This is a genomic window from Streptomyces flavofungini, from assembly GCF_014650815.1.
GTDB lineage: Bacteria > Actinomycetota > Actinomycetes > Streptomycetales > Streptomycetaceae > Streptomyces > Streptomyces flavofungini.
Window position 1 is genome coordinate 57,672 of sequence record NZ_BMVR01000014.1, and the last position, 57,671, is coordinate 115,342.

A 57,671-nucleotide genomic window follows, 5' to 3' on the forward strand; every position below is an offset into this window, starting at 1 on the left:
CGCTGAGGCCGTGGTGATGGTGGTCCAGGAGGACGGCCTGGCGCTCCTGGAGCGCGGTGAGGACCTGCGCGAGCGTGTCCTGGGGCGCGTACCGCACCCGTACGGGAAGGCCGTTGACGAACAGGCCGACCATCTCGCCGACGCCCGCCACCTGCGGCGGCCGCCCGGAGACGGTGGTGCCGAACAGCACGTCCTGGCGTCCGGTGAGCTGCCCGAGGAGCAGTCCCCAGGCGCCCTGCAGGAGCGTGTTGAGGGTGAGGCCGAGGTCGGCCGCCCGGTCCTGGAGCGCGCGCAACGTGCGGGGCGGCACGCGCAGTTCCACGTGGCCGGGGTCGCTCCGCTCGACGGCGGTGGCCGGGGCGGGCCCGGCCAGGAGTGTCGGCTCGGTGATCCCGTCGAGTTCACGGGCCCAGGCGCGCGCGGCCGCCGCCTGGTCCTGCCCCGCCAGCCAGCCGAGGAAGTCCCGGTACGGGCGGACGGCCGGCAGCCCCGAGGCGTCGCCGTCGGCCGCGTACAGGTGCAGCAGGTCCGACACGAGCAGCGGCATGGACCAGCCGTCGAACAGGACGTGATGGGCGGAGAGCAGCAACTCGGCGCGCTCCGGGCCGGTTCGGGCCAGCGTCATCCGCAGCAGCGGCGGCTTCGCCGGGTCGAAGGGGACGGCACGGTCCGCGGCGATGAGACCTTCGACGGCCGTCTCAAGGTCGGCGGCACCGAGGTCGCGCAGGTCCACGACGCGCCAGGGCAGCGGCACGCCGTCGACGACGAGTTGGACCTGCTCGCCCGCCGCGCCGGTCGTGAAGGCGGTGCGCAGGGCGGCGTGCCGGTCAAGCAGCGCCTGGGCCGCCGTCCGCATCCGCTCGGCGTCGACGGCACCGCCGAGCCGCAGCACGAAGTGCACGTGGTAGGCGTCGTAGGAGACGTCGGCGAGGCTGCTCTCGAAGAGCAGCCCGGACTGCGCCGCCGTCACGGGCCAGACGTCGACGAGGCCGGGGTACGTCCGCTGCCACAGCTCGCGGTCGCCCGGCGCCACCGCGACCAGTGGCCGGTCGGCACGCTCGGGTCCAGGAGCAACGGTCCCGGCCGCTCCGGTCCCGGCCGTCTCGGTCGCGATCGCCGCGAGGTGGGCGACGGTGCGGTGCTCGAAGACCTGCCGGGTCGTCAGGGCGATCCCCTGGGTGCGGGCTCGCGAGACGACCTGGACGGAGCGGATGCTGTCGCCGCCGATGGCGAAGAAGTCGTCGTCCACGCCGACGCGTTCGAGGCCGAGGACGGCCGCGAAGGCGGCGGCCAGGAGCCGTTCGGTCGCGGTGCCGGGCTCGCGGTAGGCGGTGCCTTCAGCGCTGTCCGGCCGGGGCAGGGCGGCCTTGTCGAGCTTGCCGTTGGGGGTCAGGGGCAGCACGTCGAGGAGGACGAACGCGGTGGGCACCATGAACTCGGGCAGCCGCGCGGCGGCGTACCGGCGCAGCTCCTTGACCCGCACCCCGCCGGCGGCGGGCACCACGTAGCCGACGAGCTGCGCGGTGCCCCGGTTCGCGCGCACCACGACGACGGCGCGGGCGACGCCGGGATGCCGGGTGAGGACGGCCTCGATCTCGGCGGGCTCGATGCGCAGACCGCGGACCTTGATCTGGTCGTCGCCCCGGCCCAGGTACTCCAACTGGCCGTCGGGCAGGCGGCGTACGAGGTCACCGGTGCGGTACATGCGGGCGCCGGGCGGGCCGTACGGGTCGGCGACGAACCGTTCGGCGGTGAGGGCGGGGCGGTTGCGGTAGCCGCGCGCCAGGCTGGGCCCGGCCACATACAGCTCGCCCGGGGTGCCCTGGGGGGCGGGGGCGAGGCGCTCGTCGAGGACGCGGACCCGGACGTCGAGGCCCGCCGTGCCGATGGGGGCGGTGCCGGTCGTCAGCGGGTCACTGAGCGTGGCGCAGACGGTGGTCTCGGTCGGGCCGTAGGCGTTGACGAAGCAGCGGCCAGGCGCCCATGCGGCTACGAGGTCCGGCGGGCAGGCCTCGCCCGCGACGGTCAGCGCCCGCAGCGAGGTCAGGGTCTTCGGGGCCGCCTCCGGGAGGGTGGCGACGACGCTCGGCGGCAGCGTCGCGTGCGACACGTTCCGCTCCGCGAGCGTCTGGAACAGCTCGTCCCCCACGAGGCGCCGCTGGCGCGGCACGATCAGGGCGGCCCCGGTGGTGAGGGCCTGCACCAGCTCGACGAACGCGGCGTCGAAGCTCGGCGACGCCACCTGCAGGATGCGCGAGCCGGGCGTGATCGCGAGCCGCTCGCGCTTCGTGGCGCTCAGCGCGGCCAGACCGGCGTGGGTGACGGTCACGCCCTTGGGGCGGCCCGTCGAGCCGGACGTGTAGATCACGTACGCCGGGTGGGCCAGCGCGACCGGGACCTTCGGCTCGGTGTCCGGGACCCGTCCCCAGGCCGCCCGGGTCTCCTCGCCGTCGACGGCGATCACGTCCACGGGGAGTCCCCGCGGCAGTTCCGCGAGGCAGTCCGCGGTGGTCAGGATCGCCGCCGGGGCCGCGTCCTCGACCATGTACGCGATCCGGTCCGCCGGATACTCCAGGTCGACCGGAAGGTAGCCGGCCCCCGCCTTCAGCACGCCCAGGGCCACGGCGACCTGGTCCGCGCAGCGCGGCATCGCCACGCCCACCAGGCTCTCGGCGCCGACGCCCCGGCCGAGCAGCCAGTGCGCGATCCGGTTGGCCCGCGCGTCCAGTTCCGCGTACGACCAGACCGCTTCGTCGGACTCCACGGCGAGGGCGTCCGGGTCCTGGCGCACCCGGGCCGCGAACAGCTCCGGGAACGTGGCCTGTGCGACCTGGAGCGGGGTCTGCTCCCGTTCGGCGGCGAGGAGTTCGCCGCGTTCCTGGCCGGTGAGCAGGTCGGCGTAGCTGATGCGGTGCGAGGGGTGGGTGACGGCGGTGGTGAGGAGCCGTTCCCAGCGGGCGATCAGGGTCTCGACGGTGGCCCCGTCGAACAGTTCGGTGGAGTACTCCACGCCGATCTGGATGCCCGCGGGCCGCCGGTCCTCGAAGGTCTCGTTGAGGCTGAAGAGCAGGTCGTAGCGGGCCGTGCCGGTGCTCGCGTACGCGACGCCGACGCGGAGGCCGGGCAGTTCGAAGCGGCCTTCCTCGTTGTTCTGGAGGACCAACGCGATCTGGAACAGCGGGTGGTGGGAGGTGGACCGCTCCGGGTTGAGCTTCTCCACCAGGGCCTCGAAGGGGACGTCCTGGTGGGTGTAGGCGGCGAGGCTCGACGTGCGGACCTGGGTGAGCAGTTCGGCGAAGGTGGGGTCGCCGGAGGTGTCGGTGCGCAGCACGAGGGTGTTCACGAACAGGCCGACGAGGTCTTGCAGGTTCTCGTCGGTGCGGCCCGCGATGCCGCTGCCGATGGCGATGTCCTCTCCCACGCCCAGGCGGGTCAGCAGGGCGGCCATGGTGGCCTGCAGCACCATGAACGGCGTCGCGTCGGCGGAGCGCGCCAACTCGACGACGCCCCGGTGGAGTTCGGGCCCGAAGGAGGCGGTGAGCAGCTCGCCGGTGTAGGTGAGGGCGGCCGGGCGTGGCCGGTCGCCGGGGAGGGTCGTCGTCTCGGGCAGCCCGGCGAGCTGGTCCGCCCAGTAGGCGTTCTGCTCGCTGAACAGGCTGTCGGGGTCGCCGGGTTCGCCGAGCAGCTCGCGCTGCCACAGCGCGTAGTCCGCGTAACTCACCGGCAGTGGTTGCCAGTCGGGCGTGCCGCCCCCGGTGCGGGCCGTGTAGGCCGTGGCCAGGTCACGGGCCAGCGGGGCCACGGACCAGCCGTCCCCGGCGATGTGGTGGATCACCAGGGCCAGGACGTGGGCGTCGTCGCCCGTGCGGAACAGGTTCGGGCACACGGGGACGTCGGCCGTCAGGTCGAAGACGTGGCGGGCGCTGACGGCGACGGCACGGTCGAGTTCGTCCGCGCCGGGCACCGCCCGCACCGTCAGCGGCGGCCGCGCCTCCTGCGGCGCGAGCACGTGCTGGTACGGCCTGCCGTCCTCGCCCTCGGGGAACACGGTGCGCAGGGTCTCGTGCCGGGCGATCACGTCGTGCAGCGCCGACTCCAGTGCCTGGACGTCCAGTTCACCGTCCAGGCGGAGGACGAACGCCATGTTGTACGTGGGCGAGGGGCCCTCGAACTGGTGGAGGAACCAGAGGCGTTGCTGGGCGAAGGAGAGCGGCGGGCGCTCGGGGCGGGCGTCGCGGCGGGTCAGCGGGGCCCGGGTGCGCGCGCCGTCCGCCAGGTGCGGGACGAGCGCGGCGACGCTGGGGTGCGCGAAGAACACCCGCAGCTCCACCTCCGCGCCGAGGGCGGTACGGATGCGGCTGATCAGCTTCGTGGCGAGCAGCGAGTGGCCGCCGAGGGCGAAGAAGTCGTCGTCGATGCCGACGCGTTCGACGTCGAGAATGTCGGCGAACAGGTCGCACAGCAGCTCCTCTTGGAGCGTGCGGGGCTCGCGGCTGCCCGCCTGCGGGGCGAAGTCCGGCGCGGGCAGGGCCCGCCGGTCCAGCTTGCCGTTGGCGCTCAGCGGCACGGCGGCGATCGCCACCACGGCGGCGGGCACCAGGTGCGCGGGCAGGCGCTCTTGGAGGTAGCCGCGCAGCGAGCCGACCAGCACACCGATCTGCGTCGCCGCGGCCGGGTCGCTGGCCAGCAGCTTGTCCCCCCGCCCGGAGGGCAGGTACACGCCGGTCAGGGCGCGGGCGGTCACGGGGGCGTCGGTGAGGATCAGCGCCTCGAACCGGTCACCCGCGTCCGCCCAGGTCGACAGGGCGCTCCAGCCGAGCGCCGCGGCCCAGTCCCGCACCTGTTCCGGATCCAGCGCCGGCTGCCCGGCCGGGGCCTCCATCAGTTCGGCGTCGACGGCCAGGGCGACCTCGCCGCCGACGCGGGCGTTGGGGATCCCGGTCACGCGCAGCGCGTGCCCGTCCTGGGCGCGTACGAGGTCTTCCAGGCCCCGCAGGCCGGTGACCTGGTGGCCCCAGGTCACGGTCGGGGCGTCGCTGACGTCCTCGACGGGGGTGCCGGGCTTGTGCAGGACGACCTCGTACCGGTGGCGGGTGAGTTCGTTGTGCGCGGCGCCGGTCTTCAGGCGGATGTCGACGCCCGCGGCGCGGTGGCGGGCGGCCCACTGGTGGAACCACTCCGGGTCGAGGACCAGTTCGGGCTCGGTGAGCATGGCCCGCGCGATGGCGGCCCGCGCCGCCGACGGCGCGATGGCCTGGTGCTTGGCGTGCTGGGCGTGGTGCACCCCGGAGGCGAACAGGTGCAGCGACCCGGCGTTGCGCACGTCGCCCACCAGGATCCGCCCGCCCGGCTTGAGCAGGGTGAAGGCCTGGGCGAGGACCCGGTCCAGATAGGCGGTGTGCGGAAAGTACTGGATCACGGAGTTCAGGACCACCATGTCGAAGTGGCCCACCGGCAGCCCGCTCACGTCGTCCGCGTGCTGGTGGCGCAGCGTGACCTTGTCCGCGAACCCGGCGTCGGCCACCTCCCGCGTCAGCCGCCCGATCACCTGCGAGGACAGGTCGGTCGCCCAGTACTCCTCGACATGGGGCAGGACGTGCGCCATCAGCAGCCCCGCGCCCACGCCCAGTTCGAGCACCCGGTCCGGCCGCCAGCAGGTGATCTGCCGCACCGCGGCGTCCCGCCAGTCGCGTATCTCGTCCAGGTCGATCGGCTCACCGGTGTAGCTGGAGTTCCAGCCGGTGAAGTCCTCGCCCCACTGCGTGGTGGGCGCCGAGTAGACGTCGTCGTAGATCTGCTCCCACTCGTCGACCTGCCGCTCGGACTCCGCCACCTGCTGTGCGCCGTCCAGGTCCGGCACGACGTACGCCACCAGGCGCTTGTCGTCGTCCGCCGCGTGGACCGTGACGACCGCCCGCGCCACGGACGGGTGGTCGGCGAGGACCGCCTCGATCTCGCCGGGTTCGATGCGCATGCCGTGGATCTTGACCTGGTCGTCGGCGCGGCCGAGGTACGTCAACTGGCCGTCGGGGAGCCGGCGTACGAGGTCGCCGGTGCGGTACATGCGGGCGCCGGGCGGCCCGTAGGGGTCGGCGACGAAGCGTGCGGCGGTCAGGCCGGTGCGGTCGTGGTAGCCGCGGGCCAGGGAGGGGCCCGTGACGTAGGCCTCGCCGGGGGCGCCGGGCGGCACCGGGGCGAGCCGGCCGTCGAGTACGCGGACCCGGGCGTCGGCCACGGCGGTGCCGATGGGGGCCGCCGCGCCCGTGAGGGGCGTGCTCATGGTGGCGCAGACGGTGGTCTCGGTCGGGCCGTAGGCGTTGACGAACCGCCGCCCCGCGCTCCACCGCGCGGCGAGTCCCGGCGGACAGGCTTCACCCGCGACGGTCAGCACCCGCAGCGCGCCGAGCGTCTGCGGGGCCTCATCGGGCAGGGTGGCGACGACGCTCGGCGGCAGCGTCACATGGGTGATCGCCCGCTCCGCGAGGACCTGGTACAGGTCGTCGCCGACCACGCGCCGCAGCCGGGGCACCACGAGCGCCGCCCCGCTGGTCAGGGACTGCACCAGCTCCCAGAACGCGGCGTCGAAGCTCGGGGAGGCCACCTGCAGGACGCGGGAGGTGGGTTCGACGGCGAGGCGCGCACGGATGGTGGCACTGAGCGCGGCCAGACCGGCGTGGGTGACGGTCACGCCCTTGGGGCGGCCCGTCGAGCCGGACGTGTAGATCACGTACGCCGGGTGGGCCGGAGCGAGGGCGACGCGCGGCGCGCTGTCCGGGGCCTGCCGCCAGGCCGCCTCGATCCCCTCGGCGTCGACGGCGAGCACGTCCACGGGCAGACCAGGCGGCAGCTCGCCGAGCGCGTCCTGCGTCGTGAGGATCACCGCCGGAGCCGCGTCCTTGACCATGTACGTGATCCGGTCCGCCGGATATTCCAGGTCGAGGGGAAGGTGGGCCGCGCCCGCCTTCAGCACACCGAGCACGAGCGCGACCTGGTCCGCGCAGCGCGGCATGGCCAGGGCCACCAGGCTCTCGGGCCCGACGCCCCGGCCGAGCAGCCAGTGCGCGATCCGGTTGGCCCGCGCGTCCAGCTCCGCGTACGACCAGACCGCTTCGTCGGACTCCACCGCGAGGGCGTCCGGGTCCAGGCGCACCCGCGCCGCGAACAGCTCCGGGAACGTGGCCTGCTCGACGGCGGGCTCGGGAGGGGGCGCGGTCAGGTCGCGGTGCTCGGCGGCGGTGAGCAGGTCGGCCTCGCCGATGGGTCGGCCGGGGTCGGCGACGGCGGCGGTGAGCAGGTGCTCCCAGCGGGTGAGCAGGGTCTCGATCGTCGCCGCGTCGTACAGCTCGGTGGAGTACTCGGCCGTCAGGGCGATGCCCGCGGGGCGGGTGCCGCCCCCGAAGGTCTCCGTGAACGTCTCCGTCAGGCTGAGCATCACGTCGTAGCGGGCCGTGCCGGTGCCCCGGTCGTCGACGTCGGCGCGCAGGCCGGGCAGCTCGTAGGCGGCTTCCTCGTTGTTCTGGAGCACCAGCGCGATCTGGAACAGCGGGTGGTGGGAGGTGGAGCGCTGCGGGTTGAGCTTCTCCACCAGGACGTCGAAGGGGATGTCCTGGTGGGTGTAGGCGGCGAGGCTGGTCTCGCGGACCTGCGCGAGCAGGTCGGCGAAGGTGGGGTCGCCGGAGGTGTCGGTGCGCAGCACGAGGGTGTTCACGAACAGGCCGACGAGGTCCTTGAGGCTCTCGTCGGTGCGGCCCGCGATGCCGCTGCCGATGGCGATGTCCTCCCCCACGCCGAGCCGGGTCAGCAGGGCGGCCATGGTGGCCTGCAGCACCATGAACGGCGTGGCGTCCGCGGAGCGCGCCAACTCGACGACGCCCCGGTGCAGTTCCGGCGAGAAGGCGCGGCGGAGCACGTCGCCGCTGTAGTCGAGATCGGCCGGTCGCGGCCGGTCGCCGGGGAGGGTCGTCGTCTCCGGCAGCCCGGCGAGCTGCTCGGCCCAGTAGGCGTACTGCTCGCCGAACAGGCTCCGCGGGTCCGTCTCGTCGCCGAGCAGCTCGCGCTGCCACAGCGTGTAGTCCGCGTAACTCACGGGCAGCGGCGCCCAGTCGGGCGCGGCGTGCGCCGCCCGGGCGCGGTAGGCGGCGGTCAGGTCGCGGGCCAGCGGGGCCAGGGACCAGCCGTCCCCGGCGATGTGGTGGATCACCAGGGCGAGGACGTGCGCGTCGGCGCCGGTGCGCAGCAGCCGCGCCTGCACGGGGATGTCCGCCGCCAGGTCGAACGAGCCGCGGGCGGCCGCGGTGAGGCACTCCGCCAGCGCGGCCTCGCCGTCCACCTGCTGCGCCGTGAGCGTGACCCGGTGGCGCCGGTCGACCTCGTCGGCGTCCAGGACGTGCTGGTAGGGCTCGCCGTCGGCCTGGGGGAACACCGTGCGCAGCGTCTCGTGCCGGGCGATGACGTCGTGGAGGGCCGACTCCAGCGCCCCGGCGTCGAGCGCGCCGGTCAGGTGGAGGACGAACGGCATGTTGTACGTGGGCGAGGCCTCGTACTGCTGGAGGAACCACAGGCGCCGCTGGGCGGGCGAAAGCGGCAGCCGCTCGGGCCGCACGGCGCCGGGGGCGAGCGGGGTGCGGGCGCGGGCGGAGCCGTCCAGGTGCGGGGCGAGTCCGGCGGCGGTGGGGTGGGCGAAGACGGTGCGCAGCTCGACCTCGGTCCCGAGTCTCGCGCGCAGTCGGCTGATGAGCTTCGTCGCGAGCAGCGAGTGGCCGCCCAGGGCGAAGAAGTCGTCGTCGACGCCGACCCGCTCCAGGCCGAGGACCTCGGCGAACAGGCCGCACAGCAGCGCCTCGCGAGGGGTGCGCGGGGTGCGGCCGGTGGACTGGGCGGCGAAGTCCGGGGCGGGCAGGGCGTGCCGGTCCAGTTTGCCGTTGGCGTTCAGGGGCAGCTCGGCGACGGCCAGGACGGCGGCGGGGACGAGGTGGGCGGGCAGCCGCTCCTTGAGGTGGCCGCGGAGCGATCCGGCCAGGGCGTTGATCCGGGCGGCGGCGGCCGGGGCGTTGGCCGCCGCCGCGTCGGGGCGGCCGGACGGGAGGTAGGTGCCGGTGAGGGCGCGGCCCTCGGCCGTGCCGTCGGTGAAGACCAGCGCATCGAAGCAGTCGCCGGTACGCGACCAGGTCACCGCGGCGCTCCAGCCCCGCGCCGCCGCCCAGTCGGCAAGCTGCTGCGGGTCCAGTGCAGTCTGCCGTGCGTGCAGCGCCGTGTGCTGCGGATCCACTGCCGTCTGCTGCGGGTCCGACGTCACCCCCTGCGGATCCAGCACCGCCCCCTGCGGAGCCGCCACCGCCCGCCGCGAGCCCGGCACCGCGTCAACTGTGGACCGCCGCTCCAGGAGGCGGGCACCGGCAGCCAGGGCGGCCTCGTCGCACAGGCGGGCGTTGGGGACACCGGTCACGCGCAGGACGCGTCCGCCGCCTTCCCGCACCCGCTGCTCGACCGCGCGCAGATCGGTGACGTGTCGGCCCCACGCCACCGCCGGGACGCCGCCGACGTCCTCGGTGGTCACGCCGGGCTTGTGCAGGACGACTTCGTAGCGGTGGCGGGTCAGCTCGTTGTGGGCCGCGCCGTCCTTGAGGCGGACGTCAACCCCCGCGGCACCGTGACGCTCGGCCCAGTGGGCGAACCAGTCGGGGTGCAGGGCGAGTTCGGGATCGGTGAGGATCGCACGGGCCACCGCCACCCGCACCGCCGACGGCTCGGCGCCCGGCCCGTCCGGCTCCTGGGCGTGCCGCGCCCCGGCGTGGAACAGCGGCAGCGTGTCCGCGTTGCGCACGTCCCCGACCACGATCCGCCCGCCCGGCGCGAGCAGCGCGAAGGCTCCGGCGAGGACCCGGTCGAGGTAGGCGGTGCCCGGGAAGTACTGGGCGACGGAGTTGAGGACCACCGTGTCGAAGTGGCCCTCCGGCAGGCCGCGCACGTCGTCGGCGCTCTGGTGGCGCAGCGTGGCCCGGTCCCCGAACCCGGCCCGCTCGGCTTCGCGGGCGAGGCGGTCGACGGCGCGGGCGGAGAGGTCCGTGGCCCAGTACTCCTCGACGCGGGGCAGCAGGCGGGACGCCAACAGACCGGATCCGGCGCCGATTTCGAGGATCCGGCGCGGCTCCCAGGACAGGATGCGCCGCACCGCCGCGGCCCGCCACTCCCGCATCTCGGCCACGTCGATGGGCTCGCCCGTGGCGCGGGAGTTCCAGCCGGTGAAGTCCTCGCCCCAGGCCGTGTCGGGGGCGGCGTAGACCTCGTCGTAGACCCGCTCCCACTCCGCGACGATCCCCGGCCCGGACTCGGCACGAAGGCCCGGTCCCGCCTCCCCCTCCGCCGGGTCGGGCTCCGGCACCACGTACGCCACCAGGTGCCGCTCGCCCGCGCGGTCCTGCCGCAGGACCACCGCGGCGCGGGCCACGCTGGGGTGCCGGTCGAGGGCGGCCTCGACCTCGCCGGGCTCGATCCGGAAGCCGCGGATCTTGACCTGGTCGTCGGTGCGGCCGTGGAAGGTGTAACAGCCGTCGGGCGCGCGGGAGACCAGGTCGCCCGTGCGGTACATGCGGGCGCCGGGGCGGTCGCCGAAGGGGCAGGCCACGAAGCGCTCGGCGGTCAGGGCGTGGCGGCCCGCGTAGCCGCGGGCCAGGCCCGCGCCCTCCAGGTACAGCTCGCCGGGCTCGCCGTCCGGCACCGGGGCGAGCGCCGCGTCCAGGACGTGCGCGCGCAGGGCGACCAGTGGCCGACCGATCGGCACCACGTCGCCGAGGTGGTCGGCCCCGGTCATGGGGTGGAGGGTGGTGGCGACGGTCGCCTCGGTGGGCCCGTACCCGTTCACCACGGTCAAGCCGGGGCAGGCGCGCAGGACGCGCGTCACCGCGGCCGGGGACAGGGCCTCCCCGGCGGCGCACACCTCACGCAGCCCGGCGAAGGCCGTCGGGTCGTCGTCGGCGATCAGCGCGAACAGGGCCGCCGTCAGGACCACCATGGTCACACCGTGGTCGGCGACGGCCGCCGCGAGCACGGTCGCGTCGATGCGTCCGGGCGGGGCGAGCACGACGGTGCCGCCGCCGAGGAGCGGTATCCACAGGTCGTACGTGGAGGCGTCGAAGGCCACGGTGTTGTGCATCAGGAGCCGCTCGTGGTGCCCGGCCGCGAAGGCGGGGTCGGCGGCGAGGCCCACGACGCCCCGGTGGGTGATGGCGACGCCCTTGGGCAGGCCCGTGGAGCCGGAGGTGTACATCACGTGCGCGAGGTGGTCCGGCCGCGTGCGGCGCGCAGGCCGTGCCACGGCGGCCGCGGCGAGGTCCGCAGCCGTGGTGGGCGCGTCCAGGACGAGGCGGGGCGTGCCGTGTTCGGGCAGGTCGGCCGTGGTGCGGGCGTCGGTGACGAGGAGGGCGGGCGCGGCGTCGTCGAGGAGGAAGCGGAGGCGCTCGCCGGGGTGTTCGGTGTCCAGGGGGAGATAGTGGCCCCCGGCCTTGAGGACGGCGAGGACGGTGACGACGTACGCGGCCGAGCGCGGCAGCGCCACGGCGACGACGGACTCCTGGTCGACTCCGTGCGCGCGCAGGACCTGGGCGAGCCGGTTGGCCGCCGTGTCCAACTCCCCGTATGTCAGAGGTGTGCCGGTCCCGCCGACCACGGCGGCCGCGTCCGGGGTGGCGTCCGCCCACTGCTCGAACCGGGCCGCGACGGTCGTGTCCGCCGTGGCCCCGGAGACAGCCCTGGCCCGAGAGGCGACTGCGGCCTGAGCGACAGTCATGTCTGAAGTGGCCAGAGAGGCGGAAGGGTTCCCCGGGACAGCCATGCAGGCACGCTCCTTCTGTGGCCACTGTGGTAGTTGGCAACACCACGGACCATAACGTTCCGGCCAGGCCGGACGGAAGGTTCGACCGTCGACGCCGAGGCACTTCGCCCCGGCCCGCCGACTTGCCCCGCCACCAGGCCTGTTGGGTCACTCGGCCCCGTGCGCGCCACGGCGAGGGCGGCGTCAGGAGGCCGGGAGGCCCAGCCCCGCCGAGGGGCGGGTACGGCTCCCCTGGAGAGGGATGCGGAACGAACTGGTCGGGATGCAGCTCGTATCAGCCATCCTTGATCACTCTTGAACGCGGCCCCGCGCCTCCGCTTCACAATCTTCACTTGCGCATCACACGACACTTGAGCCTCTTCACTGACTCATAGGCCGGTTCCACTTGGGGGCGTTTTCAAGCCATGCGACTGCCCGGACCCGACACCAAGGCACCGAAGGCCCCGAAGACCCCCAAGCCCTCCACCCCCCAAGACGCAGGCGCTCAGGGCGCGTACACCGGGGTCAGGTCGAGCACGACGCGGAAGTCCACGATCAGTCCGTCGGCGCCGACCCGCCAGATCGTCACCGCGGGCAGGGTCACCTCCTTCGCGTCGAGCCGCGTGTACGTCACGTCGGTGACGGCGATGGTCGTGTCCTCGACGACCCAGGCGTCGACGATGCGGTGGCTCAGTCCCGCGATGGTCTCCATGAACGCGGTGTTGGCGGCGAGGACGGCCTCGCGGCCGACGAGCGGTTCGCCGTTGCCGAAGACCATGGTGGCGTCCTCGGCGAGGAGGTCGGCGACGCCGCGCAGGTCCCGGCGGTCGATCTTCGCGAAGAGGGCTTCGGGCGTGGGGGCGGCGGGCGTGTGCGCGGTGGTCATGGTGTCTCCGGTGGTCGTGACGCCTGCGGCCGTCAGGTCGGCGACCGTGGTCGTGGCATCGGCGGTGGTGGTGTCGTGGGCCGTGGTCATGACGTCTCCGGTCCCGGCGGCGGGCCCTCGGCGGGGCCCGCGATGTCCGCGCCGTAGGACCGGGTGAGCTCGGCGAGGCGGGCGAAGTCGGCGGGGTCGAGCGGGGGCGCCTGCTCGCCCGGCCGCGCCGGTACGCCCGCCTCGGCGAAGAAGCGCTCGAACCCGGCGGGCGCTGTGAGTATCAGCATGCGAGCGGGCGTCACGCCCGGGTTGGTGAACCCGTGCACGATGCCCCGCGGCAGATAGAGGAAGTCGCCCACGCGGGCCAGGGCCGTCGTCTGCCCGGCGAGGACCTCCAGCTCACCGTCGAGCAGGTAGAAGGCCTCGTCCTCACGGCCGTGCACATGCGGCGGCGGCCCGCCGCCGGGCGGCACCGACGCCTCGATCAGCGCGAACGCGCCGTTCGTCGCGTCGCCGCTCGCCTTGATCGTGTAGGTGTCCCCCACCACCCACAGGGACTGGCCTTCTCCGGATCGGACGTGGCGGACCCCCGTCGGCACCGTCGGCACCGTCGGCACCGTAGGCACTTGATTGATCGCGGTCATAGCGTCTCCTTCTTGCGTTCCCCCGGAACTGCCGTTCCCCCATGAACTGCCTGCTCACGACGTTAAGGGCGCAGGTTTCCGCTGCCTATACCACTTTTCTGGTGCTCTGCCGGGGACCGGCCTGTGCCACGATGAGTGATGTGAACCACAGCACCCGGGAGCGTGCCTACGAGCGGGTGGCACGGCTCACCGGCGCGCACCTCGATCTGCCGACGTTCCTGGACGAGGCGTCCGAGCTGCTCGCGACGGCTCTGCCGCACGACGCGGCCTGCTGGCACACCATGGATCCGGCGACGCTCATCGAGACGGGTTTCCACCTCGAGAACATGCCGAAGGCCCCGGACGCCGAGGTCGCGGCCCTCGCGTATCTGCCCGACGACTTCAACTCCTTCGTCGCGCTCGCCCGCGCCGGTCGCCACAGCGGCGTCCTCAGCACGGCCACCGGCGGCCGGCCGGAGCGGAGCCTGCGCTACCGCGAGCTCCTGCGCCCGCACAACGTCACCGGCGAACTGCGCACGTCCTGCGTCGTGGACGGCACCTGCTGGGGCAACTTCGCGTTCTTCCGCGAGGCCCCGGCCGACTTCACCGAGGACGAGCAGGACTTCGCCCACGACCTCGCCGCGGTGCTCGGCGGCGGCTTCCGGGGCGCGGTGGTGCGCGGCAGGAGCGGCAGCGGTACGGCGGGGCTCTGGCCCGGGCTGCTCCTGTTCGACGAGAACCGGCGCGTCGAGTCGGCAACCGGCCCGGCCCACCACTGGCTCGGCGAACTCGGCTTTCGCGGCTCGACGGGCGCGGACCCCCTCCCGTACGCCCTCCTCATGGTCGCCGAGCACGCCCGCGGGGCCGCCGCCGACGCGAGCGTGCGGGTCCGCGGCGAGTCCGGCGCCTGGGTCGAACTGCACGCGTCACCGGCGTCCGGCGGCGCACCGGGCAGGATCGCCGTCATCCTGCAGTCCGCCACGGCCCCGTCCGTCGCGTCGCTGCTGTCCGCCGCGTACGGCTTCACGCCCCGGGAACGCGAGCTGGTCGACCTGGTCCTGCGGGGCTGCGGGACGGGCGAGATCGCGACGCGCCTGTTCATCTCGCCGCACACCGTCCAGGGGCACCTCAAGTCGATCTTCGCCAAGACCGGGGTACGCAGCCGCCGGGAGCTGGTCACGCGCGTGTTCACGCCGGATCGCGGCGCCTGACGGCCGCGTGCCGGACGGCTGGCCTACCGCGGCGGTCAGAGGCCGGCGAGGAGGTCGTCGAGCGGGGCGGGTACGCGGTCGGGGTCGAGGGCCTCGACGAGGACGCGGCCATAGCGGATCTTGCGTCCCCCCTTCGAGCCGAGGAAGCGCCGCACCTGCTGGTGTGCGGTACGGCTCTGCTGTGCGGGCTGGCGCTGGAGGGTCTGCAGGGCGCGCAGGTCGCCCTCCGCCCGGACCAGTTCCTCGACCCGTGGCACGCCCAGCGCGCGGATCAGCTCGTCCTCCAGGTCCGCCGCGCAGACGAAGATCTCCTCCTCGGCCGCACCGGCACGCTCCAGGCCGCGCTCGTAATAGGGCCGCTCCGCCTCGTCGCACAGTCCGATGAGACGCAGGCCCAGGCCGGGTGGCCCGAGGAGCCGGGCGAAGCGCCCGACGCTCATCGCGCCGCCCATCGACAGGACGCAGACCCCCTCGGCCGCCAGGTTCCGGCCGCGGCGGGCGGCCAGCGCGCCGACCGCTTCGGCGTCGCTCGGCCCTTCGAGCAGGACGACCGACCGGACGGCGAGGTCCTCGGCCAGCTCGCGTGCGGGGTCGCCGGGGCCACCGGCCGCCCACGCGGTGACCGCTTCCCGGAACTGCCCCATGTCAGCCATGGGAGGAGTGTCCGCTGTTCCCGGCCGCGGCGGTAAGGATTTTCCGCGCGGCGGGTCGAGGCCGGTCAGCGGGTGACCTGCGCGCCGACCCGATTGGCGCCCTGCTGGCCGGGCTGTGCGGTCGGCTGTTCGCCGGGCTGTGCGGTGGCTCGTGCCCTGTCCTGCTCGGCGACCTGCGCGGCGACGCGCTCGACGGCCCTGACGGCGACCTCGGGCTCGTCGGCGTAGAGGGTGTGCCCGCTGTTGCGGGCGACGATCCCTTCGCTGTTGCGGGACACCGCCTGCCACTCCTGCTGGCCCTTGGCCCAGTCCTCCTCGAGGCCCGGCCCGTACGTGGGCACCTTCGCGAGGTACCGCTTGCCGTGCCGGATCACCCGCACCGGGATGTCACCGGCGGAGCGGACGTCCTGGTCGGTGAGGACGAGCCGTTCCGGGTTCTTCCCCGCGTGGCTCGCGAGGATCTGGTCGCGCAGGTCGCCCGCCGGGCCGGGGGCGGACTCGGGGATCCGCTTCGTGAGGTCGGCGACGGCGGTGGGCGAGGTGGCGTCCATGAGGACCAGGCCCCGGATCCGGTCCGGGTGGTCGGGGGCGTACCGGGCGGCGAGCATCCCGCCCATGGAATGCCCGGCCAGGACGACCGGTTCGTCCCCGGCGACCTCGTCGAGCACAGCCGTCAGGGTCCGCCCGACACGGTCGAGGTCCTGGCGGCCGTGGGGCAGGTCGCTGTCGCCCGCGCCGAGCCGGTCGTAGGAACAGACTCGGCCCTTCTCGGTCAGGCGCCGCTGCAGGTCGGCCATCTTCGTCAGGTCGTCGCCCCCGCCGTGCAGCAGGACGATGACGGGCCGGTTCTCGGACGGGCTGCCGGAGCAGGAGACGTTCACCAAGTGGCCGTCAGCAGTGATCTTCTTGATCCCGGTGAGCGGGTCCTTGTCCGCACTCCACGTGGGCGCGGCGTCGGTCGATGTCGCCTTCGCGTCCGTCGCGTCCGTCGACGAATCGCCACAGCCGACAAGCACCGCACCGGCCACGGCGCAGTACAGAGCAATCGCGGCAGGCGCCCCGATCTTCTCGCGGATCACAATTCCCCCCACTGGCTGACTCTGTCCGCCGAACCGCAATGGCCGTGACGAAAGGCGCCTACACGACCGCCTCTCCCTCTTCCCTGACGCTTCGGCCGACGCTCTGGCCACCCCACATCTATACACGGCCAACGCGCGCAAGCCATGGCCGAAAGTGCACATCCGGGGGCACGGCCGCACGCCCCGTCGACACCGCGCCGCGCACCCCGCCGGAGCGCCGCGCTCCCGGATGGGGGCAATACCCCCGACGAGTGAACAGCCACGCACGAGTGGTTCGATTCCCCGCCCTCCGAGACGTCGCAGGCCCGGCGCCGCCCACTCGAACGTTTCGGCGACGGTTCGTCCGCCCGTCGGCGTGACGCACGGCTGATCAGGCACGTTCTCCGGGCACTTCCCTGACCCCGCTCCCGAGGAGACCTCGTGAATACCCTCCCTGTCCCTGCCACCGGCCCGTGCGTGTTCGACAATCCCCGGCCCCACGACACACGCCCCGTGCAGCGGGTTGACGCTGCCCGCCGCGCCGTCCGCGCAGCACGTCCGTCACCGAGGTGGTGGGCATGACCGACACCAAGACCCCGGCCGACAACGGTGGCCGTGCGAGCGGGCGGTACCGGCACATCACACACGTGATGCTGCTGTTGCAGCGCAGCGACGGACGCGTGCTCACCGTCCGCCACCGGATGTCGTCCACGCACTCGCCGGGGCTGCTCACGGTGGTCGGCGGGCACCTGGAGGAGGGCGAGTTCGCCCAGCAGGCCGCGTTGCGGGAACTCGTCGCGGGGACCGGGGCCCAAGTCGCCCCGGCGGATGCGGAGTTCTGCCAGCTCGTGCACTACCTGGACAGGGCCGGAGAGCGCTCGATGGGCGTGGCGTTCACCGCGCGCCGGTGGCAGGGCGAGCCACGGAACACGGAGCCGGACAAGCACACGGGCCTGGTGTGGGTGCAGCCCGGCAACGCGCCGTCCGACTGCCACCCCTACACCCGTACCGTCCTCGCCAACTTCGCCTCGGGCACGACTCTCTACGAGGAGATCACGGCACCGGACGAGGCGGTCGCCGCACCGGCGACGGAGCGGGGTGGTGCGGCGTGAAGCGGTTCTTCGGACGCGTAAGCATGGCCGATCCGGTGGTGTCGCGGGCGGAGGAGGAGCTGTTCGGCGGGCCCCTGCGGTACGACATGGGCTGGTCCGAGCACGAGCGGGCGCGGCTCGACCTGACAATGGTCGGCGCGATCCGGGCGATGCCCCGCCTGGTGCGCGGCACGCTGCGGCGGGCGTGGCGGGCCGACCGGTCGTCGCTGCTGGGCGTGGGGATCAGCGAGATCGGGCAGGGCATCGCCACCGCGGCGAGCCTGCTCGCGGTGAACGCCGTCATGCACGCGCTGCTCGGGGCGGGCGATCCGGTGGACCGGCTGCGTTCCGCGCTGCCCGCGCTCGCCGTGGTCGCCGTGGTGGCGGTGGCCAGGGCCGGGTTCGCGGGCTGGTCGACGTCCCGGGCCGGGCGGCTGGAGCCGCTGGTGGAGCGGGTGGCGACGACGGAGTATCTGGCGGCGGCCACGGAGGTCGAGTTGGAGGCGATCGAGGATCCGGAGTTCCGGCGGCTCATCGATGTGGCCCAGCAGGGGGCTTCGTCGGCCCGGCGCATGATCAGCGCCTGCGTGGCCGCGCTGAACGGCACCATCAGCCTGATCGCCACGGCCGGTGTGCTGGCCGTGCTGCACCCCGCGCTGCTTCCGCTGCTGTTGCTGATCGCCGCCCCGCGCGGGTGGGGTGCGATGCGGGTGGCGCAGGAGCGGTACGCGTCGGTGATGACGTGGGTGGAACACCTGCGCGCCAGCAGGCTGTTGGGCAACCTCCTGACGGAACGCACGGCGGCGCAGGAGGTACGCCTCCACCGCGTCGGCCCGTTCCTCCTCGACCGCTACCGGGGCATGGCCGAGAGCGCGGAGACCGAACAGCGGCGCCTCGCCGACGGCAAGGCGCTCACCGAGTTGGTGGCGGCCGCGCTGTCGGGCCTTGCCCTGGCCAGTACGTACGGGGTGATGCTCTGGCTGATCGTCGCCGGGCACATGGAACTGGCGGTGGCGGGCACGGCCGTGATCGCGGTGCGCTCGGGCTCCGCGAGCCTCGGCTCGCTCGTGATGAACGTGAACCAACTGCACGAGGAGAGCCTGTACGTCCGCGACCACGAACGGTTCCTGGAGGAGGCCGCCCGGCACGCCATCCCCCGGGGCGGCCGGGCCGTGCCGGACGCCGTCGCCGGGGTGGCCCTGGACAACGTCGGCTACCGCTATCCCGACCGGGACGAGCCCGCCCTGGACGGGGTGTCGCTGCACGTCCCGATGGGCTCGGTCGTCGCCGTCGTCGGCGAGAACGGGTCCGGCAAGTCCACCCTGATGAAGGTCCTCGCGGGCCTGCTGCTGCCGCAGACCGGCTCCGTGCGCTGGGGCGGGCTGCCCCTGAGCGACCTGGACCGCTTCGACGTCTTCGAACGCGTCACCCTGCTCACCCAGGACTTCGAGCGCTGGCCGGTCACCGCCGCGATGAACGTCCGCCTCGGCCGCCCCCACCAGGCGCCCTCCACCGAGCAGTTGGGCACCACACTCGACTACGCGGGCGCGACACCCGTCGTCGCGAAGCTCCCCCGCGGCACCCGGACGCTGCTGGCCCGCATGTTCCGCGGCGCCTCCGAGATCAGCGGCGGCGAATGGCAGAAGGTCGGCCTCGCCCGCGCCCACTGGCGCACCGAGACCTCCCCTGCCGACGGCCTCCTGATCGTCGACGAACCGACCTCCGCCCTCGACCCCGAAGCCGAGATCGAAGCCTTCGACCGCATCCGCCGCCTGGCCGGCCCCCGCCGCGCCGTCGTCCTCGTCACCCACCGCATGTCCGGCGTCCGCCACGCCGACACCATCCACGTCCTCAGCCGAGGCCGCCTGGTGGAATCCGGCAGCCACACCGACCTGATGACAGCGGACGGCCGCTACGCCGCCATGTTCCGCACCCAGGCCGCCCAGTACGCGCCCCCACCCCGCCCGGGAGTACCGCACCCGGGCACACCACCGGTGACGGACCACGCCTGACCCGCACCCACCGAAAGGACCACCGTGCCACCCGACTCCACCGCCCCCACTGCCGCACCCGTCGTCACCCCCGCCCGTGCGGCGCCAACCGCCAGCGCCGGGGGCGAGCCCGCACACCCCGATGGTCCCGCCCTCATGAGCGGCCCCGCGGACCCGCAGTCGGCGGGAGCTGCGTACTGGGAACCGCTGTGGCAAGAAGGCCGCCGCTATCGGACCATCGACGCGGCCGAAGCCGATGCGCTGCGCCGGCGGCTCGGGCCCGGCCGCGACCGCCCCGCCCTCGACATCGGCTGCGGCGAGGGCGCGCTCACCGCCCAGCTCCACCGGCTCGGCTACCGCACCACGGGCATCGACTGCGCCCCCACCGCGGTGGCCTCCGCCCGCGGCAACCACCCGGACCTCGACTTCCGAGTCCACGACTTCGGCATCGACGACCCCGCGCTCCTCCCCCACCCGGCATTCACGGCCATCACCTGCCGACTCGTCTTCCGGTGGGTCACCGACAGGGACACCTTCCTCTCCCGCGTACGCGACCTGCTCACGCCCGGCGGCACGTTCTGGGTGGTCACGTCCGTCCACGACCCGGCCCAGGGACCACCCAAGCCGTGGGACCTCAGCGCCGAAGAGGCCGACCGGCTCACCACCGCGTGGTCAGGGGTCCATCCCACCGAGCTCACACCGTCCTTCCACTGCTACGCGCTACGGCCCTGACGCCGTCCACCGCAGGGCCGTGAGGGGCTCGATGAAGGGTGCGGCGCGGGTCGCGCCGACGCGCGTGATCCGGCCCGGGTCGAACGCGTGGCCCCGCACGCCCGCGGCGGCCGGGCGTTTCCGCCCCTACCGCCGACTCCGTACCAGCAGGTAGAGGAAGTACGGCGTACCGATCAGCGCAGTCATCAGCCCGGCGCCGAGCTGTGCCGGTGCGATCACCGTGCGGCCCACCAGGTCGGCCGTGCAGACGAGGAGGGCGCCGAGGAGTACGGAGACGGGGACGACGCGGACGTGTTGGCGGCCGACGAGGGCGCGGGCCGCGTGCGGGGCGACGAGACCGACGAAGCCGATCGTGCCCGCGGCGGCCACGGCGGTGGCGCTCAGGAGGACGCTGAGGACGAGGAAGCCGAGGCGGCCGCGGCTCAGGTTGAGGCCGAGGAGGCGGGGGGTGTCCTCGTCGAGGGAGACGAGATCGAGTTCGGCGCGCCGTATGACCGCGAGGGTCAGGCCCACGGCGAGGACGAGTGCGAGCGGCACGACGTCGGGGAACGTCCGGCCGTAGGTGGAGCCGGAGAGCCAGGTGAGCGCCTTCGTCGCGTTGAACGGGTCGGTGAGGATGATCAGGAGGCTGATGACGGCCGCCGACCCGGTGGCGACGCCGAATCCGACGAGGACGAGCCGGTTCTGCTGGAATCCGCCTCGCGCCGCGAGTCCGAAGACGAGGACCGCGCTGACCGCGGCGCCCGCGAACGCACCGGCGGCGATGCTCCACGACCCGGCCACGGGCACCGTCGTGACGAGCAGGACGGCGCCGACGGCGGCGCCGTTCGTCACGCCGAGGACACCTGGTTCGGCGAGGGGGTTGCGGGTGACGGCCTGGATGAGGGTCCCGGCGAGGGCGAGCGCCGCGCCCGCGAGGAGGGCGGCGAGGACCCGGGGCACCCGGGTGTCGAGCACGAAGGTGATGGCCTGCCCGGACCGGCCCTGCGTCCAGTTGACCACGTCGCCCAGGAGCAGCTTGGCGTCGCCGATGAGCACGGCGGCGATCGTCACGCCGACGAGCCCGACGACGAGGACGGCCGTGGTGGTGAGGAAGGTGGCCCGGCTGCGGATGCGCAGCCGCTCGGTCGGCATGGCTCCGGCGGTGTCCCGGGCCCGCGCGGCCATGACGACCAGGAAGACCGCGCCGACCAGGCTGGTGACGACACCGGTCGGTACGGCGACCGCGGTGCCCGACGGTACGACGGCCCGCAGCAGCACGTCGGAGCCGAGGACGAGGGCCGCGCCGGTGAGGCCCGCGAAGGGAAGGCGCGCCCGCGACCGGGTGAAGGCGCGGAACCGGCGGGCGAGGGGGCGTACGAGGGCGGGGGCGCAGAGGCCGACGAAGCCGACGGGTCCGGCGAGGGTGACGGCGGCCGTGGAAAGGAGCGCGGCGAGCACGACGGCGGTGACGCGCGTGGAGCGGACGGGGACGCCGACACCGCGCGCGGCATCGTCACCGAGCGCCAGGGCGTCGACCCGGCGGGCGAGCAGCACCAGGCCGACGAGGCCGACGAAGGCGATCGGCGCCATCTGGAGCACGCCGTCGAAGCCGTTCTGCGCGATGCTGCCCTGGTTCCACTTGTAGAGGCCCTCGGTCTGCCGGGGACGCAGCAGGAGCAGCCCCTCGGCGACGGCGGTGAGGCCGAGGGTGAGGGCGCTGCCCGCGAGGACGAGCCGGACCGTACCGGTGCCCAGGCCGGAGAGGCCGAGGACGACGGCCGCAGCGGCGAGGCCGCCGACGAAGGCGACGCCGGAGGAGGCGAGCAGCGGCAGCGTGACGCCGGTGGCGGCGGCGACGCAGAGGGCGACGTAGGAGCCCGCGTTGACGGCGAGGGTGTCGGGCGAGGCGAGGACGTTGCGGCTGACCGCCTGGAGGGCGGCGCCCGCCATGCCGAGGACGGCGCCGACGAGCAGCCCCGCGGTCATCCGCGGCAGCCGGGAGGCGATGACGACGGACGAGTCGCCCGCCTCGGCCCGGCCGGTGAGCGCCTTCCAGACCTCGGGGGCGCCGACGGAGGCCGTGCCCTGGGTGATGTCCACGACCGCGAGGACGGCGACGAGGAGCACCAGTGCGGCCGTCACCGCGGCCGCGCCCGTACGCGCCGCGGCTGTCGACGGGCGGGTAGCGGGGGTGGTTGCGGTGACGGCCATGGCGTTACTTCTTCAGGGAGTCGACGACGGAGTCGACGTACTTGTTCATCGACCCGGGGCCGCCGAACATCCAGATGCCGTCGGGCAGCCGGTGCACGTTGCCCTTCTTGACGAACGGCAGCGACGTCCAGACCTTGTCCTTCTTCAGGACCCCGGCGAACGGGTTGCTGCCCTTGTCGCCGTCGTTGCCGATGTAGGCGAACCGCACGTCGTCGTCGAGCTTGGTGAGGCCCTCGACGTCGGTGGCGCCGAGGCCGTAGACCTTGTCGCCCTTGACCTGCCAGTCGTTCTTCAGGCCGAGCTTCTCGTTCACGGCGCCGATGAGCGAGCCGCTGGTGTACGGCCGGATCGAGGTCTGGTTGCCGGTGACGTAGCCGTCGGCGAAAGCGTACTTCGCGCCGCCGTGTCCGGCGGCGGCGAGCTTCTTCTTGCCCGCGGCGAGCTTCGCCTCGAAGTCCTTCTTGAGCTTCGTGGCCTGCTCGGTGGTGCCGGTGGCCTCGGCGACGAGGTCGAGGTTCTTCGTCATCTGGCCGATGGGGTCGGCGGCGTCGCCGGGCTTGACCGTCAGAACGGGGGCGACCTTGCGCATCTGCTTCACGGCGGCCGCGGGCAGGTCGGTGGTCGCGAGGATGAGGTCGGGCTTCAGGGACGCGATGGTGTCCATGCTCGGCTCGCCGCGGGTGCCGATGTCCTTGGGGTCGTTCTTCAGCGGGACGGCGGTGTCCCACGTCTTGTAGCCCTTGACGTCGGAGACGCCGGTCGGGTCGACACCGAGCGAGATCAGGCTCTCGACGACGTTCCACTCGGTGCCGACGACCTTCTTGGCGGGGCCGTTCAGCTTCACCTTCGCACCGGTGGCGTCGGTGAGGGTGATGGCGTCGCCGCTCTTCTTCGCTTCGTCGTCGGACGACTCGGTGGTGCCGCAGGCGGACAGGGTGAGGGCCGCGGCGGTGGCGGCCGCCGCGGTGATCAGGAGGCGTCTCATGAGGTGGTGCTGAGCCTTTCGCTTCGCGCGTGGTGACGGCCGATGGCGCGGGTGCGCAGGCGGCCGGTGAGCGGGTCGGTCTCGACGTCGATGCGGATGCCGTAGGTGTCGGTCAGCCGCTGCGGCGTCAGTACGTCTTCGGGGTCGCCGTCGGCGATGACCCGCCCGTCGTCGAGCAGGACGATGCGGTCGGCGACAGCGGCGGCCTGGTCGAGGTCGTGCAGGACGGCGCCGACGGCGATGCCGTGGTCGTCCGCCAGGTCCCGCATCAGGTCGAGGAGTTCGACCTGGTAGCGGAGGTCGAGGTGGTTGGTCGGCTCGTCGAGCAGGAGCACGCCCGTCTCCTGGGCGAGGCAGCCGGCCAGCCAGACGCGCTGGAGCTGCCCGCCGGACAGGTGCTCGGCGCCCCGTTCGGCGAGGTCGGCGACGCCGGTCAGGGCGAGCGCGCGGTCCACGGCGGCCCGGCCTCCCGGGTCGGCCTTGCCCCAGCGGCCCCGGTACGGGTAGCGGCCGAATTCGACGACGTCCCGGACGGTGAGCCCGCTGGGCGTGGGGCGCCCCTGCGTGAGCAGGGCGACGTGGCGCGAGAACTCACGCGGTCCCAGCGCGAGGCCGTCGGTGTCGCCGTCGATGACGAGCGTGGCGGTCCGGGCCCGCTGCAGCCGGGCGAGCGTACGCAGCAGCGTCGACTTCCCGCTGCCGTTCGGCCCCACCAGGACGGTCACTTCGCCCGGGCGCAGCGTCATCGAGGCGTCGTGTACGACATCGACGCCCTCGTACGCCACGGTGACACCCGTGGCGAGCAGTTCATGACCCTGGGGGCGCGTGGCCTCGGCGGTCTCTTCACCAACATGCACGCCCGAAGGTTAGCCTAACCTTATCGAAGGGTGAAACGGCCCCCCCTTGGTCGACGCAAGACGAATTCCGGCCAGGCTCCCGCGAGACGTCAGGACCGCCCCGTGCTCCCGAGTGCCGGACCCCGGGCACACGACGCCGACGGTCCCCAACCGGCGGCAAGGCGGACCCTTTTCGGCAGCCGGACCGGGGATGGAAGAGAAGGCCGCCATGAAGTTAGGCTCGCCTAATCAGGGTGCGTCCAGCTCCCCCCGCCTCCCCTCTCACAAGGAGACCACCATGCGTGCCGAAGTGGCCCCTGCCTTCGCCGAGTTCGGGCTGTCCGGCGCACCCGGCAGCGACGGGTTCTGGGCCGCGGCGGGAGCACCCGCGTCGATTCCCGCCGCCGACGGCGGTTGGGTCACCCTCTTCCTGTGGCGCGGGTCCGGGGCGAGCATCGACTTCGAGAGCTGGTCGAAGCCCGTGCCCCTGCGGCGCTTCGGCGACACGGACTGCTGGTACGCCCAGGTGCCCATGCCCGCGCGGCTGCGGGTGACCTACCAGTTCCGCGTGGGCGACGACGCGTACGCCGACCCGCTCAACCCGGTCGGCGCGGGCGGTGACAGGTCCATCGCCGCGACCCCGGACGCCCCGGCCCAGCCGCACTGGCCCGCCGTCGGCGCCGACGACGTGCTGCCCGTCCCGCGCACCCGGGTCCGCTGGTCCAGCGAGAAGCTCGGCGGGCGGCGCACCGTGCGCGTACACGCCGCGGGCGGCGGCGGACCCGTGGTCCTGCTGCTCGACGGGGACGACTGGCTGTACCTGCACCCGGCGATGACCGCGTTCGACGCGGCCGTCGCCAGTGGCGAGATGCCGCCCGTCACCCTCGTCCTGCTCCCGGCCAAGGACCGGGCGGCCGAGTTCGCGTGCAGGCCCGAGCTGTGGCGGGCGGTGCGGGACGAACTGCTGCCACTGGTCGCGGAGTCCGGCGTACCGGCCGACCCGGACCGGCTCGTGGTCGCCGGGCAGAGCCTCGGCGGGCTGAGCGCGATGTACGCGGCGCTGGAGTTCCCCGACCTGGTGTCCCGGATCGCCGTCCAGTCGCCGTCGTTCTGGTGGACGTCCGAAGCGATGGGCCAGGCGGACCCGCTGGGCGGACCGGTCGGGGGTGCCATCGCCGCGCGACTGGCGGACCACCCCGACCTGTCCGGTCTGCGGGTCGCCTTCGACGTGGGGGAGCACGAGGCGCGGATGCTGCCCCACTGCGCGCTGGTCGAGACCCTGACCGAACAGGCCGGTGCGACCGTGCGGGTCTCGCGGTCGGCGTCGGACCACGACCGCGCGGGGTGGCGGCAGGCCCTGCTCAGGGATGTGGCCTGGGCGCTGGCCTAGGGCCTGTCCGCCTGTCCGCCTCTCCGCCTCTCCGCCTCTCCGCCTCTCCGCCTCTCCGCCTCTCCGCCTCTCCGAGGATTGCCCGTGGGCGCGCCCACGGATCACCCCTGGGCGCGCGCCCAGGGGCGCCCGGGCATGCGCTCAGGAGGTCGGCCGGGCAGCGGGTACGGGCGCGCTCCGTTGCCCACGATGCCGCCGCCGTCCCGGGACAACCGCATCCCGGGACACCTGCGTCCCTGCAGGTCAGGGCACTTGGGATCCCGACTTCCGGGAAGCGGCCGGGATGCGGTTGTGAGTGTCGGGCGGCCGCCGCAGACTCTGGTCACACCCCGTCGGCAGCACGGCCGGACGGGGCGAAACCGGAGGCAGGCGCAGACGCCTTCGCCGATGCGGGGGAACCGGCGAAGAGCCGTTGGAGTGAACCTGCGTCTGCCTTCCCCGCACGACCGCTTCGCCTGCCCCGCTGTTCCGTCCGAGGGCCGCAGGATCGCCTGGGCGAACTCGCGTACGAGATTCGAGCGGGGCGCCGATACGGCTCCCGTGGGCTCTCGTCAGGCTCCGTCGCCCCCATCAGGAAGGCATCACGCACATGCATCGATACACCGCAGCCGTCGCCGCGCTGGCCGCGCTGGTGACCGGCACCGCCGCCCCGTCGGCCGCCGCCTCCGCCCTCACCTCCCCGTCGGCGTCCACGCCTGCCGCGCCGGACCGGGCACCGCACCACCAGGCCAAGAGCGTCCTCTTCGACATGTGGTTCAACGGACGGGCCGACTCACCGACCCTGAGCATCCAGTTCGGGGTCCACCGCTACACCCTCAAGGCGGACTGCGACAGCGACGCCCTGGTCGGGCAGCTCTACCACTCGGCGACCGGGATCGACCCCGCGGTCGGCCGCGCCTTCTCCGTTCCCTGCAACCGGGCCCCCAAGACCCTCAACTACCAGTTGCGGGGCGGTTTCTACTACTTCCACTTCATCTCCGGCGTCGACAACACGCACATCGTCGCCGACGGTGCCTGACCCCGCCCCCCGGACCTTCCGCGCTCCCCACACCCCCACGCTCCGCAGAGAGAAATCAGAGACTTCCCCATGCGCACTCTCCTCGCCGCCGCCACAGCACTCCTCGCCGTGGGCCTGACCGGCGCCCCGGCCCAGGCGGGTGCGGCCCGGCAGCACGTGGCCGTGCCCGCCGCCGCACCGCACCTCGCCGCCGCTTCCGTCGACTTCGAGGTCCGGTTCAACACCTACGGCCACTCACCGAAGACGCATCGCCCGCAGGGTGACGGGCAGCGGGTCACGTTGTCGGCCTACTGCGCCAGCGACATCACTGCCGGGCAGCTCTACCACGTCACCTGGGGCCGCGACCGGCCCGTCGGGAACGTCGTCCGCATCCCCTGCGGCGGCAAGGCGGCCCCCACCTACCACCTGAGCGGCGGGGAGTACTACTTCTACTTCCTGTCGGGCGTCGACAACACCCGGGTGGTCGGCGACTGGCACTGAGCCCAGCGGTTCACCGCGCCACGGCCGAGCAGTACGCCTCGTCGCTCGCCAGCAGATTCCGATGCGTGTCCTCGGCGGTGATGACCCCGTCGTCCAGGACCAGGACGCGGTCCGCCGCGTCCAGGAGGGGCGGGCTGCTGGTGATGACGATGGTGGTGCGGCCCCGGCGCAGCTTCGCGACGTTGCGGGCGATGAGTTGTTCGGTGACCGCGTCGACGGCTGTCGTGGGGTCGTGCAGGACGAGGACGTCGGTGTCGGCGGCGAGCGCGCGGGCCAGGGACAGGCGTTGGCGCTGGCCGCCCGAGAGGTTCGCGCCGCGGTCGCGGACGGCGTAGTCGAGGCCGTCGCGGTGCAGGGCGACGACGTCGGTCAGCATGGACGCCTCGACGGCCTCGGGGACCGTGCCGCTGGTGCCCGACGGGTCGATGTTCGAACGCAGGGTGCCCGCGAAGATCTCCCCGTCGTAGGGGTTGACCAGCATATGGGCGCGGACCGACTCGACCGACAGGTCCGCGAGCTCCTGCCCGCTGACCCGGACCACGCCCTCGTACGCGTCCGGCGGGACGTTCACGGCGAGGATCGACGCGAGGTCGGCCGCCGCGCGCGGCTGATAGGCGGTGATCGCCACGAACTCACCGGCGGGCACCTGGAACTTGAGCTTGCGCAGCGGCCCGTGCCGGACGCAGTCCACCTCCAGGTCGCCGCCCGCGGCAGGGTGCCCTGACCCCGGGGTCGTCACCGGCGGCGCGGTGAGGACCAGCGCCATCCGCTCGGCCGACGCCCGCGCGATCATCACGTACTTGGGCATCTCGGAGAACAGCTTCAGCGGCTCCATGATGAACTGCGCGAGGCCCACGGCCATGACGAGTTCGCCGATGTTGATCCGGCCCTCGAACGCCAGCCAGCCCGCCGTGAGGGTCACGGCCGCGGCGAGGATCGCGTTGAGGGCGAGGGCGGTGCCCGCGTAGACGCCGTTGACCTTGGCGACGGTGATCGACTGGTGCTTGGCCTCCGTGCTGACCTTGCGGTAGGAGCGGAACGCCGCGTGGTTGCCGCCGAAGCCGTGCAGCGGGCGCAGGCCGGTGATGAGGTCGGCGACCTTCGCGCCGGCCCGCGCCACCCGGGCCTGCTGTTCCTGCGTGCTGGAGCCGATCCGCTTGGACATGACGCTGAGGACCGACAGGATCGCGACGGTGCCGACGATCACGAGGAGGCCGAGCCGGAAGTCGGCGAGGCCGAGGGCGACCGCCGCGACGACGATCGCGACCAGCGAGCTGATCAGCATCGGCACGACTTCGACGATGTCGGCGGTCTGGTCGGCGTCCTCGGTGGCGATGGTCAGCACCTCGCCGGACTTGAGGTCGACGTCCCTGGCCACCGGCTGGAGTCCGCAGGCGGCGACCCGCACCCGCCAGCGGTGCGCCTCGGTGGTGTTGGCCTTCTGCAGGACGCGCATGCCGAACCGCCACGACAGCGACACCGTCGTGATGATCACGGCGAGGGCGCCGATCGAGACGGCGAGCGAGCCGGGACTGCGGTTTTCCCGCAGGGTGTGCTCGACGATCAGGCCGAGGGCGATGGGGAAGGCGGTCTCCCCCGCCTGGTACAGGCCCATGAGGACGGTGCCCCCGGCCATGGCACCGAGGTTGCGCCGCAGTGCGGTGCGCAGGATGTCGGACCCCGGGCGGGGCCGCTGCGTGTCAGGAGTTGTCATCGAGGTGGCGGGCAATCGCTTCCGGGGTTCGCAGGGTGAACAGGTCACGGATGGTGACCACAGGACCGTACTCGCGGCGGAGCAGCCCGATCAGGCGCACCGCCAGCATGGAGTGCCCTCCGAGGGACACGAAGTCGCTCACGGCGCTCACCTCGTCATCATCCAGGTCCAGCGCCTCGGCGAAGAACTCGCACACCACGGTCTCGGTCTCCGTCTCCGGACCCCGCTCCCCCGCCGTGGTCAGCGCGCCGAGCGGCTTCGCCTCGGGCAGCGCCTTGGTGTCAGCCTTCCCGTTGACCGTCAGCGGGATGCTTTCGACCTGGGCGTAGTGCGTCGGGCGCAGGAAGTCCGGCAGCCCGCTGCCCACGTCGGCGGCGACGGCGGCCAGGTCGGAGCCGTCGAGGACGAGGTACGCGGCGAGCCGGTACGCCCCGTCGACCTGCGGGTCCGGCTGGGCGACCGCGGCGACGAACCGCACTGCCGCGTGTGCGGCGAACGCGGCCTCGACCTCGCCGAGTTCGACGCGGTGCCCCCGGATCTTGACCTGCTGGTCGGTGCGGCCCAGGTACATCAGGTTCCCGTCGGGCCGCCGGACCACGAGGTCACCGGTGCGGTACATGCGCTCGCCGGGCGCCCCGAACGGGCACGCCACGAACCGGTGGGCGGTCTGCGCGGACTGTCCGAGGTAGCCGCGCGCGATGCCGATGCCCGCGACGTACAGCTCACCGGGGACACCGTCCGGCAGCGGCCGCAGCCAGGGGTCGAGGACGTACACGTCGGTGTTGTCGATGGCGACGCCCACCACCGGGTCCTGGCACTCGAAGGTGCCGACGCCGAGGGTGTTGATCGTGTACTCGGTGGGTCCGTACAGGTTGTAGCCGACCGTGCCCTCGGTGTCGGCGAGCCGCTGCCACAGGGTCGGCGTGACGGCCTCGCCGCCGAGCAGCACCAGGGCCGGGCGCCGGTCGGGGTGGTCGAGCAGGCCCTCGGCCGCGAGCTGCTGCGCGTAGGTCGGCGTCACGTTGATGACGTCGATGCCGTGCTCCAGGCAGTACGCGACGAGACCGGGCGCGTCCCGGCGCAGTTCCTCGTCGCAGATGTGCACCTCGTGGCCGTCGGCGAGCCACAGCAGCTCCTCCCACGACATGTCGAACGCGAACGACACGGTGTGGGCGATCCGGAAGACCCGGTGCTCGTGCTCCGCCAGGACCGGTTCGAAGATCCGGCGCTGGTGGTTGATCAGCATGTTGGTGAGCCCGGCGTACTCGGTCACCACGCCCTTGGGCTTCCCGGTCGAACCGGAGGTGTAGATCGTGTACGCGGGGTGCCGGAGCCGGTCCGGGTCGTCCGGCGTGAACGTCACGAACGGCTCGGCTGCGGACAGCGGCCGGTCCAGTTCGATCAGGTCGTCGGTGCCGATGACGGCGCCGGTCAGCCGGGGCGACACGGCGCTCACGGTGAGGATGACGTCGGGGCGGGCGTCCGCGACGATCGCGGCGATGCGCTCGTCGGGGTGGTCGAGCTCCAGCGGTATATAGGCGGCGCCGACGCGCAGGACGGCGAACAGCGCCACGATCGAGTCGAGGGAGCGGGGGATCGCGAGGCCCACGTTCGTCTCCGGGCCGATGCCGCGCCCGGCGAGCACGCCCGCCACGGCTCGGCTGCGGTCCCGCAGCTCGGCGAACGTCATGGTCGCGCCGTGGGCGACGAGCGCGACCCGCTGCGGATCGCGGTCCGCGGCCTGGTCGAAGCGGTCGACGACGGTGTCCGTGCCGATGTCCGTGCGCGCGTCGGCCGCGGGCTGCCGCCCGAGGCCCGGCAGCGCGCCGACCGGACCGGTCCAGCAGGCCAGGTCTTCGAGTACGCGCACGTAGTCGTCGAGGAGACGGCGGGCGCCCGCGGTGTCGCCGTCGCGGTGCTCCAGCTTGACCGTGAGCCGGTCGCCGGGCGTCACGACCCAGGTGAACGGGTAGTGGGTGGAGTCGTCGGCCTGCACCGAGGTGATGCCGTGCCGGGAGTTCATCTCGGCGAACGCGTCCATGTCCAGGAAGTTCTGGAGCACGAACAGGTTGTCGAACAGCGTGTCCTGCCCGCTCGCCCGCTGGATCTCGCCGAGCCCGAGGTGCTCGTGCTCCATGGCCTCGACCCGCGCCGTCTGCACGGCCTCCAGGTACGCGCGGACCGTGGCGTCCGGCCGCGCCCGCGTCCACATGGGGACGGTGTTGAGGAGCACGCCGACGATGTCGGACAGGCCCTCGCCGTCGCGGCCGGAGACGGTCACGCCGAACACGGCGTCGCTGCGGCCCGTGTGCGCGCCGAGCAGCAGCCCGAACGCGCCGGTCAGGATCGAGTTGAGCGTGACACCGTGCGCCTTGGCGGCGTCGCGCAGCAGGTTCGACTGTGCGGCGGACAGCGTCTGCACGAGGGCGCTCGGCAGGTCGTCCGACAGGGACGGCGCCGGTCCGGCGAGGAGGGTCGGCCCGGGCAGTCCGGCGAGGTGCTCCGTCCAGAAGCGTTCCGCTACGGCCGGGTCCTTGGCGGCGAGCGTCCGGGCGTGGTCCTCGAAGCTCGGCGTGGCCGGGGTGGCGTCGAGCGGTTCGCCCGCGACGACGGCCCGGTAGGCGGCGAAGAGGTCCCGCAGCACGATCTCGCGGGACCAGCCGTCCCACAGCAGCAGGTGGTAGCTCAGCAGCAGGCCGTCGCGGTCACCGGGCAGGCGCACCACGGTCAGCCGGATCAGCGGCGGCTCCCCTGGGTCGAAGCCCGTGTCGCGGTCCCGCGTGCGCAGGGCCTCGACCTCGTCCTCCGTGGCCAGGTCGACGGTGTGGACGTCGACCCGGCGGCCCGCCTTGAGGACCTGGACCGGGTTGCCGTCGTCGTCGGTGGTGAAGCCCGCGCCGACGACCGGGTGCCGCGCGATGACGTGCGCCATCGCCTCGGCGAGCGCGTCGGTGTCGAGGCGCCGGTCGAAGGTGAACCAGCTCTGCGCGACATAGTGTCCGGCGGTGCCCGCCATCTGGGCCTGGAAGAACAGGCCGCGCTGGAGCGGGGTGACCGGTGCCGTGCGCTCCGCCGTGACGGAGGCGTCCGCGACGCGCTCCAGCGCGCTCAGCCAGTGCGCGGTGATCTCGTCGGGGATGCCCTCGGCGAGGGTGAAGGTCGCGTGCAGGCTGCCGGTCGCGGCGTCGGTCCAGGCGTTGACCTCGACGGCGTACGGACTGCCCTGGTCGCCACCGGTGATGTGCGGCGCCTGCGACTCGCTGCCCCGGCCGAGGTAGTTGAACAGGACCTGCGGGCGGGCGGTCAGGAGCGGGGCCGTCTGCGGGTTGAGGTACCGGAGTCGGCCGTACGCGACGTGCGCGCGCTCGTCCGGCTGCCGCTCGGCGACTTCGCGGGCCGCCGCGACGGGGTCGGTGTGCGCGGTGAGCCGCACGGGCGCGATGGCGGTGAACCAGCCGACGGTGCGGGTGTAGTCGTGGTGCTCGTGGACCGGGACCCGGCCGTGCCGCTCCAGGTCGACCGCGAGGTCGGTGGGCGCGGGCTGGATGTGGGTCAGCGCGGTGCGCAGCGCGCCGCAGAGCAGCTCGGTGAGGTCGACGCCGAGTGCGGCGGGTGCGGTGCGGGTGACGCGGTCGCTCACTTCGGGGGCGAGTACGACGGTTGTCTCGCGCAGCGCCTCGGTCGTGGCCGCCCGCTCGGCCCCGGCTTCGGGCAGCAGCGCGGGTGCCTGGAGCGTGGTGATCCAGTGCCCGAGGTCGTCGAGCGCCTCGGCGGCCTGGAGCGCCTGCGCTTCGGCGTACTCGGCGTAGGACGTGGTCGGCGGCGGCAGGGGCGCCCCGCCCATGGCGGTGGCCAGGTCGTCCAGGAGGACCAGCCAGGACACGGCGTCGACGGCGAGGTGGTGCACGGTGACGACCAGGGTGCGGCTCGCCTCCAGCCACGAGAACGCGATGACGTTCCCGGACTCGGGGTCGAGCAGCCCGGCGGCCTCGTTCGCCACGGCCGTCGGGTCCGTGGCCTGGGCCCGTACGACGGTGACGTCGCGGGCGGGTTCGGTGCGCAGGGCCCATACGCCGTGCTCCACGCGCAGCGTCATGCGGAGCGCCGGGTGCGCGGCGACGACGGCACGCGCGGCGCGCTCGGCGTCGGCGAATCCGGCGCCTTCGGGTGCCGTCAGCGTCCTGGCCTGGGCGAACCGGGCGAGCGTGCCGCCCAGTTCGCGCTGGCGCAGGATGATCGGGGTCGGTGTGAGGGGGCCGTCCTCGCGGCGGGCGGCCGGTACGGCGGGCACGGCCTGCGGGGCGCGCGTCCCCAGTTCTTCGGCGAGCCCGCGTGGCGTCCTGAACAGGAACACGTCCCGGGGAGCGATGGTCAGGCCGAGGGCCCTGGCCCGGTTGATCAGCGTGATGGCGACGATGCTGTCGCCTCCGGCGGTGAAGAAGTCGGTGTCGGCATCGACGGCAGCGCCGGGCAGGGTGTCGGCGAAGATGCCGACAAGGGCGGCGACCGGCGAGGACGCGCCCTCAAGGGGCGCGGGGAACTGCCCGACCAGCCCCCACCGGCCCGCGGCATCGTCACCGTCCTGCGCGGAGCGCGCCTTGGTGCTCTCGACCAGGGCCTTCCGGTCCAGCTTGCCGTTGACCGTCAAGGGCAGAGCATCGACCCTCAGCACCCGGGCGGGCACCATGTGGACGGGGAGCTCGGCCGACAGGCGGGTGGCGAAGTCGTCCGGCACGCGGCCCACCACGTGCGCCACCAGATGGTCCCCGCTGTCCGCCACGGTGACGGCCACGTCGACGACGCCGTCCAGTCGCCGGACGGCACCCTCCACCTCGCCCAACTCGATGCGGAAGCCCTTGAGTTGGACCTGGTCGTCGGCGCGGCCCGTGAACTCCAGCTCGCCGTCCAGGGTGCGGCGGGCGAGGTCGCCCGTGTGGTACATGCGGGAACCGTCGCCCGCGAACGGGTCGGCGACGAACCGGCCCGCGGTGAGCCCCGGTCGGCCCAGGTAGCCGAGCGCCACCTGGTCACCGGCGACGTAGATGGCGCCCTCCCGGCCCGGCGGCACCGGGCGGAGCCGGTCGTCGAGCAGGTGGGTGACGAGGCCCGGGATCGGGCCGCCGATCGGGGAGACGTCGTCGCCGGGGCCGAAGTCGTCGTCGGTCAGCACCCGGTGGGTGACGTGCACGGTCGTCTCGGTGATGCCGTACATGTTGACCAGCTCGGGCGTACCGGTGCCGTGCCGCTCGACCCAGCCGCGCAGCCGCCCCAGGTCGAGGGCCTCGCCGCCGAAGACGATCCGCCGCAGCGCCGGGACCGGCTCGTCGGCGTGCCGGTCGGCCTCGATGAACTGGTAGAAGGCCGACGGGGTCTGGTTGAGCACGGTCACCCCGCGCTCGCGGACCAGCTGGTGGAAGTCGACCGGGGAGCGGGTCAACGCGTAGTCGGGCAGCAGCAGTTCACTGCCGTACGCCAGCGCGCCCCACAGCTCCCAGACCGCGAAGTCGAAGGAGAAGGAGTGGAACTGGACCCACACGTCGTCGGGCCCGAAGCCCATGTCGGGCTGCGTGTTCGCGAGCAGCGTCACCACGCTGGAGTGCGGGACGACGACGCCCTTGGGGCGCCCGGTCGACCCGGAGGTGTAGATCACGTACGCGGGGTCGTGCCAGTCGGCCTCGGGCGCGGGCCCGGTGGCGTCCAGCGGCTGTCCGTCCCCCTGGGGCGGCTCCGCGCCCTGGACGATCACACGGGCCGCCACGCCCGCCCGCGCCAGCAGGTCGGTGAACCGGTCCCGCTGCTCCCGGTCCACGAGGACCACCTGCGGAGCCGCGTCGGTCAGGATGTACTCAAGGCGTTCGTCCGGGTACGCCAGGTCCAGCGGCACATAGGCACCGCCCGCCGTGACCACCGCGACCAGCGCCACCACCTGCTCGACGGAGCGCGGGACGGCGACGGCCACCCGCTGCCCCGGACCGACACCGGCCGCGCGCAGGGCGGCGGCCAACTCCTCCTTCGCAGCAGCCAGTTGACCGTACGTCAGCGAGCGCCTGTCGCCGTCGAGGCCGCACTGGGTGACGGCGGTCGCGGCCGGATCGCGGTGCGCGGCGGCGTCGAAGAGACCCGCGAGGGTGGTCGGGGTGAGGGGCGCGGGACGCCGGTCGGCCTCGGGGGCCAGGTCGTCGACCAGGGTGTCCGGGCGGGTGAGCAGGCCGGTGAGGGTGCGGGTGAAGGTGCGCAGGATGTCCTGGGCGCTCGACTCGCGCAGCAGCTCGCCGTCGTAGATCAGGTTGAAGCGGGGGCGGCCGTCGAGGGCGCGCTCCACCACGAGCGTCAGCGGGTAGTGCGGGGCGCCCTCGTTGACGATGTCGGCGATGACGAGGGTGTCGTCGGGGCCGCGCAGGGCGGCCACGTCGGTCGCGACGTCGAACACCACGAGGGTGTCGAAGAGCGAGCCGGAGCCCGTCCGGCGGCCGATCCGTGCCAGCGAGACGTGCTGGTGCGGCAGCACCGCGCTCTGGTGCTCCCGCACCGAGGCGAGCAGGTCTCGGGCCGTGGTCGTACCGGCCCAACGGGCGCGCACGGGGATCGTGTTGATGAACAGACCCACCATGTCCTCGATGCCGGGCACCTCCGCGTCACGCCCGGACACCGTGGAGCCGAACACGACGTCCTCGCTGTGCAGGATGCCGCCGAGCGTCACCGCCCAGGCGCTGTGCACGGCGACGCTCAGCGGCACCCCGGCCGAGCGGGCGGCCGAGTCGATGTCGACGTCGGCGGCCACGTCGATGTCGGCGAACCGGTCGGACGGGGTGTGCCCCTCGGCGACCAGCGACGAGCCGGGCAGCTCGGCCAGCTCGCCGCGCCACACCCGGTCGCTCTCGTCGTCGTCGCGTCCGGTGAGCCAGGCCACGTAGTCGGGGAAGCCGCCGTGCGGGTACACGGAGCCCGGCGCGTGGTACTCGGCGAGCAGGGCGCGCAGCATCGGCGGCACGGACCAGCCGTCGGCGATGATGTGGTGCACGGTCTGCACGAGAACGGTGCGGCCGGAGCCCGCGCGGACGAGCGTGTACCGCATCAGGGGCCCGGTGGCCAGGTCGAACCCGGCGCGCCGGTCCCGCTCGGCGAGGTCGCGGATCTCGGCGTCGCCGATGCCGGGGCGGTCCAGCGTGGTGAAGGGCGCCTCGGCCCCGCCGTCCAGGACGGAGACCACGCGGCCGTCGGCGAGGGCCACGAACCGCGCGGCCAGGTTCGGGTACAGGGCGAGCAGCCGGGTGGCCGCCGCGGCGAGCCGGTCGGCGTCCACCTCGCCGTCCAGGGTGAGGAGTTGCTGCTCGACGTAGGCGCCCGCCGAGTCGTCGTCGAAGACCGAGTGGAAGTACAGGCCCTCCTGCAGCGGCGTCAGCGGCAGGATGTCCCGCAGCGCCGGTCCGTCCAAGCCGTCGACGTCGGCCTGTGTGAGCGGCACCAGGGGGAAGTCGCTGGGCGAGTGGCCGCCCTCGTCGAGCGCGGCGAGCCCGGCCAGGGCCAGCCGGAAGTAGTCCCCGATCGCCGTGATGTCGGCGTCGGTGAACAGCCCGTCGGGCCAGGAGATGGTGGTGACCAGCTCGTACTCGCCGCCGAGCGCGGCCGGTTCGGCGATCGCGTTGAACTCCAGGGCGCGCGGCAGGCGCATCCTCGGGTCGCGCTTCTCACCCAACTGTCCGGTGGTGCCCGCGAGTTGCCAGTCCCCGGACGCGCCGGCGTCGAAGCGGCCCAGGTAGTTGAAGAGCACCTGCGGGGCGGGCGTGCCGAAGTCGGTGTCGGCGAGGTAGCGCAGGGCGCCGTACGAGACGCCGTTGCCGGGCACCCGGGCGAGGTCGTCCTTCACGGCCTTGAGCGCCGCGGCCAGATAGGCGGGCGCGGTCAGGTCCGCCGCCGTGCCGGGGTCGACGGTCACCGGGAACAGGGTGGTGAACCAGCCGACGGTGCGCGACAGTTCGGGCTCGAAGCCCGCGGCGCCCGCCACGAAGCGGGCTTCGCGGCCGTGGCCCTCCAGCTCGATGTGGGCGTACGTCTGGTCCTGCCCGAGGTCGCGGCGCCAGCGGGCGAGGGCGACGGCGAGCGCGGTGAGGAGTACGTCGTTGACGCCCGCGTGGAACTTCACGGGTATCTCGCCGAGGAGCGCGGCCGTGATCTCGGGGCCGACCGAGACGGTGCGTATCCGCTCGTGCTCGACGGTGTCGGTCTCGGCCAGGGCGCGCCTGGCCACCGGCTGGTCCGGTCCCGGCAGGGGCTGCTGGAAGTAGGCGCGGTCGGCGTCGAAGTCCGCGCCGCCCAGGAGCTGCGTCCAGCGCCGGAACGACGTGCCCACCGGGGGCAGTTCGATCGGCGCACCGGACGCGAGCTGCCGCCAGGCCGTGGCCAGGTCCTCCAGCAGGATCCGCCAGGACACGCCGTCGATCACCACATGGTGGACGACCACGACGAGCTGCCGCTCCGCGCGCCGCCAGACGGCGCGGAGCATCGCGCCGCTGTCGGGGTCGAGCCCGTCGGTGGCGAGCGCGACGCACGCGTCGAGCGGGAGGTCGCTCTGCCGCCAGACCGGGGCGGTCCGGCCCGCCTCCGGAATGTCGAAGCTCCAGCGGTCGCCGCGTACCAGCGTGGCGCGCAGCATGTCGTGCCGTGCGAGCACGGCGGTGAGGACCGCGTCGAGGGCGTCGGCGGTGAGGTCCGCCGGGGTGTTCAGGACCACCGACTGCACGAACCCGTCGATCGCGTCCGTGGTCTCGCCGAGCCACTGCACGATGGGCGAGCCCGCGACGGTGCCGGTCGCGGTGTCGCCGTGGTCCACGGTGGCGACGTCCTCGCGGCTCGCCACCGCCGCGAGGGCGCCCACGACGCTGTTCGTGAAGATCTGCCGCGCGGTGACGTAGAGGCCGGCGTCGCGCAGGGCGCTCAGGAGCGAGATCGCGAGGATGCTGTCGCCGCCGAGCTGGAAGAAGTCCTGGTCGACGCCGACCTCGTCGAGCTGGAGGAGGGTCGCGACGGCCGCGCACACCGCGCGTTCGTTGTCCGTGGCGGGCGCGGCGACCGTGCCCGTGCCGACCGTGGGCTCGGGCAGCGCGTTGCGGTCGAGCTTGCCGTTCGCGGTGAGCGGGAACTCCGTCATGACGACGAGGTGGGCGGGCACCATGTACTCGACCATGTGCGCGGCGGCCCACGCCTTGACGTCGTCCGCCTTCAGGTCCTCGCTCCCGGCGGCCGGGATGACGTACCCGACGAGGTAGGTGCCGCCCGCCGTGTTCTTCTTCGCGACGACGCAGGTGTGCCGTACTTCAGGGTGCTCCGCGAGCCCGGCCTCGACGTCCTCGATCTCCAGGCGCATGCCGCGGATCTTGATCTGGTTGTCGGCGCGGCCGAGGAAGTCGAGCGAGCCGTCGGGGGCGAAGCGGGCGAGGTCACCGGTCCGGTAGAGCCGGGAGCCGTCCCCGGCGAAAGGATTCGCCACGAACCGGGAGGCCGTCAGGCCGGGCGCGTTGACGTACCCGCGCCCCAGCAGGAACCCGCCCACGTACAGTTCGCCGCCGACCCCGACCGGGACCGGGCGCAGCTCGTCGTCGAGGACGTACAGCTGGGTGTTGGGGTTGGCCTTGCCGATCGACGTCGACAGGCGTTCGGCCTCGCCCCGGTAGATGACGTGGGAGACGCCGATGGTCGTCTCGGCCGGGCCGTAGCCGTGGTACATGGGGATGTCGAGGCGGGTGCGGAAGCGTTCGTACAGCTCCGGGGTGAGGACCTCGCCGCCGCACCACACGTGGCGCAGGCTGTCGAGGCGGCCGGATTCGCCCGCCATCTCCAGGAGGACGTCCAGCATCGACGACACCAGATAGGTGAAGGTGACGCGCTGCTCGGCGATGACGCTCAGGAGGTGGTGCGGGTCGCGTTCGCCGCCGGGCCGCAGCACCACCAGCCTGCCGCCGCACACCAGCGGCAGGAAGATCTCGTTGATGGAGATGTCGAACGACAGCGGCGCCTTGAACAGCGACGCGTCGTCGTGCCCGAAGCCGAGGATCTCGCCGACCTGCCACAACAGCCGCTCGCTGATGGCCTCGTGGCGGATCATCGCGCCCTTGGGACGTCCGGTCGAGCCGGACGTGAAGATGACGTACGCCAGGGCGTCGCCGGGGACGGTGACGCCCGTCCCGTCCGTGGGGCAGGAGCCGTACTTCCAGTCGCCGAGGTCGACGGCCGCGGCGGCCGGTTCGCTCGCGTCGTGCTCGCCGGAGTCGTTGAGCTGGACGACGACACGGGCGTCGTCGATGACGACGGCGCGGCGCGCGGCGGGCCACTGCGGATCGAGCGGTACGAAGGCGCAGCCCGCCTGCAGCACGCCGAGGAGGCCGATCACCATCTCGGCGGAGCGGCCGAGGGAGATGCCGACGACCTGTTCAGCGGTGAGGCCGCGTTCGATGAGGTGGTGGGCCAACTGGCTGGAGAGTTCGGCCGCCTGACGGTAGGTCAGCGTTCGGTGCTCGTCGACGACGGCGACGGCGTCCGGCCGGGTCCTGGCCTGCTCGCGGAACATCTCCACGATGGTCGGGCGGACCCGGGCGGCGTCGGTGTCGTTCCACTCGGCCAGGGTCTTCAGCCGTGCCGCCACGCCGGACGGGCCGACGGTGCCGAGCGGCCGGTCCGGGAAGTCGGCGAGGTCGTCGAGCGCGAGCTGCGCGTCGGCCAGGTCGACGTCCTGAGGGACGGCGATGCCCCAGCCGTCCGCGCCGCCCTCACCGACCCCCCAACCGCCCGGCTCCACCCCGCCGTTGTCGATCCAGCCGAGGACGTCGGCGAAGAGGGTGCCGGGAGCGAGGTCGATGCCGTCGGGGCTCCGGCCCGTCGCCCAGTACGACAGGGCGAGGGCGCAGGCTTCGGTGATGGTCCGGTCGGAATAGTCGCCCGTGCGCCGGCGCGCGTCGGCCAGGCGGGCGGAGGAGAGGCGTACGAGACGCGCGCGCGATTCCATCATCGAAGACCCAGCGTTCATCGAAGACTCAGCATTTCTTTCCAAGGGCCGAAAGTGAGCCCAACCTTACTAAGGTTTACCTAACTACCTTCTCGCCATGCCCGCCAGAGCCGCGCGTAGCGGCCGCCCAGCGCCACCAGCTCGTCGTGCGCCCCCTGCTCCACGACGCGCCCCGCGTCCAGGACGGCGATGCGGTCGGCCGCCATCGCCTGGGTCAGCCGGTGCGCCACGAACAACGTGGTCCGGCCCGCGCACGCGGCGAGCACGGCCCGCTCCAGCTCGGCGGCGCCCTCGCTGCCCGCCTCCGCGGTCGACTCGTCGAGCACCACGACGGGCGCCCGGCCGAGCACGAGCCGGGCCAGGGCGATATGGGCGACCTTGGTGACGTCCAGGCGCTCGCCGCCCTCGCCGACCAGGGTGTGCAGGCCCTCGGGCAGCGCGTCGACCCAGCCGTCGGCGCCGACCGTGCGCAGCGCGTCCATCAGCTCCGCGTCGGTCGCCTCCGGCGCGGCCAGGCGCAGGTCGTCGGCGAGCGGACCGGAGAACACATGCGTCTCCTGCGTCAGGATGCTCACCAGGGCCCGCGCCCCGGCCTCGTCGAGACCGGCCAGGTCGGTCGACCCGATGCGCACCGATCCGGACTGCGGGGTCCCGATGCCCGCGATCAGCGCCGCGAGGGTCGACTTGCCCGCGCCCGTCGCGCCCACCAGGGCGAGCGAACCGCCTGCCGGGATCGTCAGGTCGACGTCCCTGAGGACCGGTTCCTCGGTGTCGGGATAGCTGAAGGTCAGCCCCGCCACGGTCACCGGGTACGACAGGGCTTCAGCCGAGGCGACGGCCGTGTCGCCCACGAGCCGCTCCTCCGCCTCCTCCCCGAGGACCCCGACGAGGCGGGTGAGGCTCGCGCCGGACTTCTGCGCCTCGTCGAAGGTGAACATGATGGCGCCCAGGGGGGTGAAGAGCCGGTGGAACATCAGCGGGGCCGCCGACACCTGGCCGAGGGTCGCGGCGTCGGCCTCCAGCAGGGCGTACCCCACCACGATGATGAGGACGAGCCCGATGAACTCGGCACGGTTCTCGCGGCCGACGAACCGGCCGAAGAACCGGAACACCTCGACGCCGTAGTTGCGCACCCGCCACGACTCGTCGGTGACCTGCTCGCGGAAGGTGTCCTCCAGGCGGTACGCCCGGACCGTGTCGATGCCGTTGAGTCCGCTGATCAGCGCCTGCGCGCGGTCGGCCTGGGCCACCCGCTGCTTGCGGTAGAGCGGCGCCGACCGGGGCAGGTACCAGCGCAGGGCCAGGGCGTACGCGGGCAGCGCGCCGGCGCCCGCGAGGCCGAGCCGCCAGTCGAGACCGAACATGCCGACCGTGGCGATGAAGACCAGGACGCCCGCGGAGAACACCGTGGGGATGGCCATGCGGATGCCCTTGGAGAGGACGGCCACGTCGTCACCGACCCGGGACAGCACGTCCCCGCGGCCGACCTGCTCGATCCGCGCACTCGGCATCCCGAGGACCGAACGGACGGCGCTTTCGCGCAGCCGCGCGAGCAGATCCGCGCCGAGCCGTCCGATGAGATAGGTCGAGACCGCGGTGGCCACCGCGCCGAGCAGCGCGGCAGCCACCATCAGCACGCCGACCTTGAGGAGCATCGAGCGCGACTCACCCTCGACCACCCCGTCGACCACCCGGCCGAGCAGGAGCACGGGGAGCACCTGGAGCGCCGCCCCGGCCACCGTGGTGAGCACGGTGGCCACCGTCAGCCAGGGCACTTCACGGCAGTGCGCCGTGACCCAGCGGGTGGCCTCGCGTCCGGTCGCCGTGCGCAGGGTCGCCGGGACGACCCTCGTGTCGGTAGTGCTCACACCTAGTCGACCGACTTGACGAGTTCGTCGATGGCGTACGGCAGGGACAGCAGGGTGCCCTGGGACATGGCCGCGCCGACCGCCGGGCCCTCGCTGTCGAGCAGGTAGGACACGTTGCCCTTCTTCACCGCGTTCAGGTTGGTGAAGAGCTTGAACTTCTTCAGCGCGGCCTGGTCGGCCTTGTCGTTGATGACGAAGATGCGGTCGACGTCGACCAGGTCGGTGCGCTCGGGCGAGAGCTGGGTGGAGAAGCTGCCGTCCGCGATGTCATCGATCTTGGTCTGGTACTTGTAGCCGATGCCCGTCACCAGACGGCCGCGCACGTCGGTCGAGGTGAACGGCGCGAGGGAATTCTTGTACCAGGACAGCGCGACGGCGGTCTGGTCCGCGAGCTTCGGGTGGTCCTTCTTGGCCTGGTCGAGCTTCGTCTGGATGCCCGCGACCAGCTTCTTGCCCTTGGCCTCCTGGCCGAGGGCCTTGCCGATGTGCACCGCGTTGTCCTGCCACGGAGCGCTGAAGGGCTCCTTCTCGGCCTTGGTGCGGCCCACCGTCGGGGCGATCTTGGAGAGCTTCTCGTAGGCGGCCTTGTCGATCTCGGAGTACACCGCGATGATCAGGTCGGGGCGCAGGGCCGCGATCTTCTCGTAGTTCGGGCCGTTGTCACCGTTCTTCATGATGACTTCGGGCTTGGTGTCGCCCCACTCGTCCTTCACCCACGGCCACTGGGTGTTGATGTCGGGGGACTTGCCCGCCGGGTTCGGGTACTGGTCGGTCATGCCGACCGGCTTGACGCCGAACGCCAGGATGGCCTGGTCGTCCGTGTAGCCGACGGAGACGACCCGCTTGGGGGCCTTCTTCACCTCCGTGGATCCGAACGCGTGCTCCACGGTGACCGGGAACTTTCCGGCGGCGGCCGGGGCGTTCTTGTCGCTGCCCTTGTCCCCGTCGTCCGACTTGTCCGAACCGCATCCCGCGAGGAGGCCGACACTGAGAGTCGCGGCGGACACTACGGCCGCCAATCGCCGCCAGGACCGCTTCTTGAGCGCCGTTCCATGGAGATGCATCCGAGATCCCTTGCTTTCACGCTGACCGGTGCGCCCCTGCCTTAGGGCAGCCAAACTTTATCCTGCCAAAGTGAGGTTAGCCTAGCCTAACCTTCAACTTGTCGCGTCAAGAGTTGCCGTCGAGCTGAACGTGCGTACGACCGATCGGCACAATGAGCGGCCGGTCCCCTACCGGGTCGTCAATCACCTTGGCACGCAGCCCGAATGCCTCCTCCAGCAAATCCGCGGTAATCACGTCACGCGGATGCCCCTGCGCCAGAATCGACCCCTCCCGCATCACGATGAGGTTGTCGCTGTAGCGCGTCGCCAGATTGAGGTCGTGCAACACCATGACCACGGCGCATCCCGACTCGTGCAGATCGTCCACCAGGTCCAGTACGTCGACGGCGTGCGCCAGGTCCAGATACGTGGTCGGCTCGTCGAGAAGCAGCAGGTCGGTGCCCTGGGCCAGGGTCATCGAGATCCAGACGCGCTGGCGCTGGCCGCCGGAGAGCGAGTCGACGGGCCGGTCGGCCAGGTCGGCGACGCCGGTCATGGCGAGGGCGCGCTCCACGATGGCCGCATCGTCCGACGACCACTGGCGCAGCCAGCTCTGGTGCGGATGGCGGCCCCGGGCGACCAGGTCGGACACCGTCAGACCCTCCGGCGCGACCGGCGCCTGCGGCAGCAGCCCGAGCTTCTTCGCCACGTCCCTGGTCTTGAGCTTGACGATGTCGTCGCCGTCGAGCACGACCGTGCCCTTGGTCGGCTTCAGGAGCCGCGACAGCGTCCGCAAGAGGGTGGACTTCCCGCAGCCGTTGGGGCCGATGATGGTGGTGATCACTCCTGGCGGTATCGCCACGTCGAGATCGTCGATGACGGTTCGCGCGCCGTATCCGACGCTGACGCCCTTGGCTGCGAGCCGCGAGGTGTCATCGACCCCGGACTCGATCTCGGTGATGTACTGAGTGACCACAAGCCCCCCTCATTTATTTAGGTTTGCCTCACCTTTGTACCAGTTATTTGAGGTTGGCCCGCACCAGCAGATAGACGAGGAAAGGGCCGCCGATCGCGGCGGTGACCACACCGACCGGGAGGGTGATCGGCAGGGCCGTCCGCGCCACCAGGTCCGAGCCGATGAGCAGCAGCGCCCCCGTCATGCCGGAGGCCACCAACGGCGGTGTGGGGCAGCGCGCCAGACGCATCGCCACCTGCGGCGCCACCAGCGCGACGAACGGGACAGGACCCGCGGCGCTCACCGCCACCGCGGCCAGGAGCACCGCGCACAGCAGCAGCACCGCGCGCACCATGGAGTAGCGGACGCCCAGGCCGGCGGCGACCTCGTCGCCGAAGTGCAGGGGCTTGAACTGGAAGGCGACACAGGACACGACGGCCAAGAGGGCGAGCGAGCACCAGAGCGCGATCCAGACCTCGTCCCACGACCGGTTCTCCAGCGAGCCGACCAACCACGCCTGGGCGCGGGCCACGTCCTTGATGTCGGCCTTGACGAGCAGCCAGGTGGTGATGGCCTCCATCATGGCGCTCACGGAGATGCCGATGAGGATGAGCCGGAAGCCGTCGATCCCCCGCCGCCACGCCAGGAAGTACACGAGCAGGCCGGTGCAGAGTCCGCCCGCGAGCGCCGCCACGGACAGGCCCACGGAGCTGACGACCGCCGCGGTGGCCCCGCCCGACACGGTCACCAGGGACACCGCGACGACGCTGGCGCCGCCGGTGATCCCCAGGATGTCCGGGCTGGCCAGCGGGTTGCGGGCGATGGACTGGGTGAGCGCGCCGGACACCCCGAGCGCGATGCCCACGACCAGCCCGGCGAGGGCGCGCGGCATCCGCAGGTCCATGATCACGAACTCGTCGACCTGCTCGCCCCGGCCGAAGAGGGTGGCGATCACCTGGGACAGGCCGATGGGGAAGTCGCCGATGCTGATGGAGAGGCAGAACACCAGGAAGGTGGCCGCCGTCAGGACCAGCGTGACGAGCGCGAGCCACGGCCGCCATACGAACGAGACACTGCCGAGCCGCACGCCCGGCGCCACCGCTGCCTTCACCGCTGTCCCGCTCCCCCGCTCGTGGGCTGTTCGCCGCTTCAGACCGCTCCGCCCTGTCCCGTTCATACGCCGGTGAACTCTCCGCGTCGCTTCGTCCCGTTCATGCGCTCTTGAACTTTCCGCGCCAGACCAGGACGGCGAAGAACGGGGCACCGAGGAGCGCGACGACGACCCCCACGTCCAGCTCGCCCGGCCGCGTCACCAAGCGCCCCACGATGTCGCAGAGCAACAGGACCACGGCGCCGAGCAGTCCCGCGTACGGCACCAGCCAGCGGTAGTCGGGGCCGGTCAGGTACCGGGCCACATGGGCCACCATCAGGCCGAGGAAGGCGATGGGGCCGCACGCCGCCGTGGCCGCGCCCGCGAGCAGGGTGATGGCGGTGATGCCGATGGTGCGGCTCAGCGCGATGTTCACGCCGAGTCCGCGCGCCACGTCGTCGCCGAGGTTGAGCAGGTTGAGGGCGGGCAGCGTGATCAGCGCGAGGACGAGGCCGAGGGCGATGAACCCGGTGATCGGCCAGATGACGTCGAAGCCGACCGCGGCCACGGAGCCCGCGTTCCAGAACCGCAGGGCGTTGGAGGACTCGCGGTCCGACAGCGCGACCGCCGTGGTCATGGCCGCGAGGAACACGGTGATCCCCTGCCCGGCCAGGGCGAGCGTCAACGGGTTGCCCGCCCCCCGGCCGATGCTGGAGAGCCCGAACACGACGACACCGGCGACCGCCGCGCCGAGAAAGCCGAACCAGACGTACTGGAACGGGCTGGTGAACCCGAACACGGCGATCACCGACACCACGGCGAACGAGGCGCCGGCGTTCACGCCGAGCAGGCCCGTGTCGGCGATGGGGTTGCGGGTGTATCCCTGGATGAGCGCTCCGCCGACGCCCAGGGCGAGGCCCGCGACGATCGCGAGGGTCGTCCGGGGCACCCGCACGGTCTCGACGATGAGCCGGATCTCGGTGAGCCGCCGGTCGGACTCCGGCTCGGCGAACAGCCCGTGCCACACCTCGCCGGGGGTCAACGCGCGGGCACCGACGGCCAGCGACAGGGCCGCCATGATCACGAGGAGCAGGACCAGCATGCCCAGGCCCAGAACCCGCCGCCGACGGGCCGGTGTTGTCCCGCCCGGCGCGGGGCGCTCAACTGCAGTCGTGCTCATGTCGAAGTACGTTATCCCTTTGATCCACTAGGGACGCAGGCACCCTGCGGGCACGCTGGCGAACGGCGCGTGATGGAGTTTAGGTGAGCCTAAGCTGAATGCGCGCACGTGTCGACAGGGCAAATCGGATGACTCGGCACCGCGCCCCCGCCAACGGGGGTTGTGCGGGCGCACATTGAAAACTAAGGTAAGCCTTGCTTTACTGGCGCAGGTCATTCCCTGTCCTGAGGAGGAACCCCATGCGGGTCGTCATGTTCGGCTATCAGACCTGGGGGCACCGCACGCTCCAGGCGCTTCTCGATTCCGAGCACGACGTGGCGCTGGTCGTGACGCATCCCAAGAGCGAGCACGCCTACGAGAAGATCTGGAGCGACTCGGTCGCCGACCTCGCCGAGGAGCACGGCATCCCCGTCCTCCTGCGCAACCGCCCCGACGACGAGGAGCTGTTCGAGCGCCTCAAGGACGCCGCCCCGGACATCATCGTCGCCAACAACTGGCGCACCTGGATCCCGCCGCGCATCTTCGGCCTGCCCCGCCACGGCACCCTGAACATCCACGACTCGCTGCTGCCGAAGTACGCCGGGTTCTCCCCGCTGATCTGGGCGCTGATCAACGGCGAGCCCGAGGTGGGCGTCACCGCGCACATGATGAACGACGAGCTGGACGCCGGTGACGTCGTCCGCCAGGAGGCGGTCCCGGTCGGCCCGACGGACACCGCCACCGACCTCTTCCACAAGACGGTCGACCTCATCGCCCCCGTCACCGTCGGCGCCCTCGACCTGATCGCCGCGGGGCAGACGGAGTTCACCAAGCAGGACCGGTCCCAGGCGAGCTTCTTCCACAAGCGTTCGCTGGAGGACAGCCGCATCGACTGGACCTGGCCCGCGGCGGACCTGGAGCGTCTGGTCCGCGCCCAGTCCGAGCCGTACCCGAGCGCGTACACCTTCCACAAGGGCAAGCGCCTGGAGATCCTCGCGGCGGTCGTCTCCGAGGGCCGGTACGGCGGCACGCCGGGCCGCATCTTCTACCGCGAGGGCGAGGGCGTGGCGATCGTCGCCGGCGCCGACGCCCGCACCGGCCGCAACCACGGCCTGGCCATCACACGTGTACGCACCGAGGACGGCCGGGAGTTGGCGGCGACGGACTACTTCACGTCGATGGGCGGGTACCTGACCACGCGCCCCTGAGGCGCCGCCCGTTCGTGGCCGGTGGGTGCGGCGGTTCCGCAGCACCGGCCACGGCGGCCTGCCGGATCAGCTCCCCTGGGCGCCTTGGCTTCCCTTGGGTGTACGCGCCCAGCGCCCCACCAGGGCCAGCAGGTGCTCGACGTCCACCGGCTTGGTCACATAGTCCGAGGCACCGGCCGCGATGGCCTTCTCCCGGTCGCCCTTCATCGCCTTGGCGGTGAGCGCGATGACGGGCAGCCGTGCGTGCTGCGGCAGCTGCCGGATCACCGACATGGTGGCGTAGCCGTCCATTTCCGGAATCATGATCTCCATGAGGACGACCGCGACGTCCGGGTGCCGGTCGAGGACGTCGACGCACTCCTGGCCGTTCTCGGCGTACAGCACCGAGAGGCCGTGCCGTTCCAGGCTCACGGTCAGCGCGAAGACGGTACGGATGTCGTCGTCGACGATCAGCACCTTCTCGCCGTGGAACTCGGGCTCCGCGTCGGAGTCGGCCGCCATGCGGACCACCGTGATGTCCTGGCGCGGCGCGGGGAGCTGGCTGGTGACCTCCACCGGCGCCTCGGGCAGCGCGAGACGGTAGCGCGAGTCGCCTCCCGGCGCCCCGTCCAGGTACGTGTGCAGGGGCAGGTACAGAGTGAAGGTCGAGCCGCGCCCCGGCTCGCTCACCGCGTGGATCTCTCCGCCCAGCAACCGCGCCATCTCCCGGCTGATCGACAGCCCGAGACCCGTGCCGCCGTACCTGCGGCTCGTCGTGCCGTCGGCCTGCTTGAACGCCTCGAAGATCACCCGCATCTTGCTCGCCGCGATCCCGATGCCGGTGTCGATCACCGAGAAGGCGATCAGGTCGGCGTCCACGGTGTGCAGCGAACCGGATTCGAGGAGCTGCTCCCGGATCGCGTCGGGCACATCGGCGGTGCCGGGCCGGATGACCAGCTTGACCTCACCGGTGTCGGTGAATTTCACCGCGTTGGCCAGGAGGTTCCGCAGCACCTGCAGCACCCGGCTCTCGTCGGTGCGCAGCGTCGGCGGCAGCTCCCGGGAGACCTCCACGGAGAAGCGGAGCTTCTTGTCGGAGGCGTACGGGCCGAAGTTGGCCTCCACGTAGTCGGCGAGCTGGGCCAGCGGGATCAGGGTGGGGCTGACGTCCATCTGGCCCGCCTCGACGTTCGACAGGTCGAGGATGTCGTTGATCAGCTGGAGCAGGTCCGAGCCCGCACCGTGGATCGTCTCGGCGAACTCCACCTGCTTGGGCGTGAGGTTCGCGTCGGCGTTGTCGGCGAGCAGCTTGGCGAGGATCAGCATCGAGTTGAGCGGAGAACGCAACTCGTACGACATGTTGCCCAGGAACTCCGACTTGTAGCGCATCGAGAGCGCCAGTTGCTCGGCGCGCTCCTCGAGGACCTGCCGGGCCTCTTCGATCTCGACGTTCTGCGACTCGATGGCGCGGTTCTGCTGCGCGAGCAGTTCGGCCTTGTGCTCCAGTTCGGTGTTGGACTCCTGCAGCGCCAGCCGTGAGGTCTCCAACTCGGCGGAGCGCTGCTGGAGTTGCGCGGTCAGCTCCTGCGAGGCGCTGAGCATCTGCTCGGTCCGCTGCTGCGCCGTGATCTCCTCACGGCTGCGCTCGATGAGGGCGAAGACCGCTTCGGGGATGTCCGCGGCACGCTCCCCCAGCCAGCGGTCCGCCTCCGCGAGGCGGGCCGCGGACAGCACATCGGCCTCCGTGGCGCGCTCCTCGACCACGGCGAGCCACTGCTGGAAGTCGGCGTCCTCCTCCACCCAGGTGGCGAGCCTGGCCCACTCCCGGATGAGCGCCTCATGGGCGATCTCCGCGGTGTCGGGTCCGCCGGTGCCGAGGACCACGAGGCGCTGCTCGGGGTCGGCGAGGAGCTGCGCGATGTACCAGTCCTTGGCGAGGTGCGTGCGGTGGGCGGTGACGCGGACGGCGCTGGTGGCGCCACCCCGGGCGCGGACCATGGACAGCAGGACCCGGCGGATGCGGGGTTCGCCCAGTTGCTGCGCGAGGAGGCGGTAGACCTTCTCCGCGTGCTGGTTGAGGGCGCCGGATACGCCGCCGAGCCCCTGATAGCTGTCGAAGCTGAGCCGCCTGTCGTGCTGGAGGGACCACAGTTCGGTCAGCGTGAACTCCAGGAGCGGGAGGCTGCCCGCGGCCTTGCTGGCCTCGGCGGCGATGGCCTCGGCGAGGCCGGGGGTGAAGGTCACGCCCGCCACCTCGGCCGGTTCGACGATCACGCGGATGAGGGCCGCCTCGTCCAGCGGGGACACGTTCAACTGCCGGTCCTGGAGGCGCGGTCCGATGTCCGGGAGTTCGAGCAGGTCCGGCAGGAAGTCCGCCCGCAGGGTCGCCACGAGCCGAACGCCGGGATCCTGGGCGACGTCCGCGGGAGGCAGCAACCGCTGCAGGAATTCCAGCTGTTCGGCGCGGTCGGCGCTGCCGCTCAGGACCTCCTCGAACTGGTCGGCGATCAGCGCGAGACGGCGGCCCGTGAGCACGCGCAGCTTTGAGGCGACCGCCCAGAACCCTTCCTCCCTGAGGGCGCGGGTGCGGTGTTCCAGCTCTTCGAGGCTGTGCGTCCGCTGCGGGTGCTCCAGCTCCAGGAGGGCACGGGCAACGGCGTCGAAGGGCGACATCCCCGGGCGGAACGAGGCGATCGCCCAGCCCTCCGACGCCAGTTCGGGCTGGAGTCCGGCCGCCACCAGCGACGACTTCCCCACCCCCGACGGGCCCGTGACCATCACCAGGGGCTGGGCCTTCACCATGAGCCGGAGCCGCTCGACTTCGCGTTCCCGGCCGACGAACACACCCGCGAGCGCGTCCTCGGCGCTGAACGCCTGCAGTCCCCGGTAGGGGCACGGGGGCAGCACGCTCCGCCCGAGGGCGTCGGGCCAGGCGGCCGAGACCTCCGACAGCGGTACGGCGTACGCGTCGGGGGCGGCGCCCTCGCGGCTCGCCACGGCGAGCATGCCGACGACCGCGTCCCCCCAGCGGTCCCTGACGATGACGGGTGACCCGCTGTAGCCCGGCTGCGCCCGCAGCGCGGACTCGCTGGCCGCGTCGAGCTGGATGAGCCCGCCGCCGACCGCGCCCCGCAGCACGCACGTGCTCCAGGCTCCATTGGCCTTGCGCGGCGGATTCCCCGGGTAGCCGAAGGCCTTCACCTGGGCGTCGCCGACCAGGCCCGTGCGGGCGTCGATGAGCCGGGCGGCCCCCGCGCTCACCGGCAGGGTGTCCCCGCCGACCAGCGCGAGCCCGGCGACGTCCCGGCCCAGGCGGCCGACGCCGGGCGGCGGGTCCCAGGAGCTGATCCGGCAGTGCCGCAGGGGCCCGCCCTCCGCGTCGCCGAGCAGCACGAACTCCACCTGGATCCGGGCGTCGCCCGGCGGCCGCTCCGCACATGCCTTGTCCCGCCCCAGCGCCACATTGACGACATGGGCGCACGTCACGATCTCCTTGTCACCGACGACGAAGCCGACGCCGAGGGGCGCCCCCGTCGCCGCCGCACGGATCTTGACGACGAATCCCTCGCGCTGTGCTCCCATGAAGTCAGGGGCGGTTCCACGTCAGCCGGACGGTGAAGTTCACTTCTGCGGTGCCCTTGGCGATGATCACCCCGGTCTCACCGCCCATCTTCAGGCCGAACTCCAGCTCCGCCGCGTCCGGACCGAGCTCACGCATGGTGTCGGCTACCCGCGAGAGCGTCGGCCTGACCTGGTCAAGCGCCTCTTCCAGCGACACCCGGGTCCGGGCCAGCACGCCGTCCCCGGCGGCCAGTTCGAGGTCCGTGGCGTTCGCGTCGACGTCGACCTCGAACACGGCGGCCCCCTCATGGCCGTCACCGAGCCTCATCGTCAACTGCTGTGGCACAGCTCGTCCTCCCGCTCAGGGCCGCACACCCCACTGGCGGCCGCCGACGCCATCCATCCTGGGTGAACGCGCCCTGCCCCGTAGGCATATTCGGGGGATCGGGGAACATTCACGGCGCGCTCGGCGGGTGCGGGCGCCCGGCACCGGTCGCCGTCCGGGAATCGGCCTGCGCCGCGCTCTTCGCAACGTTGGCAATCGGCCGACCGAAGATTCGCAGGACTTGACAGCTGTCCAGCATTGATGGCACTCCGTGCCAGTGCCAGGGTCTCAGTGTGACCCGCCGGACGCTCTGCCAAGGGGGGAGCGGCGCCGACCGTCGGGCCGGTGGGGGCTGGTCGCGCCGTTCCCCGTGCCCCCGACCGGGTTCGTCCCTCACTCAGACCCCGCGCCCGCAACGGACCCTCTCAGCCCCGCTCCCGTCAGTCATGCCCCTGCTGCCGTCAGTCATGCCCCTGCTCCCGTCAGGAGGACCCGATGTCCACCACCGCACGCACGCACCGCGTCCACGTCCTCGCCCCGCCGGGGCACCGCCACGACGAGATCCTCACGCCCGCCGCCCTGGACTTCGTCGGGCGGCTCGCCGCGGCCTTCGGCGGGCGGCGCAAGGAACTGCTCAAGGAGCGGCGGCGCCAGGCGTTGCGGCTCGCGTCGGGGTCCCCACTGGACTTCCCCGTGGCCACCTCCCCCGTGCGGGCCGACCCGACGTGGCGCGTGGCCCCGCCCGCGCCGGGCCTGGTCGACCGCCGGGTGGAGATCACCGGCCCGCCCGAGCGCGCCGCGTGGCCGTCGACGCGCTCAGCTCCGGGGCGCGGGTCTGGATGGCCGACTTCGAGGATGCCACCGCCCCCACCTGGAAGAACATCGTCGGCGGCCAGCTCACGCTGCTCGACGCCAGCGAGCGGCGCCTCGACTTCACCACGGACGAGGGCAAGGAGTACCGGCTCGGCGACCCCGACCGGCTCGCCACGATCATGGTCCGGCCGCGCGGCTGGCATCTGGACGAGGAGCACCTGGAGTTCGACGGGGAGCCCGTGCCCGCGTCGCTCGTGGACTTCGGCCTGTACTTCTTCCACTGCGCGCGGCGCCAGCTCGACGCCGGGCACGGCCCGTACTTCCACCTGCCCAAGCTGGAGAACCGGTACGAGGCGCGGCTGTGGAACGACATCTTCGCCGTCGCCCAGGACCTGCTCGGCATCCCCCGGAGCACCGTGCGCGCCACCGTCCTCATCGAGACCGTGACCGCGGCCGTGGAGATGGAGGAGATCCTCCACGAGCTGCGCGAGCACAGCTCCGGTCTCAACGCCGGGCGCTGGGACTATCTGTTCAGCCTGATCAAGACCTTCGGTCACCGCACGGACTTCCTGCTGCCCGACCGGGCGAAGGTGACGATGACCGCGCCTTTCCTGCGCGCGTACACCGAGCTCCTCGTGCGCACCTGCCACCGGCGCGGCGCCCACGCCATCGGCGGCATGTCCGCGCAGGTGCCGGACCAGGGCCGGGCGGCCGACGAAGCCGCGCTGGCCACGGTCCGCCTGGACAAGGAGCGGGAGGCCGAGGACGGCTTCGACGGCTCCTGGGTCGCCCACCCGGGCCTGGTGCCCGTGTGCCGGGAGGCGTTCGACGCCGTCCTCGACGACCGGCCGCACCAGCTCGACCGTACGCGGGACGACGTGGAGGTGACCGCGGCCGACCTGCTGTCCACGCGCCGCGTCGGCGGCCCGCCCACGCCCGACGGGGTGCGCACGAACATCGCGGTGGCCGTCCGGTACTTCGCGGCCTGGCTGCGGGGGCAGGGTGCCGTCGCCCTGGACGGCCTGATGGAGGACGCGGCGACCGCCGAGATCGCGCGGGTGCAGATCTGGCAGTGGCTGCGGCACCGGGTGCTCGACCGCGACACGGTGCTGCGGCAGCTCGACGACGAGATCGAGTCGCTCGGCGCCGCGTATCCGTGGGCGGACGTCGAGGCGGTGCGTGCGCTCTTCGAACGGACCACGCTGGACGTCGAGTTGCCGCAGTTCTTCACACCGGAGGCCTACTCTCGGCACCTCGTCCGGCTCGCCGACGCGCCGCCCGGAGAGGGGTCCGGGTTCGTGGACGAGGCACCGTCCGCGGTCGCCGGGGCGCGGTCGGGCAACGCCGAGGCGCGGACGACGGACGCCGAGGCGCGGACCACGGTCACCGGAGCCCGGGCCACGGACGCGGGGGCGCGGCTCCAGCACGCCGGGGCGCGGTCATGAGCGGGGGCATCCGGCGCGTCGGTGTGGTCGGCGGCGGGCAGATGGGGGCGGGCATCGCCGAGGTGTGTGCGCGGGCCGGGCTGGACACGGTGGTGTGCGAGGTCGACGCGGTGGCCTCGCGGGCGGCGCGGGACCGGGTGACGTCGTCGTTCGAGCGGGCGGTGGGGCGCGGCAAGCTGGAGGCGGGCGCGGCGCGGGACGCCCTTGCGCGGATGGCCTTCACCGGCAGTCTGGACGACCTGGCCGACCGGCAGTTGGTCGTCGAGGCCGTCGTGGAGAACGCGGCCGCGAAGACCGAGGTCTTCACCACCCTCGACAAGATCGTCGAGGATCCCGGGGCGATCCTGGCCACCAACACCTCCTCCCTTCCCGTCATGCGCCTGGGCATGACGACCGGCCGCGCGGACCGGGTCGTGGGTCTGCACTTCTTCAACCCCGTCCCCGTACTGCCGCTGGTGGAGGTCGTGACGTCCCTGCACACGTCCGCCGAGACGGTCGCGGCGGTCGAGGACTTCGCGACCCGCGCCCTGCGCAAGACGGTGATCCGCTCCCAGGACCGGGCCGGTTTCGTCGTCAACGCCCTCCTCGTTCCTTATCTGTTGGCGGCGATCCGGATGGCGGAGTCCGGCTTCGCCTCGCCCGCCGACATCGACGCGGGCATGGAGCTGGGCTGCGCGCATCCCATGGGCCCGCTCAAGCTCGCGGACCTGATCGGCCTGGACACCGTCGCCTCGATCGCGGAGTCCCTGTACGACGAGTTCAAGGAGCCGCTGTACGCCCCTCCCCCGCTGCTCCAGCGCATGGTGGAAGCCGGATTGCTCGGCCGCAAGGCGGGCCGCGGCTTCCACACGTACGACCAGGGCTGAGGGGCCCGGGAGCGGGCGGCCCGGGCTGAGGGGCCCGGGCCGCCCGACATCTCTAAGGCACCGCTCGGAATCTCCACGACACCGCTCGGTGTCTCTACGACATCGCTCGGCCCACTGCTGCCGCAGTTCCTCCTCCGAGGCTCGCGAGGTGGCCCTTGAGGCTGAACCCCGGTGCGGCCACGTCCCCCGGTCTCACCTGGCCGCCGTTGTCGAGCAGTCGGCGGGCCGCGAGGTGGTCGCCGGTCCGGTTCACGGACTCGACCGCCCGCAGATCCTCCCCGCGGAAGAGGAGCACCGAGAACGCGTCGGGGTCGTCGCCGAGGACCATCTCCGTGTCGTGCCCGTCGTCATGTCCCGCGATCTGCACGGTCGTTGAGTACTGATCGCTCCAGAACCAGGGCAGTTCGTCGTAGTGGGCACGGGGCGCCCCGGTCAGCCGTTCGGCGACGAGCCGGGCGTGGCCGACGGCGTTCTGCACGGATTCGAGCCGCAGTCGCTTCCCGGACCGCACCTGCGGGAACGCCGCGCAGTCACCGATGGCGGAGATGTGCGGATCACCAGTCAGCAGGCGGGCGTCGACAGTGATGCCGTCGCCGACGGGAAGTCCCGCCGCGGCGGCCAGTTCCGTGCGCGGGGCGACACCGACGCCGATCAGGACCAGGTCGGCGGGCAGGCGAAGGCCGTCGGCCAGCTCCACGGCCGCCACGCCGCCGTGCCGGTCGCCGTGCAACGCCACGACACGCTGACCGAAAAGCAACTGCGCGCCCTCCCTTCGATGCAGGCGAGTGACATGCTCGGCGGTCCGCACCGAGACGGCCCGTGCGAGCGGCCGCTCGAGGGCTTCGACGACGGTCACCGCACAGCCCGACTCCCTTGCCACCGCGGCGAATTCGAGCCCGATGAACCCGGCCCCGACCACCACCGCGCACCGGGCGGCGGCGAGCGAGGCGCGCAGCGCGGCGGCATCCCGCGCGGTACGCAGGGTGTGGACGCCGCGCAGCTCGGCACCCGGCACGTCGAGGGTGCGCGGGCGGGCCCCGGTGGCCAGGACGAGATGCCCGTAGTCGTACGTCGAGCCGTCGCCGAGGCGGACCGTGCGGGCGGCCGGGTCGATCCGGGTCACGGTGCCGCCGACCAGGTCGATCGACTGGCGTACGTAGTACGTGGCGGGCCGCAGCCAGAGCTCCTCCTCGCCCTTGGCGTGCCCGTCGCTCTTGAGGTACGCCTTGGACAGCGGCGGGCGTTCGTAGGGGAGGGCGTCCTCGGCGCTGATGAGGGTGACGCGGCCCCGGTAGCCGTGGTCGCGCAGGGACGCCGCTGTCTGGTAGCCGCCCTGCCCGGCGCCCACGATGACGACGGACGCGGGCTGCGCGTCCGTTTCGGCCGTCATCACTTCTGCCGTTCGGGGAGGTGGACGATCAGGCCGTCCAGGGCTTCGGTCACCGTGAGCTGGCAGCTCAGGCGGCTGCCCGGGCGGCGCGGGCAGGCGGTGAAGTCGAGCAGGTCGTCCTCGTCGGGCCGCGCCGGCTCCAGCCGGTCGAGGGTGGTGTCGTCCACGTAGACGTGGCAGGTGGCGCACTGCGCGTTGCCCGCGCACTGGGCGACGATGCCGTCGACGTCGTTGAAGACGGCGCCGCGCATGACGCTCGTACCGGAGGGGACGTCGACGGTACGCGCGGTGCCGTCGACGGCGACGTAGGTGATTTTGGGCATGACGGAACTCCTCGGTGGCGTCCGGCGGCGCGCGAGGGCGCACGGCGGCACGGATGCCGGTCACGTGAGAAAGGGATGCGGAATGCGGTACGTGTGGATGATGCTGCCGTTGGCCGGTGGGGGACGCGTCACCCCTGCCGACTCGCCATCGCCCACTGACCGTTGGGACACGCGACGTCCTGGGTCAGGGCTGTGGCAGCGGGCTGGACAGTACCAGAGGAGTTCGCGGAGGGTCCACCGCGCCCGCGACGGGGCGGGCTAGAGCCTGTCTGACAAATGATCACCTGGCCGTTTCGCGGAGCCAGAGAATCAGGGAGGCTAGGACGACTCCCGCGCGGTAGCGGTCCGCGAGCTTGTCGAACCTGGTTGCGATCGCACGGAACTGCTTGAGGCGAGCGAAGCATCGTTCGACCACGTTGCGGTCGCTATAGATCTCCCTGCCAAAGGCGGGTGGCCGGCCACCGAAGCGCCCCCTGCGTCGACGGTTGGCCACCTGGTCGCGGCGCTCGGGGATCGTGGCGGCGATGCCCCGACGCCTCAGCAGATGACGGATGGCCCTGCTGGAGTAGGCCTTGTCACCCAGCACACGGTCCGGTGTCGTGCGCGGGCGGCCCGTGCCGACGCGCGGGGTGCGGACCCCGTCGAGGACATCGGCGAACGCGGTGGCGTCGTTGACGTTTCCGGGTGTGAGCACGATCGACAGCGGCAGTCCCCGGCCGTCGACGGCGAGATGGACCTTGGTGGTCAGCCCGCCCCGGGACCGACCGAGTGCCTGATGCGCCTGCGAGCGGCCCGGATCTTCCAGTTCGTCCCTGTCTGCGTCCCCCTTTTACGGGCGCCCGCGGCGTGCTGGTGGGCCCGGTTGATCGTGGAGTCAACGGCGACGATCCACTCCACCCGGCCCCCCGCGTCATCATGGACCTGGACATGCTCCAGCAGCTTCGCCCACGTGCCATCGGCCTCCCAGCGGGCGAACCCGCTCGTAGACGGTCTGCCACGGCCCATACCGCTCGGGCAGGTCGCGCCAAGGAGCCCCGGTCCGTAGCCGCCACAGCACGCCGTGGACCACCTGCCGGTGATCACGCCACGGACGGCCCCGTCCGTCCACCTGGGGCAAAAGGGGCTCTATCCGCCCCCATGCCGCATCCGTCAACTCACCTCGACCTGTCACAAGATCAATTATCAGACCGGCTATAGAGTCCTGCCCGTGGTGAATCATCAGGACGAGACCAGGACGGCCTACGACGGAGTCGTCGAGCTGTACGCATCGCTGTTCGCAAACCGGCTGGAGACACAGCCTTTCTCCCGGACCATGATCGGCACCTTCGCCGAACTGGTGCGCGCGACGGGCAACCCGCGGGCAGCGGACGTCGGGTGCGGTCCCGGACATCTGACAGCCATGCTGCACGAACTGGGCCTGGACGCCTTCGGACTCGACCTCGCCCCCGGCATGATCGACCACGCCCGGCAGGCCCATCCGGCGCTGCGCTTCCAGGAGGCGCGGATGGAATCCCTGCCGATCGAGGACGCCGCGCTCGGCGGCGTACTGGCCCACTACTCGATGATCCACACCCCTCCGGGAGAACTGCCGGAGCTGCTCGCCGAGCAGGCACGCGTCCTGGCGCCGGATGGCCTGCTCCTGGTCTCCTTCTTCGGGACCGACGAACAAGAACCGGTCCGCTTCGACCACAAGGTGGCACCTGCCTACAGCTGGCCGGCGGATCGCCTCGCCGAACTGCTGGCCGACGCCGGGCTCGTTCCCTTCGCCCGGTTGCTCCACGATCCAGCCTCCGAAAGGGGCTTCCTCGACGCCCATCTGCTGGCCCGCCGTTCGTAGGCCCTGCCCGGTAATCCCCGCCGGACGGTCGGCGCACCTCCCGATTGCCAACTCAGCCGAACCTCGCTGATTGGACGGGAATTGTCAGACAGGCTCTAGGACGGCTGCCGCCTGCGTCCGCGGCGCGGGTCGGGCAGGCGGTGCGTCAT

Annotated in this window: 29 protein-coding genes and 4 pseudogenes (2 of these 33 cut by a window edge); 11 read left to right on the top strand and 22 right to left on the bottom strand. The window is 72.6% G+C overall.

Annotated features, from left to right (window positions below; all coding sequences use genetic code 11):
- The 3 genes from IE274_RS30580 to IE274_RS30590 all read right to left on the bottom strand — a co-directional run.
- Positions 1–11,785, bottom strand: the 5' portion of a protein-coding gene (locus IE274_RS30580) for a non-ribosomal peptide synthetase (protein ID WP_190119173.1). It extends 3,002 nt beyond the left edge of the window; 11,785 of the gene's 14,787 nt are visible here — the first part of the coding sequence; it begins with the start codon at positions 11,783–11,785; its stop codon lies beyond the left edge, outside the window.
- A gap of 529 nt (positions 11,786–12,314) precedes the next feature.
- Positions 12,315–12,785, bottom strand: coding sequence for a nuclear transport factor 2 family protein (locus IE274_RS30585; protein WP_190119174.1), 471 nt, complete (start codon positions 12,783–12,785; stop codon positions 12,315–12,317).
- Positions 12,782–13,330: a cupin domain-containing protein gene (locus IE274_RS30590; RefSeq protein ID WP_190119175.1), complete on the bottom strand. Its 549-nt coding sequence runs from the start codon at positions 13,328–13,330 to the stop codon at positions 12,782–12,784. Before IE274_RS30590 ends, IE274_RS30585 begins: the two co-directional genes overlap by 4 nt.
- Before the next feature lie 140 nt (positions 13,331–13,470).
- Here IE274_RS30590 and IE274_RS30595 point away from each other — a divergent pair, with 140 nt between their 5' ends.
- A complete protein-coding gene (locus IE274_RS30595) occupies positions 13,471–14,520 on the top strand; it encodes a helix-turn-helix transcriptional regulator (RefSeq protein ID WP_190119176.1) in 1,050 nt (349 codons plus the stop codon).
- Positions 14,521–14,555: 35 nt separating this feature from the next.
- Here the strand turns inward: IE274_RS30595 and IE274_RS30600 are convergent, their stop codons facing one another.
- Entirely contained in the window at positions 14,556–15,173 is a 618-nt protein-coding gene (locus IE274_RS30600; protein ID WP_190119177.1) for a TOPRIM nucleotidyl transferase/hydrolase domain-containing protein, read from the bottom strand.
- A gap of 65 nt (positions 15,174–15,238) precedes the next feature.
- Positions 15,239–16,264: an alpha/beta fold hydrolase gene (locus tag IE274_RS30605; RefSeq protein ID WP_372447143.1), complete on the bottom strand. Its 1,026-nt coding sequence runs from the start codon at positions 16,262–16,264 to the stop codon at positions 15,239–15,241.
- A 545-nt stretch (positions 16,265–16,809) separates the two neighbouring features.
- Between IE274_RS30605 and IE274_RS30610 the strand changes: the two genes are divergently transcribed.
- The 3 genes from IE274_RS30610 (at position 16,810) to IE274_RS30620 (ending at position 20,045) form a co-directional block, all read left to right on the top strand.
- Entirely contained in the window at positions 16,810–17,343 is a 534-nt protein-coding gene (locus IE274_RS30610) for an NUDIX domain-containing protein (RefSeq protein WP_229909914.1), read from the top strand.
- Positions 17,344–17,366: 23 nt separating this feature from the next.
- On the top strand, positions 17,367–19,334 hold the full coding sequence (locus tag IE274_RS30615) for an ATP-binding cassette domain-containing protein (protein WP_190119179.1): 1,968 nt from the start codon (positions 17,367–17,369) through the stop codon (positions 19,332–19,334).
- A gap of 135 nt (positions 19,335–19,469) precedes the next feature.
- Complete coding sequence (locus tag IE274_RS30620; protein WP_190119180.1) at positions 19,470–20,045, top strand: class I SAM-dependent methyltransferase; 576 nt, start codon at positions 19,470–19,472, stop codon at positions 20,043–20,045.
- A gap of 126 nt (positions 20,046–20,171) precedes the next feature.
- Here the strand turns inward: IE274_RS30620 and IE274_RS30625 are convergent, their stop codons facing one another.
- The 3 genes from IE274_RS30625 to IE274_RS30635 are packed head-to-tail and all read right to left on the bottom strand — an operon-like array spanning position 20,172 to position 24,080.
- Positions 20,172–22,238 carry an iron ABC transporter permease gene (locus IE274_RS30625; RefSeq protein WP_190119181.1) on the bottom strand — a complete coding sequence of 689 codons (2,067 nt, stop codon included), beginning with the start codon at positions 22,236–22,238 and terminating at the stop codon, positions 20,172–20,174.
- Between the two features lie 4 nt (positions 22,239–22,242).
- On the bottom strand, positions 22,243–23,223 hold the full coding sequence (locus IE274_RS30630) for an ABC transporter substrate-binding protein (RefSeq protein WP_190119182.1): 981 nt from the start codon (positions 23,221–23,223) through the stop codon (positions 22,243–22,245).
- Complete coding sequence (locus tag IE274_RS30635) at positions 23,220–24,080, bottom strand: ABC transporter ATP-binding protein (RefSeq protein ID WP_190119183.1); 861 nt, start codon at positions 24,078–24,080, stop codon at positions 23,220–23,222. The genes IE274_RS30630 and IE274_RS30635 overlap by 4 nt, the downstream gene beginning before the upstream one ends.
- A 277-nt stretch (positions 24,081–24,357) precedes the next feature.
- Between IE274_RS30635 and IE274_RS30640 the strand changes: the two genes are divergently transcribed.
- From IE274_RS30640 to IE274_RS30650, 3 genes are all read left to right on the top strand, one after another.
- Positions 24,358–25,449 carry an alpha/beta hydrolase-fold protein gene (locus IE274_RS30640; RefSeq protein WP_190119184.1) on the top strand — a complete coding sequence of 364 codons (1,092 nt, stop codon included), beginning with the start codon at positions 24,358–24,360 and terminating at the stop codon, positions 25,447–25,449.
- Positions 25,450–26,038: 589 nt separating this feature from the next.
- Complete coding sequence (locus tag IE274_RS30645; protein ID WP_190119185.1) at positions 26,039–26,467, top strand: hypothetical protein; 429 nt, start codon at positions 26,039–26,041, stop codon at positions 26,465–26,467.
- A gap of 69 nt (positions 26,468–26,536) precedes the next feature.
- Positions 26,537–26,947: a hypothetical protein gene (locus tag IE274_RS30650; RefSeq protein ID WP_190119186.1), complete on the top strand. Its 411-nt coding sequence runs from the start codon at positions 26,537–26,539 to the stop codon at positions 26,945–26,947.
- A 10-nt stretch (positions 26,948–26,957) separates the two neighbouring features.
- Here the strand turns inward: IE274_RS30650 and IE274_RS30655 are convergent, their stop codons facing one another.
- The 7 genes from IE274_RS30655 to IE274_RS30685 all read right to left on the bottom strand — a co-directional run bounded on the left by IE274_RS30655 (position 26,958) and on the right by IE274_RS30685 (position 45,796).
- Positions 26,958–28,661, bottom strand: a complete 1,704-nt coding sequence (locus IE274_RS30655; RefSeq protein ID WP_190119187.1) for an ABC transporter ATP-binding protein — start codon at positions 28,659–28,661, stop codon at positions 26,958–26,960.
- Complete coding sequence (locus tag IE274_RS30660) at positions 28,648–39,663, bottom strand: non-ribosomal peptide synthetase (protein ID WP_190119307.1); 11,016 nt, start codon at positions 39,661–39,663, stop codon at positions 28,648–28,650. Before IE274_RS30660 ends, IE274_RS30655 begins: the two co-directional genes overlap by 14 nt.
- 77 nt (positions 39,664–39,740) lie before the next feature.
- Positions 39,741–41,528, bottom strand: a complete 1,788-nt coding sequence (locus tag IE274_RS30665; RefSeq protein WP_190119188.1) for an ABC transporter ATP-binding protein — start codon at positions 41,526–41,528, stop codon at positions 39,741–39,743.
- Between the two features lie 2 nt (positions 41,529–41,530).
- On the bottom strand, positions 41,531–42,592 hold the full coding sequence (locus IE274_RS30670) for an iron-siderophore ABC transporter substrate-binding protein (RefSeq protein WP_190119189.1): 1,062 nt from the start codon (positions 42,590–42,592) through the stop codon (positions 41,531–41,533).
- A 106-nt stretch (positions 42,593–42,698) separates the two neighbouring features.
- Entirely contained in the window at positions 42,699–43,547 is an 849-nt protein-coding gene (locus tag IE274_RS30675) for an ABC transporter ATP-binding protein (protein ID WP_190119190.1), read from the bottom strand.
- A gap of 43 nt (positions 43,548–43,590) precedes the next feature.
- Positions 43,591–44,703, bottom strand: a complete 1,113-nt coding sequence (locus IE274_RS30680; RefSeq protein WP_190119191.1) for a FecCD family ABC transporter permease — start codon at positions 44,701–44,703, stop codon at positions 43,591–43,593.
- A 34-nt stretch (positions 44,704–44,737) separates the two neighbouring features.
- On the bottom strand, positions 44,738–45,796 hold the full coding sequence (locus IE274_RS30685) for a FecCD family ABC transporter permease (protein ID WP_190119192.1): 1,059 nt from the start codon (positions 45,794–45,796) through the stop codon (positions 44,738–44,740).
- A 239-nt stretch (positions 45,797–46,035) separates the two neighbouring features.
- Here IE274_RS30685 and IE274_RS30690 point away from each other — a divergent pair, with 239 nt between their 5' ends.
- Positions 46,036–46,983: a methionyl-tRNA formyltransferase gene (locus IE274_RS30690; protein ID WP_190119193.1), complete on the top strand. Its 948-nt coding sequence runs from the start codon at positions 46,036–46,038 to the stop codon at positions 46,981–46,983.
- A 66-nt stretch (positions 46,984–47,049) separates the two neighbouring features.
- Here the strand turns inward: IE274_RS30690 and IE274_RS39725 are convergent.
- The 3 genes and pseudogenes from IE274_RS39725 to IE274_RS30700 all read right to left on the bottom strand — a co-directional run.
- Positions 47,050–48,573, bottom strand: a pseudogene (locus tag IE274_RS39725) (ATP-binding protein); the annotation flags it as partial.
- A gap of 189 nt (positions 48,574–48,762) precedes the next feature.
- Positions 48,763–50,544, bottom strand: a pseudogene (locus tag IE274_RS40455) (nSTAND1 domain-containing NTPase); the annotation flags it as partial.
- A 4-nt stretch (positions 50,545–50,548) separates the two neighbouring features.
- On the bottom strand, positions 50,549–50,869 hold the full coding sequence (locus IE274_RS30700) for a CU044_2847 family protein (RefSeq protein ID WP_229909915.1): 321 nt from the start codon (positions 50,867–50,869) through the stop codon (positions 50,549–50,551).
- 474 nt (positions 50,870–51,343) lie between these two features.
- On the opposite strand from IE274_RS30700, the pseudogene aceB reads away from it, so the two are divergent.
- Both aceB and IE274_RS30710 read left to right on the top strand, forming a co-directional pair.
- Positions 51,344–52,923, top strand: a pseudogene (gene aceB, locus IE274_RS30705) (malate synthase A); the annotation flags it as partial.
- A 179-nt stretch (positions 52,924–53,102) separates the two neighbouring features.
- Complete coding sequence (locus IE274_RS30710) at positions 53,103–53,972, top strand: 3-hydroxybutyryl-CoA dehydrogenase (RefSeq protein ID WP_190119195.1); 870 nt, start codon at positions 53,103–53,105, stop codon at positions 53,970–53,972.
- A gap of 94 nt (positions 53,973–54,066) precedes the next feature.
- Here IE274_RS30710 and IE274_RS30715 read toward each other — a convergent pair whose 3' ends face one another.
- The 3 genes and pseudogenes from IE274_RS30715 to IE274_RS30725 all read right to left on the bottom strand — a co-directional run bounded on the left by IE274_RS30715 (position 54,067) and on the right by IE274_RS30725 (position 56,856).
- A complete protein-coding gene (locus tag IE274_RS30715) occupies positions 54,067–55,362 on the bottom strand; it encodes an NAD(P)/FAD-dependent oxidoreductase (RefSeq protein WP_190119196.1) in 1,296 nt (431 codons plus the stop codon).
- Positions 55,362–55,685: a 2Fe-2S iron-sulfur cluster-binding protein gene (locus IE274_RS30720; protein ID WP_190119197.1), complete on the bottom strand. Its 324-nt coding sequence runs from the start codon at positions 55,683–55,685 to the stop codon at positions 55,362–55,364. Before IE274_RS30720 ends, IE274_RS30715 begins: the two co-directional genes overlap by 1 nt.
- A 258-nt stretch (positions 55,686–55,943) precedes the next feature.
- A pseudogene (locus IE274_RS30725) lies at positions 55,944–56,856 on the bottom strand (IS5 family transposase).
- A gap of 36 nt (positions 56,857–56,892) precedes the next feature.
- Here IE274_RS30725 and IE274_RS30730 point away from each other — a divergent pair.
- Positions 56,893–57,522, top strand: coding sequence for a class I SAM-dependent methyltransferase (locus tag IE274_RS30730; RefSeq protein ID WP_055702157.1), 630 nt, complete (start codon positions 56,893–56,895; stop codon positions 57,520–57,522).
- Positions 57,523–57,617: 95 nt separating this feature from the next.
- Here the strand turns inward: IE274_RS30730 and IE274_RS30735 are convergent, their stop codons facing one another.
- Positions 57,618–57,671 carry the 3' portion of a LysR family transcriptional regulator gene (locus tag IE274_RS30735; RefSeq protein WP_190119198.1) on the bottom strand. Its footprint extends 876 nt past the window's final position, so 54 of the gene's 930 nt are visible here — the last part of the coding sequence; its start codon lies off the right edge, out of view; its stop codon occupies positions 57,618–57,620.

Excerpts from the sequence above, each read along its gene's own strand:
- IE274_RS30585 (WP_190119174.1), bottom strand. The coding sequence starts at position 12,785 with ATGACCACGGCCCACGACACCACCACCGCCGATGCCACGACCACGGTC.
- IE274_RS30590 (WP_190119175.1), bottom strand. The coding sequence starts at position 13,330 with ATGACCGCGATCAATCAAGTGCCTACGGTGCCGACGGTGCCGACGGTG.
- IE274_RS30600 (WP_190119177.1), bottom strand. The coding sequence starts at position 15,173 with ATGGCTGACATGGGGCAGTTCCGGGAAGCGGTCACCGCGTGGGCGGCC.
- IE274_RS30610 (WP_229909914.1), top strand. The coding sequence starts at position 16,810 with ATGACCGACACCAAGACCCCGGCCGACAACGGTGGCCGTGCGAGCGGG.
- IE274_RS30615 (WP_190119179.1), top strand. The coding sequence starts at position 17,367 with ATGGCCGATCCGGTGGTGTCGCGGGCGGAGGAGGAGCTGTTCGGCGGG.
- IE274_RS30620 (WP_190119180.1), top strand. The coding sequence starts at position 19,470 with ATGAGCGGCCCCGCGGACCCGCAGTCGGCGGGAGCTGCGTACTGGGAA.
- IE274_RS30625 (WP_190119181.1), bottom strand. The coding sequence starts at position 22,238 with ATGGCCGTCACCGCAACCACCCCCGCTACCCGCCCGTCGACAGCCGCG.
- IE274_RS30630 (WP_190119182.1), bottom strand. The coding sequence starts at position 23,223 with ATGAGACGCCTCCTGATCACCGCGGCGGCCGCCACCGCCGCGGCCCTC.
- IE274_RS30640 (WP_190119184.1), top strand. The coding sequence starts at position 24,358 with ATGCGTGCCGAAGTGGCCCCTGCCTTCGCCGAGTTCGGGCTGTCCGGC.
- IE274_RS30645 (WP_190119185.1), top strand. The coding sequence starts at position 26,039 with ATGCATCGATACACCGCAGCCGTCGCCGCGCTGGCCGCGCTGGTGACC.
- IE274_RS30650 (WP_190119186.1), top strand. The coding sequence starts at position 26,537 with ATGCGCACTCTCCTCGCCGCCGCCACAGCACTCCTCGCCGTGGGCCTG.
- IE274_RS30655 (WP_190119187.1), bottom strand. The coding sequence starts at position 28,661 with ATGACAACTCCTGACACGCAGCGGCCCCGCCCGGGGTCCGACATCCTG.
- IE274_RS30660 (WP_190119307.1), bottom strand. The coding sequence starts at position 39,663 with ATGATGGAATCGCGCGCGCGTCTCGTACGCCTCTCCTCCGCCCGCCTG.
- IE274_RS30670 (WP_190119189.1), bottom strand. The coding sequence starts at position 42,592 with ATGCATCTCCATGGAACGGCGCTCAAGAAGCGGTCCTGGCGGCGATTG.
- IE274_RS30680 (WP_190119191.1), bottom strand. The coding sequence starts at position 44,703 with ATGAACGGGACAGGGCGGAGCGGTCTGAAGCGGCGAACAGCCCACGAG.
- IE274_RS30685 (WP_190119192.1), bottom strand. The coding sequence starts at position 45,796 with ATGAGCACGACTGCAGTTGAGCGCCCCGCGCCGGGCGGGACAACACCG.
- IE274_RS30690 (WP_190119193.1), top strand. The coding sequence starts at position 46,036 with ATGCGGGTCGTCATGTTCGGCTATCAGACCTGGGGGCACCGCACGCTC.
- IE274_RS30710 (WP_190119195.1), top strand. The coding sequence starts at position 53,103 with ATGAGCGGGGGCATCCGGCGCGTCGGTGTGGTCGGCGGCGGGCAGATG.
- IE274_RS30715 (WP_190119196.1), bottom strand. The coding sequence starts at position 55,362 with ATGACGGCCGAAACGGACGCGCAGCCCGCGTCCGTCGTCATCGTGGGC.
- IE274_RS30720 (WP_190119197.1), bottom strand. The coding sequence starts at position 55,685 with ATGCCCAAAATCACCTACGTCGCCGTCGACGGCACCGCGCGTACCGTC.